This is a genomic window from Pseudomarimonas salicorniae, from assembly GCF_023156535.1.
Classification (GTDB): Bacteria; Pseudomonadota; Gammaproteobacteria; order Xanthomonadales; family Xanthomonadaceae; genus Pseudomarimonas; species Pseudomarimonas salicorniae.
Window position 1 is genome coordinate 513,344 of record NZ_JALNMH010000001.1, and the last position, 57,671, is coordinate 571,014.

General features: G+C 69.7%; 41 protein-coding genes and 1 pseudogene (1 of these 42 cut by a window edge). 22 read left to right on the forward strand and 20 right to left on the reverse strand.

Going from position 1 to position 57,671, the window contains the following annotated elements; genetic code table 11:
* Positions 1-146 precede the first annotated feature (146 nt).
* The gene (alr, locus tag M0G41_RS02165; RefSeq protein WP_248204655.1) at positions 147-1,223 is read left to right on the forward strand and encodes an alanine racemase; all 1,077 of its coding nucleotides are present in this window, start codon (positions 147-149) and stop codon (positions 1,221-1,223) included.
* Positions 1,224-1,355: 132 nt separating this feature from the next.
* On the opposite strand, the gene M0G41_RS02170 is transcribed toward alr, so the two are convergent.
* Complete coding sequence (locus tag M0G41_RS02170) at positions 1,356-2,435, reverse strand: hypothetical protein (RefSeq protein WP_248204658.1); 1,080 nt, start codon at positions 2,433-2,435, stop codon at positions 1,356-1,358.
* A 76-nt stretch (positions 2,436-2,511) separates the two neighbouring features.
* On the opposite strand from M0G41_RS02170, the gene M0G41_RS02175 reads away from it, so the two are divergent.
* On the forward strand, positions 2,512-2,967 hold the full coding sequence (locus tag M0G41_RS02175; RefSeq protein ID WP_248204659.1) for an RHS repeat domain-containing protein: 456 nt from the start codon (positions 2,512-2,514) through the stop codon (positions 2,965-2,967).
* A gap of 830 nt (positions 2,968-3,797) precedes the next feature.
* On the opposite strand, the gene M0G41_RS18580 is transcribed toward M0G41_RS02175, so the two are convergent.
* Positions 3,798-6,194, reverse strand: coding sequence for a PKD domain-containing protein (locus M0G41_RS18580; protein ID WP_343226458.1), 2,397 nt, complete (start codon positions 6,192-6,194; stop codon positions 3,798-3,800).
* A 927-nt stretch (positions 6,195-7,121) separates the two neighbouring features.
* Between M0G41_RS18580 and M0G41_RS02190 the strand changes: the two genes are divergently transcribed.
* From M0G41_RS02190 to M0G41_RS02200, 3 genes are all read left to right on the forward strand, one after another.
* Positions 7,122-8,210 (forward strand): trypsin-like peptidase domain-containing protein, encoded by a 1,089-nt coding sequence (locus M0G41_RS02190; protein WP_248204660.1) that lies wholly within the window; start codon positions 7,122-7,124, stop codon positions 8,208-8,210.
* 245 nt (positions 8,211-8,455) lie between these two features.
* Positions 8,456-9,292 (forward strand): BON domain-containing protein, encoded by an 837-nt coding sequence (locus M0G41_RS02195; protein ID WP_248204663.1) that lies wholly within the window; start codon positions 8,456-8,458, stop codon positions 9,290-9,292.
* Between the two features lie 593 nt (positions 9,293-9,885).
* Complete coding sequence (locus M0G41_RS02200; RefSeq protein ID WP_248204669.1) at positions 9,886-11,862, forward strand: hypothetical protein; 1,977 nt, start codon at positions 9,886-9,888, stop codon at positions 11,860-11,862.
* A 287-nt stretch (positions 11,863-12,149) separates the two neighbouring features.
* On the opposite strand, the gene M0G41_RS02205 is transcribed toward M0G41_RS02200, so the two are convergent.
* The gene (locus tag M0G41_RS02205; RefSeq protein WP_248204752.1) at positions 12,150-14,318 is read right to left on the reverse strand and encodes a primosomal protein N'; all 2,169 of its coding nucleotides are present in this window, start codon (positions 14,316-14,318) and stop codon (positions 12,150-12,152) included.
* A gap of 556 nt (positions 14,319-14,874) precedes the next feature.
* Here M0G41_RS02205 and M0G41_RS02210 point away from each other — a divergent pair.
* From M0G41_RS02210 to M0G41_RS02220, 3 genes are read left to right on the forward strand one after another with little or no spacing between them, the layout of a single operon-like run.
* Positions 14,875-15,438 carry an RNA polymerase sigma factor gene (locus M0G41_RS02210; protein ID WP_248204671.1) on the forward strand — a complete coding sequence of 188 codons (564 nt, stop codon included), beginning with the start codon at positions 14,875-14,877 and terminating at the stop codon, positions 15,436-15,438.
* Entirely contained in the window at positions 15,435-15,860 is a 426-nt protein-coding gene (locus M0G41_RS02215; RefSeq protein ID WP_248204672.1) for a hypothetical protein, read from the forward strand. The genes M0G41_RS02210 and M0G41_RS02215 overlap by 4 nt, the downstream gene beginning before the upstream one ends.
* The gene (locus tag M0G41_RS02220; RefSeq protein ID WP_248204673.1) at positions 15,850-16,548 is read left to right on the forward strand and encodes a DUF3106 domain-containing protein; all 699 of its coding nucleotides are present in this window, start codon (positions 15,850-15,852) and stop codon (positions 16,546-16,548) included. The genes M0G41_RS02215 and M0G41_RS02220 overlap by 11 nt, the downstream gene beginning before the upstream one ends.
* Here M0G41_RS02220 and M0G41_RS02225 read toward each other — a convergent pair.
* Positions 16,539-16,850: a DUF4286 family protein gene (locus tag M0G41_RS02225; protein ID WP_248204674.1), complete on the reverse strand. Its 312-nt coding sequence runs from the start codon at positions 16,848-16,850 to the stop codon at positions 16,539-16,541. The two genes, M0G41_RS02220 and M0G41_RS02225, sit on opposite strands and share 10 nt — an antisense overlap.
* A complete protein-coding gene (locus M0G41_RS02230; RefSeq protein ID WP_248204675.1) occupies positions 16,847-17,995 on the reverse strand; it encodes a DUF3667 domain-containing protein in 1,149 nt (382 codons plus the stop codon). Before M0G41_RS02230 ends, M0G41_RS02225 begins: the two co-directional genes overlap by 4 nt.
* A gap of 43 nt (positions 17,996-18,038) precedes the next feature.
* On the opposite strand from M0G41_RS02230, the gene M0G41_RS02235 reads away from it, so the two are divergent.
* Together M0G41_RS02235 and sppA are read left to right on the forward strand one after the other, a co-directional pair.
* On the forward strand, positions 18,039-19,403 hold the full coding sequence (locus M0G41_RS02235) for an MATE family efflux transporter (RefSeq protein ID WP_248204676.1): 1,365 nt from the start codon (positions 18,039-18,041) through the stop codon (positions 19,401-19,403).
* 82 nt (positions 19,404-19,485) lie between these two features.
* Positions 19,486-21,345, forward strand: a complete 1,860-nt coding sequence (gene sppA / locus M0G41_RS02240; RefSeq protein WP_248204677.1) for a signal peptide peptidase SppA — start codon at positions 19,486-19,488, stop codon at positions 21,343-21,345.
* Positions 21,346-21,355: 10 nt separating this feature from the next.
* On the opposite strand, the gene M0G41_RS02245 is transcribed toward sppA, so the two are convergent.
* A complete protein-coding gene (locus M0G41_RS02245) occupies positions 21,356-21,571 on the reverse strand; it encodes a hypothetical protein (protein WP_248204678.1) in 216 nt (71 codons plus the stop codon).
* A gap of 64 nt (positions 21,572-21,635) precedes the next feature.
* Between M0G41_RS02245 and M0G41_RS02250 the strand changes: the two genes are divergently transcribed.
* Positions 21,636-22,406 carry an SDR family oxidoreductase gene (locus tag M0G41_RS02250; RefSeq protein WP_248204679.1) on the forward strand — a complete coding sequence of 257 codons (771 nt, stop codon included), beginning with the start codon at positions 21,636-21,638 and terminating at the stop codon, positions 22,404-22,406.
* 75 nt (positions 22,407-22,481) lie between these two features.
* Positions 22,482-23,456 carry an MBL fold metallo-hydrolase gene (locus M0G41_RS02255; RefSeq protein ID WP_248204680.1) on the forward strand — a complete coding sequence of 325 codons (975 nt, stop codon included), beginning with the start codon at positions 22,482-22,484 and terminating at the stop codon, positions 23,454-23,456.
* 117 nt (positions 23,457-23,573) lie between these two features.
* Here M0G41_RS02255 and M0G41_RS02260 read toward each other — a convergent pair whose 3' ends face one another.
* Together M0G41_RS02260 and M0G41_RS02265 are read right to left on the reverse strand one after the other, a co-directional pair.
* A complete protein-coding gene (locus M0G41_RS02260) occupies positions 23,574-24,059 on the reverse strand; it encodes a YajQ family cyclic di-GMP-binding protein (protein ID WP_248204681.1) in 486 nt (161 codons plus the stop codon).
* A 52-nt stretch (positions 24,060-24,111) separates the two neighbouring features.
* Positions 24,112-26,097 (reverse strand): serine/threonine-protein kinase, encoded by a 1,986-nt coding sequence (locus tag M0G41_RS02265; protein WP_248204682.1) that lies wholly within the window; start codon positions 26,095-26,097, stop codon positions 24,112-24,114.
* 303 nt (positions 26,098-26,400) lie between these two features.
* On the opposite strand from M0G41_RS02265, the gene M0G41_RS02270 reads away from it, so the two are divergent.
* The 3 genes and pseudogenes from M0G41_RS02270 to hrpB all read left to right on the forward strand — a co-directional run bounded on the left by M0G41_RS02270 (position 26,401) and on the right by hrpB (position 30,252).
* Positions 26,401-27,399 (forward strand): TRAP transporter substrate-binding protein, encoded by a 999-nt coding sequence (locus M0G41_RS02270; RefSeq protein ID WP_248204683.1) that lies wholly within the window; start codon positions 26,401-26,403, stop codon positions 27,397-27,399.
* 80 nt (positions 27,400-27,479) lie between these two features.
* Entirely contained in the window at positions 27,480-27,758 is a 279-nt protein-coding gene (locus M0G41_RS02275) for a hypothetical protein (RefSeq protein WP_248204684.1), read from the forward strand.
* Positions 27,759-27,766: 8 nt separating this feature from the next.
* A pseudogene (gene hrpB / locus M0G41_RS02280) lies at positions 27,767-30,252 on the forward strand (ATP-dependent helicase HrpB).
* An 822-nt stretch (positions 30,253-31,074) separates the two neighbouring features.
* On the opposite strand, the gene ubiB reads toward hrpB, so the two are convergent.
* Genes ubiB through M0G41_RS02295 form a run of 3 tightly spaced genes read right to left on the reverse strand, consistent with a single transcriptional unit; the run spans position 31,075 to position 34,158 of the window.
* Complete coding sequence (gene ubiB, locus M0G41_RS02285) at positions 31,075-32,730, reverse strand: ubiquinone biosynthesis regulatory protein kinase UbiB (protein ID WP_248204685.1); 1,656 nt, start codon at positions 32,728-32,730, stop codon at positions 31,075-31,077.
* The gene (locus M0G41_RS02290; protein WP_248204686.1) at positions 32,727-33,368 is read right to left on the reverse strand and encodes a ubiquinone biosynthesis accessory factor UbiJ; all 642 of its coding nucleotides are present in this window, start codon (positions 33,366-33,368) and stop codon (positions 32,727-32,729) included. The genes ubiB and M0G41_RS02290 overlap by 4 nt, the downstream gene beginning before the upstream one ends.
* A 55-nt stretch (positions 33,369-33,423) precedes the next feature.
* On the reverse strand, positions 33,424-34,158 hold the full coding sequence (locus M0G41_RS02295) for a hypothetical protein (RefSeq protein ID WP_248204687.1): 735 nt from the start codon (positions 34,156-34,158) through the stop codon (positions 33,424-33,426).
* Between the two features lie 331 nt (positions 34,159-34,489).
* On the opposite strand from M0G41_RS02295, the gene M0G41_RS02300 reads away from it, so the two are divergent.
* Both M0G41_RS02300 and M0G41_RS02305 read left to right on the forward strand, forming a co-directional pair.
* A complete protein-coding gene (locus tag M0G41_RS02300; RefSeq protein WP_248204688.1) occupies positions 34,490-35,140 on the forward strand; it encodes an RNA polymerase sigma factor in 651 nt (216 codons plus the stop codon).
* 9 nt (positions 35,141-35,149) lie between these two features.
* Complete coding sequence (locus tag M0G41_RS02305; protein ID WP_248204689.1) at positions 35,150-35,794, forward strand: hypothetical protein; 645 nt, start codon at positions 35,150-35,152, stop codon at positions 35,792-35,794.
* Positions 35,795-35,825: 31 nt separating this feature from the next.
* On the opposite strand, the gene M0G41_RS02310 is transcribed toward M0G41_RS02305, so the two are convergent.
* The 3 genes from M0G41_RS02310 to acnD all read right to left on the reverse strand — a co-directional run bounded on the left by M0G41_RS02310 (position 35,826) and on the right by acnD (position 42,053).
* A complete protein-coding gene (locus M0G41_RS02310) occupies positions 35,826-36,251 on the reverse strand; it encodes a hypothetical protein (protein WP_248204690.1) in 426 nt (141 codons plus the stop codon).
* A gap of 69 nt (positions 36,252-36,320) precedes the next feature.
* Positions 36,321-39,389, reverse strand: a complete 3,069-nt coding sequence (locus tag M0G41_RS02315; RefSeq protein WP_248204691.1) for a CHAT domain-containing protein — start codon at positions 39,387-39,389, stop codon at positions 36,321-36,323.
* A gap of 51 nt (positions 39,390-39,440) precedes the next feature.
* Positions 39,441-42,053, reverse strand: a complete 2,613-nt coding sequence (gene acnD / locus M0G41_RS02320) for a Fe/S-dependent 2-methylisocitrate dehydratase AcnD (RefSeq protein ID WP_248204692.1) — start codon at positions 42,051-42,053, stop codon at positions 39,441-39,443.
* A gap of 352 nt (positions 42,054-42,405) precedes the next feature.
* Between acnD and M0G41_RS02325 the strand changes: the two genes are divergently transcribed.
* Positions 42,406-43,083, forward strand: coding sequence for an energy transducer TonB (locus M0G41_RS02325; protein ID WP_248204693.1), 678 nt, complete (start codon positions 42,406-42,408; stop codon positions 43,081-43,083).
* A gap of 18 nt (positions 43,084-43,101) precedes the next feature.
* On the opposite strand, the gene prpF is transcribed toward M0G41_RS02325, so the two are convergent.
* The 4 genes from prpF to M0G41_RS02345 all read right to left on the reverse strand — a co-directional run bounded on the left by prpF (position 43,102) and on the right by M0G41_RS02345 (position 48,946).
* Positions 43,102-44,292 (reverse strand): 2-methylaconitate cis-trans isomerase PrpF, encoded by a 1,191-nt coding sequence (gene prpF / locus M0G41_RS02330; protein ID WP_248204694.1) that lies wholly within the window; start codon positions 44,290-44,292, stop codon positions 43,102-43,104.
* Between the two features lie 89 nt (positions 44,293-44,381).
* On the reverse strand, positions 44,382-45,764 hold the full coding sequence (locus M0G41_RS02335; RefSeq protein WP_248204695.1) for a sigma-54-dependent transcriptional regulator: 1,383 nt from the start codon (positions 45,762-45,764) through the stop codon (positions 44,382-44,384).
* A 76-nt stretch (positions 45,765-45,840) separates the two neighbouring features.
* A complete protein-coding gene (locus M0G41_RS02340; RefSeq protein WP_248204696.1) occupies positions 45,841-46,503 on the reverse strand; it encodes an ABC transporter ATP-binding protein in 663 nt (220 codons plus the stop codon).
* 25 nt (positions 46,504-46,528) lie between these two features.
* Positions 46,529-48,946: an ABC transporter permease gene (locus M0G41_RS02345; RefSeq protein WP_248204697.1), complete on the reverse strand. Its 2,418-nt coding sequence runs from the start codon at positions 48,944-48,946 to the stop codon at positions 46,529-46,531.
* Positions 48,947-49,354: 408 nt separating this feature from the next.
* Between M0G41_RS02345 and M0G41_RS02350 the strand changes: the two genes are divergently transcribed.
* The gene (locus M0G41_RS02350; RefSeq protein WP_248204698.1) at positions 49,355-49,777 is read left to right on the forward strand and encodes a VOC family protein; all 423 of its coding nucleotides are present in this window, start codon (positions 49,355-49,357) and stop codon (positions 49,775-49,777) included.
* Between the two features lie 125 nt (positions 49,778-49,902).
* Here M0G41_RS02350 and M0G41_RS02355 read toward each other — a convergent pair whose 3' ends face one another.
* Positions 49,903-50,703 (reverse strand): hypothetical protein, encoded by an 801-nt coding sequence (locus M0G41_RS02355; protein ID WP_248204699.1) that lies wholly within the window; start codon positions 50,701-50,703, stop codon positions 49,903-49,905.
* Positions 50,704-50,823: 120 nt separating this feature from the next.
* Positions 50,824-52,518: a type 1 glutamine amidotransferase family protein gene (locus M0G41_RS02360; RefSeq protein ID WP_248204700.1), complete on the reverse strand. Its 1,695-nt coding sequence runs from the start codon at positions 52,516-52,518 to the stop codon at positions 50,824-50,826.
* Between the two features lie 341 nt (positions 52,519-52,859).
* On the opposite strand from M0G41_RS02360, the gene M0G41_RS02365 reads away from it, so the two are divergent.
* The 3 genes from M0G41_RS02365 to iadA form a co-directional block, all read left to right on the forward strand.
* Positions 52,860-55,628, forward strand: a complete 2,769-nt coding sequence (locus tag M0G41_RS02365; RefSeq protein ID WP_248204701.1) for a TonB-dependent receptor — start codon at positions 52,860-52,862, stop codon at positions 55,626-55,628.
* A gap of 192 nt (positions 55,629-55,820) precedes the next feature.
* Positions 55,821-57,224: a putative basic amino acid antiporter YfcC gene (gene yfcC / locus M0G41_RS02370; protein ID WP_248204702.1), complete on the forward strand. Its 1,404-nt coding sequence runs from the start codon at positions 55,821-55,823 to the stop codon at positions 57,222-57,224.
* Positions 57,225-57,244: 20 nt separating this feature from the next.
* Positions 57,245-57,671, forward strand: the start of a protein-coding gene (gene iadA, locus M0G41_RS02375) for a beta-aspartyl-peptidase (RefSeq protein WP_248204703.1). 737 nt of this gene lie beyond the right edge of the window; the window shows 427 of its 1,164 coding nt (coding positions 1-427); its start codon is at positions 57,245-57,247; the stop codon falls past the right edge of the window.

Sequence of the window (57,671 nt, forward strand, 5' to 3'; positions counted from 1 at the left end):
AGCTGCCGATCGATCGCCGAGGCCCAACGGATCGCCGCGCGCCCCACCCGCCTCCGGCTCGGGTCTGCCAGCTCCGCCCGATGGCCGCCCGCAAAAGGCCATAATCGGCGGCCATCCTTGCGCCGAATCCAACTGCCGAACCGCCGATGAGCCGCCCCGCCAGCGCCACGATCCACACCGATGCCCTGCAGCACAATCTGGCCGAGGTGCGCCGCCGGGCGCCGGGCAGCCGGGTGATGGCGGTGGTCAAGGCCGACGGCTACGGCCACGGGCTGGAACGCGTCGCCCAGGCCCTGGCCGGGGCAGATGCCTTTGGTGTGGCCTCGATTGCCGATGCCGAGCGCATTCGCGCCACCGGCTCGTCCAAGCGCATCGTCCTGCTCTCGGGCTTCTTCGAGCCCGCTGACCTCTCGCTGATCCGTCGCCTGCAGCTCGACACGGTGGTCCACCACGAAACCCAGCTGGCGATGATCGAGGCCGACCGCGACCCGGCGCCGCTGCGGCTCTGGGTGAAGTTCGACTCCGGCATGCACCGGCTGGGCTTCGACCTCGCCGACGCCGAGCGCGTGGCCGAGCGGATCCGTGCCCTGCCGCAGTGCGCCGAGGCCCCGGTCTGGATGACCCACTTCGCCCGCTCCGACGAATTCGAGGCCGCGGCCACGGCCGATCAGGTGGCGCGCTTCGATGCCGCCCTCGAGTGCCTGGGCGGTGCCCGCTCGCTGAGCAATTCGGCAGCCGTGCTCGGCTGGCCCGCGGCGCATCGCGACTGGGTCCGCGCCGGCGGCGCCTTGTATGGCCTGTCGGTGGTCGCAGGCAAGACCGGCGCCGACTTCGGCCTGCGCCCGGCGATGAGCCTCACCAGCCGCCTGGTCGCGGTGAACCATGTGCCAGAAGGTGAAGCCATCGGCTATGGAGGGGTCTACGTCGCCCGCCGCCCGTTGCGCGTGGGCATCGTCGCCCTGGGCTATGGGGATGGCTATCCGCGCGTCGCGCCCAGCGGCACGCCGGTGCTGGTCGGCGGCCAGCGCGCGCCCACCGTCGGCCGCGTCTCCATGGACCTGATGGCGATCGACCTCAGCCACCTCCCCGCCGCTCAGGTCGGCGACCCGGTCACCCTCTGGGGCCCCGATCTCCCGGTCGAACATATCGCCGAGGCCGCCGGCACCATCAGCTACGAGCTGACCTGCGGCATCACCCGCCGCGTCCGCTTTGTCGAGGATTGATCATGCGAGGCGCCGGAAAGGCGCCGCTCCGGTGCGGAGTCCGGCTCCATTGCGGCACCCGAACCAGAACCCCTTCCCAAGGATTGCCCTCGGGCGCGCCCGCACAGACGCGCCCTGCATGAACCCATCGGCTCAGGAAGACTCCCGACGCCTCCAGAGAATCCAGAGACCCGCGGCTGTGCCAATCCAGCCACTGGCCCAGATTCCCAGCACCGGCCAACCGCTGTAGCTGTGGCGCAACACTGCGGGCGCGAGCGCATTGGCAACGTCGTGCGCAGCGTCGACGCCGGCTGCGGACACCAGATGGCCGAGCAGATAACAGGCGCCCACACAGGCGAGGACGGGCGTGCGTTCAAGCGCAGTCCGAATTGGTCGAGTGACAAGGGAGGCAACTCCGCCGAGCTGAATGCCGGACGTGGTCGCCTCCCGACGCGCCTTCAACCTGCGCACCGCGGCGAGGGTAGCCGGCGATGGTGGAATGGGACGTCTTGTCTCCAATGATTCGACCGCTGGCGCGGTCTCGACGCGGCAGGCTGGCGCACTGTGCGACAGCTCGACCTGCTCAACAGAAGCACCTGGCAATCTGGATTCGGCCGAGAGCGGCCTCACGGTTCCGCGTGGGGTTGGCCCCGCCGCCTCGGTACGCTGCAGCCAAAGCAGAAGACTCAGGGTGATCGCCAAAAGCAGGGGAAGGTAGGGCCCCGGCCCTTGCAGACTGGCCAGGCGACACGGCGCGCGTCGAGGGATCGACCGGCCGTGGGCGCCGAGGTTGCCGACGACGAATCCGACCGTCTTCGCGGTGTCCCGCGATTCACCCCAGAAATAGCATGGCGAGGCTGCTGGGGCGGGCTGGTCAGCGGCGCGTTCCTTGGCATCCAGCGCCTGGTGCGACTGCGCAGGAGATGGCATGGCGCGAGGCTGTCGACGGTCGCCGGAAAGACCATGCAGCGCGAGCGTGCACACCAGTCCCGCCACCAGCATGACGACAATCGCCCGGTTCGTACGTGGTGTTCGAGCCGCGTCCCCCATGCGGGGGTGCCAGATCTGTCTCGACAGCCAGCGGCCCAGTCTTCCGCCCAGCACCAGAACCACCGCGACGGCGCCGACCGCTGCAGCCCATGCGATGGACGCCCCGATCGCACCGAAGGGAACGCTCGCCAGCACCGCCACCGTGACCGCCACCAGCCAAGCGCAATAGGCCAACAGCACCATTACCCAGCGATCATTCGGGCGTGATGGGTGGCCGCCAGTTTCCGCGCGCCCGGGCAACTTCTGTGAATCTCCGGCCATGATCGGTCACCCCCGACAACGGTGCGGCTCACCCCAGCCCGACCTCACCATGCTCTCCGGGGGCGACGTTTGTGAAGTGCCGCCTCATCGCGCGCAGTCATCGCCGGCATGGGTACCCACGACCCGGCGCCGCTACGTCGGCGGCGTGGCCGTGCAGGAAATCGTCGGCAATTCGGTCTCGACAAAGTTCCTCCTTCACGACCATCTGGGCTCGGTGGCTCGCGTGGTTTCGACCAGCGGCCAGGCGCTGGAGACCATGGACTTTGGTCCCTTCGGCGACCGGCGGAATCCCTCCGACCCCCGGTCAAGGTCGACCGGCGTCCAGAACACCTACACCAATCGCGGTTTCACTGGCCACGAGATGCTGGATGGACTGGACATCGTCCATATGAATGGCCGCATCTATGACGACAGCCTTGCGCGCTTCCTGCAGGCCGATTCGCTGATCCAGTAGCCGTTCAATCCGCAGAACTTCAACCGCTACAGCTATGTGCTGAACAATCCATTGAATGCGACGGATCCGAGTGGGTTCTCGCGCAGAATGGGCTGGATCGTGCCGTCTTTCATGGATTCTGCGGGGGCACGGTAGAAGTGCTGAGCCGAGGATCGTTCGGCAACGGCCATGTAAACGTCGGCTGGTGGACTGGGCCGGGAGGCAGCTGGCACCTGGAAAGCCCGGTGTCATCGATGAATCCGCGCCACCTGTCCTTCCTGCTCGTTTCGAGCCGAACGCCTGGCTGGCGAAGCTGAGCTGCATCGAGTCCCGCTTCTGCCGGATCGTAGGCAGCGCCCAAGCGCTTCTCGACAAAGTTCAGGAGATCGGCCAGCGCTGGCTGATTGTCAGGCGGGTGGTACGGCTGCCGATGTGGGCAGGGCAACGTCCAACCATCTTCGGACTCCGACCTCGGAGCTTTGATCCGGGCCTGATGGCCTCCCTGCTCCTGACGTAGAGCCGACCTGAGCTGGTCGGATTGTGTGCACACCGAGTCGATCGGTTCACCTGACGGAATCCACGGCACTTAGCATCGTTGCCGCACGTTCTTGCCGAGCGTGGCTTGGACCGGTCGTTGTTTGTGGGTGTCCACGTTTGTGGGGGGGTGTCCACGTTTGTGGGGGTATGCGTATCCACGTTCTTGCGACCTGGCGCAGCCCTGGTCGCCAGTGCCCCTTTCCAGGGTCGCAGGGCCACAGAGAGCATCGGGTGACCCCTCTCCCGCGAGGGGAGAGGGGTAGTTGCTGAATGGTGTCGCCTCGAATGATCAGGCGCTATGCGGGCCGTTCCAACTACGGGGCAGTGAAGCTGCCTTGCAAAGACACCCCATTGAACGTGCTGTAGGCGCGCAGCGTCACAAAGTACGTGCCGGCCTGAACATTGTTTATCGTGCAGGTCTCTGCGTTGCCGGACTGGTAGGGGCGGCAGTCGTAGCTCGTTGCGGTGGGTGCCGAGCCGAACTTCACGTACAGGTCGGCATCACCGCTACCGCCCGAGGTGACGAACTTGAGATTGCTAGCACCAGCCGGCACCACCAGCGTATAGGTGGCGGTCCAGCTGCCGGACACTGCCGAGAGACCGGTCACGGCCACGCCGTTGCAGAGTGCCGTTCCATTACAGCTGCCCGCCCCCACGATCACCGAGATCGATCGGGTGTGCTGGGCGCCCCCGTTGTCGAATACGGTCAGCGCAACCGTGTAGGTGCCGGGCGATGCATACGACTTGCTCGGGTTCACGGCGTTGGAATGGCTGCCGTCACCGAAGCTCCAGCTGCGCGAGACAATGGTGCCGTCGGCGTCGCTGGAGGTGTCGGTGAAGTTCACAGTCAGGCCGTTCACGCTGTGGGAGAAGTTGGCCACTGGCGCGACATTGCTGCCGCCGGTGCCGGTGCTGTAGCTGCCGGTGAGCGAGACACCCGAGAAACTGGAATAGGCGCGCAGCATCACGTAATAGGTGCCCACCTGCGCGTTCGACATGTTGCAGGTTTCCGCATTGCCGCCTTGGTACGGCCGGCAGTCGTAGCTGGTCGTGGTGGGTGCCGAGCCAAACTTGACGTAGAGATCTGCATCGCCGGAGCCGCCTGAGGTGACGAACCTGAGGTTCGAAGCCCCCCCCGGCACGTTCAGCGTGTAGGTGAGCGTACTGCTGCCCGTGCTGGCCGAAAGTCCGGTGACGGCTACCCCATTGCAAAGCGCGGTGCCGCCGCAGGCCGGCGCGGTGACGACGACCGACACCGTCTTGCTGTGGGTCGCGCCCCGATTGTCGCTGACCGTCAGCGAAACGCTGTAGGTGCCGCCCGCGGCGTAGGTCTTGCTGGGATTGGTGGCCGTGGAGTTTGTGCCGTCGCCGAAGCTCCACTGCCGCGCCACGATGCTGCCGTCGCTGTCGCTCGAGCTGTCATTGAAGCTCGCCGTCAGTCCGTTGGTGGCGTAGCTGAAGTTCGCCGTCGGCGGCGCATTGGGCGCTGACACGGTGACCTGCCGGGTGATCGATCCGACTGCGCCGGCATTGTCGGTCACGTTGAGCACCACGCTGTAGGTGCCACCGACGGCGTAGGTCTTGACCGGATGCTGCTGGCTGGAGCTGCTGCCATCGCCGAATGTCCAGTGCCAGCTCGCGATACTGCCATCCGAATCACTGGAGGCGTCGGTGAAACTGGCAGTGAGGTTGGATGTGCTGAAGGAGAAGTTGGCGCTGGGTGCAAGGTTGGCGCCGGTGGTGCCGTACAGCTCGGCGCTGGCCAACGGACCGGGCCCGCCGGTGAACAGCACTGCCCCGCTGTCCAACAAGGTGGCGGTGAACATTCGAGTGCGGGCTGCGTTCAACCAGTCCGCGCTTGACCAGATCTCAAGCACTGGATCGAAACGCTCAAGGCTGTGGGTGACCGAACCATTGGTGTAGCCGCCGGCGACCAGGAGGCCACCATCTGGCAGGGCGACCGCCGCATGTCCGGAGCGCGCAATCGCCAGACTGCCGGTAGTAGTGAACGCGCCGGTGAGCGGATCGAACAGCTCGGCACTGCCCTGCTTGCCTTGGCCGTTGAGTCCACCGCTGATCATGACCCGCCCGTCGGCCAAGGCCGTTGCCCGCGTCGAATAGCGCGCGACCGCCATCGATGCGGTGGGCGCCCAGGTATCCGTCGCCGGGTCCCAGAGGTCGGCGGTGGAGAGGGCCGCGCTGGACAGGTCCTGCCCACCGGCCAGCAACACCCGACCATCCGGCAGCAGGGCGGCGCCGGCTCTTGAGCGTCGCGTTGGCAGGGGTTTGGCCTGACTGAAGTAGCCGGACGCAGGATCAAACATCTGATAGTTCTGGCTGCCGATCACCATCACCCGCCCATCGAGCAGGCTCACCATGGACGGGCTAGAAACCGACTCGTTGCCAGTCATCTGACCGGGCGTCTGGCTCCAAGCGCCTAGGCCGGGATCATAGATCTCCGCGCTGCGCAGGAACTCGCCTCCGCTTGCGGACTGCCGTACGCCACCCGCTACCAGGATGCGCCCGTCGGCCAGCGCCGCAATGCCGTGCTCTCCACGGGCACTGAGCAGCGAACCGGTAGGGGAGAAACTGCCGCTGGCCGGATCATAGATCTCGACGCTTGCCGTGCTGATGCCGCTTTGCGAATGACCGCCGGTCACCAGGACCCGACCATCCAAGAGCTTGATCGCCGCGGCCTCGGAACGCGCCACGGACATGGAACCGGTTGGTTCGGCCGCGGTGGCGGCCAGTGTCCCGGCGAGAAAGGTCAGGGAGAACAGATGAAGGAGGCGCTTGGTCGCAGAGCCTGCGGAATACCCACGAAAGTCGCGTAAGGGACTGTGCATATAGGGGTGTGTCTCGTCACCTGAAGGAATGGGAACAGCCGCTCACCTCGCCATGCGAAGGAGCGGGTGATTACTCACAAATCTCCTGAAACGCTCTAGGTCGATTGAGCGAAGAAGAATCTTCCTGATAAGTCGATCATCAGACGCAGCTCCCCCCAAGCCAGCCGGCAGGCGAATCCATGCCCACCGACGCCCCTGTCGACGACCGTAACCGTCCGACGTGACGACGAACGAATAAACAGCGAGCCCCCGAGCCAGACAATCGTCTGCCTGCCTTCATGCCGCGTCAATCCTCTCCGGGGCGCCGCAATCGTGGACAGCCACCTTGAAGATTGTCCGGCACCCCGGCACCCCGACGCGGCGTCGTCCGAAAGCGTCCGGTTCCCGGACGCCCATGCGGTGCCCATGGCCTACCCAGGATCCCAGCTCGCATCGCCCCGCGCACCGGCCAGCTTCCAGTGCGTTTCCCGGTGCGCAATCCGGGCCTTCATGTGCCGGGAGGATGCGCCTGGCGGACGCTGCTTCGAGCATCGCAAGCAGCGCTTCGAGGGGCGCCTGATCGAGTTGGTCGGGAGCGCTCCCCTCCGGGTGCCGGCCAGTGTGTTGACGCACCGCCATTCCCCACTCCTGGTCGATATCGAGCCGGGGCCGGCTGCGGGGGGGCGGTGCATCCGTGGCGGGGTCGGAAGCGCGCCCGTGATTGCGGGGGCTGGCCTGTGATTTGAAGCTTGCCTTTCTCGACCGGCCCCCCCGGGGCAGAATGCGGCTGGGGACTATGGATGGGGAATTGCCGTGTGCAGACTGATTGCGCTGCTGTGCCTGCTCACGCTGAGCGTGGGTGCCGAGGCGAGCAAGATCTACAAGTGGACCGACGAGCAGGGCCGGGTGCACTACACGCAGACGCCGCCGCCGGCCTCGGCCACCGAGGAGAGCACGCGGACCATCCGCGGCGCCGGCGAGCCGTCGGAGGGGATGAAGGTGTACTGCCGGGCGGTGCGGGAGTTTGCGATGGGGCTGGGTCACGCGATGTCCTCGCGGGTGCCGCTTGAGGCGGCGGTGGCCGCGGCGCGCACCGCCGAGGACAAGCTGCGCGAGCTGGGCGCGCAGGATTCCCAGGCGCGGGAGGTGGCCTATTTCGTCTACGGCATGGAGCCCGGCTATCGCGCCCGGCGGATCACCGTCGACGGCATCGCCACCCTGGCCCACACCCAGTGTCTGACCGGCAACTTCGCGGTGATCAAGGGGCTGCGCGAGGACACGCCGGCCACCGCGGGCGGGCGGCGCTCGGGAAGCGGCTGGTTTGCGAGGCCAGGCGTGGTCGTGACCAGCCTGCACGTGGTCAAGGGTGCCGAGTCGATCACCCTGCACCTGTCCGACGGCGAGAGCGCGAGCGCGCGGCTGCTGGACCAGGACGAGGCCAATGACCTTGCCGTGCTGGCGACCTCGGCGCGGCACCTGCCCGGGCTGCCGGTGCGCGGAGAAGAGGTCGGCATCGGCACGGCGGTGTTCACCATCGGCTTTCCCCACGCCAATGTGATGGGGGTGAAGCCCAAGCTGTCCAACGGCGTGATCAGCTCCACCGCGGGGCTGCGCGACGATCCGTCGCAGTACCAGATCTCGGTGCCGGTGCAGGCCGGCAACAGCGGCGGGCCGCTGCTCGACATGCAGGGCCGGGTGGTCGGCATCGTTGCCGCCAAGCTGCGCGCCAACAACATGCTCAGGAATACCGGCGACCTCACCGAGAACGTCAACTACGCGATCAAGTCGACCCGGCTCGCCGGAATGCTTTCCGGCGTGGCCGACGGCGAGACGGCCAGCGCCAGCCTCGAGCAGCTGGCTGGTGCGGCCGGCCCAAGCGTGGTGCGCATCGTCGTCGAGTAGACCGCCGCCGGCCAATCGTCCGGTTGCGACGGGAGGGCGATGAAACGGCCTGTTGGGTCAGGCCGGGTTCAATCCTGGCAGCGGATTGCGCGATAGGCTCTGGGGTCGCCGGCGCTGCCGGCTGCATGCAGCGGGTCCGGCGTCCGGCACGGAAAGCGTTGTCTGCCCTGTCCTACGGCATGGCGACGCGTTGGAGCCCATCGCAGGGCAGGCCCCGGGCCTGTCCGACGAAAGGAGGATCCGTCATGCCAACTACCCTCAAGTCCGCCCTGACTCCCCTCGCGCTCGCCTGCGGCCTCGCCGCATCGGCCGGCGTCCATGCGGGACCGCTGGCCGAGATGTCGGCCGAGGCCAAGGATGCCTACCGCGAAGGACTGATCTGGGCGACCTATGCCACCAGCGAATCGCTGGACAGCTTTGCCCTGGACGTCGAGGTCGAGGGCAACACCGCCACCCTCGAGGGCGAGGTGGAGAGCGTGATCGAGCGCCGGCTGGCCGAGCGCATCGCCCTCGGCACCGAAGGCATCGACAAGGTGGTCAACCGGATCAGGGTCGAACCGGACCTGGTCATCGTCGCGGCCACGCTGGCACCGCAGCGCAGCTTCGCGAGGATGGTCGGTGACGCGGCCATCACCGCCAAGATCGATTCGCTGCTGCTCTGGAATGAGTACACCGATGGCCTCGACATCAACGTCGAGACGGTCGACGGCAAGGTCACCCTGACCGGCGTTGCCGACACCAGGAACTCGCGCAAGATGGCCGACAGGCTGGCCCGTGCGGTGGCCGGCGTCCGTGAGGTCGACAACCGGCTGTCCATCGACGAGAACGCGGAAGGCCAGGTCGCGGTTGCCGATGACGGCGACGGCGTGATGAGCGACAGCTGGATCTCGGCCAAGGTGCGCTCGACCCTGCGTTATGCCGGAGACATCAGCGACTACGACATTCATGTCGAGGCCGAGGATGGCACGGTGATGCTGAGCGGGCAGGTCGACAGCGACCGCGAGCGGCGCCTGGCCATCGAGCTGGCACAGGGCGTGCGCGGGGTGCAGTCGGTGGATGCGCGCGGGCTGACCGCCAGCTAGGCGGCACGGCGTAAAACGCAGGCTACGACGACGACCCCCAGCGGTGCGCCACTTGGGTGGTCTCGGGAGGATGCCCCGCCTCACTGGGTCAGCGGACGCACGGCGCGGCGCCTGCTGCGCCCGGTTCGCTGGATGAGCGCGGCTGGCCGAGGCCGATGGCAACCCGGAATCGCCATTCCTTCCGCCGCCTGCCGTTCTCCGCCGAAGCGCAGTCGTGGTCGCCCCAGTCGTGGACAGGTCGGGCTGTCGCGCCCCGATCATCGCCGCAGCCCGTGCTGGGCGGACGCCGCCCCGGGGGGCGTCTCGGCTGGGGTGGCGGCCAAGGCATCCCAATGAAAGGTCACTTTGTGCCGCCCTTGCGCGTTTCGCGTCTCTTCGCGACGCGCGAGGCCAATTGCAGTTAAGCCGCCGCGCCGCTTACAGTGCGAGGGTCGAGGCAGGCGCGAGGCGCGCCTGCTCGTTCAAGTCTCCCGCACATCAGAGGTCCGGGAGCAGCTGTCGGTCAGTTCGGGCCCCGGCGGGGCCGATCGCTTTGCAGGCAGCCGATCCCGGCTGCCTGACTTCCCAGAGGTTACAACGTCTTGAATATCATGATGAAGTGCGGGCTTCTGCTCGCGCTCGGAGTCCCGTGCGCCCAGGCCCAGACCCCAAGCTGCAGCCTCGACGAGGTGTACAGGGCGAGTTTCGAAAGTTCGGCCAGCGTCACCCTGACCGGACTGGTCACCGGTATTTCCATTGCCGACATCGAGGTCCGCAGCGGTGATCGCGTGCTGGCGACGGTCGGCACAACGGATGGTCGCTTCGAGCTGGTTGTTCCGGCGGGCACGGCTGAGGGCTTCCTCGAACTGCGCGCCCGCGGCCGGGCTGCGCAGGGTCAGGAGTTCGTTGAACTTGCGTCCTGGGTGGGTCCCCAGCAGTACGCGCGCGGATTGCGTGATGCCCAGGGCCGGGTCGGGGTGTCCAAGTTGAGCGGTCTGGCAGTGACCCCGCTCAGCACCGCCCGCTACGTGCTCGTTGCCGGTGGCGCGCCGCGCGCCGTCAACGAGTGCCAGCTGGAGGCGCAGCTGGAAGCGCTCGACAGTGGTGCGGTGCTGGAGCGCGCGGCGGTGATCAAGCTGATCATCGAGAACGGCGGTCTGTTTCCAGGGGTGAGCAATCCGTCCAAGGGGGTGGCGCCGTCCACCACGCTCAACGTCGTGGCTGATACCACCCAGCTGACCGGGCAGATCAACGGCATCGAGTCCGAGCGCCCGGGCGCGCTGGCGCAGACCGTCGGGCTGCTGGGCGAGAACTTCTGCGACTACTTCAGTCCGCAGGCGGTGTTCGTCAGCGGCGAACGCTTGCGCGGCACCCTGCTGAACACCTTCTCCGGCGAGATCTACAGCGTCACGGGGGCTGGACGTGGACAGCATGCCGAAAGCTTCGGCAAGGATGGCTTCGACTTCACCTGCGCCGGCGACGTGCTGACCGCCACCATGGATGGAACCCGCGTCTCGGCGAACTTCCCGGTGCGGACCGTGAACGGGGTGGCCCGACAGGTGACGCAGGAGATCCGTACCAGCCAGATCCAGCTGCGCAGGCTGGACAGCTCGATCAACGAGATCGTGGTGGTCGCCGGCCTGACCAGCGTCGGGAGCTTTCCGAATGACCCTTCCCTGCCGGACGAGGTCACCAGCGGCGAGCGCACGCTCAGCCTGATTCGCACGCCGCGCGCCACGCCGCTCGATGAGGCGCAGTTCCGCGGCCAGGTGTGGTCACTGCCCAGCGTGCAGGAGAACTCACCGTCGAACCAGATCGGCGCCGAGCTGATCCAGTTTGCGGCGACCGGCAACGATGCCACCCGCGTCGAGAACGGCGAGCCGCTGACCTGGAGCGTGAACGCCCGCGGTGAACTGGAGCTGGTGTTCGCCAGCCGCACCGCCCGGGTCATCCCGATCCGCGACGACGCCGGGGCCATCGACGCCCTGGGCGCCGTGGACAGGCAGGATGGCAACAGCTCGATCAGCGGTGGCTTCATGGCCCAGGTCGTGCCGGCCGCTGACTGGATGAGCGAAGCGGCGGTGCCGGCGCATTACACGCAGTATGCGGCTCGCAGCAGCAACCCGTTCCAGTGGCGCCTGGCCGCTGACCGTGCAGCCCCTGCGTTCAGTGGTGCACCTGGAAGCGAGACGCTGTCCTTCACCCTGTACTGGAGTCGACCGGACGCCGATACGGTGATCCTGCGCCGCTGCCGCGGGGACAACGGATCGGGTGGCATCGTCGAGAAGGTGATCGTGGATCGCGAGCCGGAGGCCGGTGAGTGTTCTGCCTTCTACCGTCGTCGCGAGCTGACCCTGCTGAACAGCGTCGCCAATCCGAACGGGTCCGGGCGCTACCTGTGGATGCTGGAGGACAACAAGGATTGGAACAGCGGCACGCCGCTCAGCTCGCCGCCGTCCTTCCGCTTCCTGCGGACGATCCTGTACCTCAGGGAAGAGCCGGCTGTGAAGGCGGCGTCGGGTGCACACGGGCCGCTGGCGACGCCGCGCGACCGCGACCGCAGCTGGCATGGCGACTACCCGGTGGATTGAGGTTCCCGCCGGATACCCGGTGATGCAGGGCGGGACGGTGCGAACCGTCCCGCCCTGATGCTTTGGGGGCGGCGCGCGAGGTTGGCGAGGGTGGCAGGGGCCAACCACTGGCGGCGCCCACCCGTGGCCTCAGGGACATCGAGCGAGACCCGCGCCATGGTGCTTAGCCGAACGCGGCCCGCGGCACCCGGGAGCGGCCGCACTGCGGAGAGTCTGGCTGCGCCCGCAGCGAAGCCTGCGGATCGACGCGGATGCGCGCGGCTTGCCGGCGACCTCAGCTGCCCGGGCTAGAACAGGTCCACCGGATCGACGTCCAGCGACCAGCGCACCCGACGGGCCAGCGGCAGGCTGTGGAGCTGGCGCCAGGTGGCGTCTAGCACGCGTTGCAGGGCCGGGCGCTGGCCGGCGGCGAGCAGCAGCTGGCCGCGCTGGAAGCCGGCGCGGCGCGGCTTGGGCGCCGGCAGCGGGCCACGCAGGTCGACGCCGGCATCGAGTGCGGGCTCGGCCAGCAGGGTCCGGGCCTGGTCCAGGAAGCCCTGCCAGTCGGCGTCCTGCTGCGCCTCGGCGCGGATCAGGGCCCAGTGCGCGGCGGGCGGGTAGCCGAGCAGCCGACGCTCGGCCAGCAGCTCGCTGGCCGCGGCCGGATAGCCGCCGCTGAGCAGGGTGGCGAGCAGCGGATGCTGCGGATGGTGGGTCTGCAGCAGGACCCGCCCGCGGCGCTCGGCGCGGCCGGCGCGACCGGCGACCTGGATCAGCAGCTGGGAGAGCCGCTCGGCGGCGCGGAAGTCCGGGCTGTAGAGGCCCTCGTCGACCCCGACCACCACGACCAGGGCGAGCTGGGCGAGATCGTGGCCCTTGGCCAGCATCTGCGTGCCGACCAGGATGCCCGGACGTTCGCCGAGCTTGCCCAGCAGCTCGACCAGGGCGTCGCGGCGCCGCGTACTGTCGCGGTCGATGCGGACCACCGGCACTTCGCGGAAGCGCTCGGCCAGGAAGGCCTCGAGGCGCTCGGTGCCCTGTCCCTGGGGCTGCAGGCCGAGGCTGCCGCAGTCGGGGCAGGCGTTGGGCGGCGGGCGCTGCGCACCACAGTGGTGGCAGTGCAGGCGGCGGCCGCCGGCGTGCACCGTCATCGCGCTGTCGCAGCGCTGGCACTGGGCGCTGTAGCCGCAGTCGTGGCAGAGCAGCACCGGGGCGAAGCCGCGCCGGTTGCGGAAGACCAGCACCTGGCCGCCGGCGACCAGGGTTGCTTCGATGGCGGCCAGGCTCTCGCGGGCGAGGCCGCCCTGCAGGCGCTGCGCGCGCACGTCGAGCACGGTGACCTCGGGCGGCTGGCCGGCGCCGGCGCGGCGGGTCAGCGCCAGGCGGCGGTAGCGGCCGCGCTCGACCTGCTGCAGGGATTCCAGCGAGGGGGTGGCGCTGCCCAGCAGCACCGGCACGCGCAGTGCCTGGCCGCGCACCAGCAGCAGGTCGCGCGCCGAGTAGCGCACGCCGTCCTGCTGCTTGTAGGAGCCGTCGTGCTCCTCGTCGATGATGATCAGCCGGCCACGGGGCAGGGGCGCCAGCGCGGCCGAGCGGGTGCCGACCAGCACCCCGGGCTCGCCGCGGGCCATCGCCGTCCAGGCCTGGGCCCGTTCGCCGTCGGCAAGGCCGGAGTGCAGCACGCGCACGGCGTCGCCCAGGCGGGCGCGGAAGCGGCGCACCGTCTGCGGGGTCAGGGCGATCTCCGGCACCAGGACCAGGGCCTGGCCGCCAGCGGCCAGCACGTCGGCCAGCAGCTCGAGGTAGACCTCGGTCTTGCCGCTGCCGGTGACGCCCTGCAGCAGCACCGGGGCGAATCCGTCGAGGCCGCGCAGGGCATCGACAGCGGCCTGCTGCTCGGCATTCAGGGCCAGATGGGCAGGCCGCGGCGCCGGCGGCTCGGGCGGCAGGCGGCGGAGCCGCCCCTCGGCCTCCCAGCGGCGCAGCCGGGGTCGCCAGCCGGCATCGATCAGGGCGAGGTCGTCCGCGCCGCAGGGGCCCGCGCTGAGGGCCTCCCAGAGCGCCGCAGGGCGTCCGCCCGGCCGCACCCGCGGCGGCGCCTCGGGACAGGCGGCGAAGCGGTCGCGGTCGGGCTCGGGCAGCGCCTCGCCCTGACGCAGGGGCACCGGAAGGGCCAGCGCCAGCACCTCGCCGAGCGGGGCGCGGTAGTAGTCGGCCAGCCAGTGAAGGCTGGTCCAGAGCTCGCCCTCGATCAGCGGAGCCGGATCCAGCCGCGTCTCGATCGTGCGCAGCGCCCCCGGGGCTTCGCTGTGTTCAGCGACCGCCGCGACCAGGCCGACCAGAAGCCGCGGCCCGACGCGCACGCGCACGCGGCAGCCGACCCAGCCAGCGGCCGGCGCATCGGGGTCATCGGGCAGATAGTCGAACAGCGTCGGCAGCGGCAGGGGCAGGGCGACGCGCAGCACGGGGGGCGGCATCCGCGAAGTGTAGCGGTGGAACAACGGAGCGCTCAGGGCGCAACCCCCGTCTTGCACGATATTTCTATGCGATGACTGAACATGTGCCTGTAAGCTGCTGTTCACATGACGGTTTTTCGATTATCCACAGAATCTGTGGATAACTGTGTGGATCAGCTTGTGCGGACCCCCGCCGAGGCCAAGGAAGGCAAGCCCTCGGGCCACCTTGGTGAAGAATTCGCCAGCGGGCCAAATCCTCGTCGAATCAATAGGTTGTAATTTTTCATGCGGACCGGCTCAGGGTTTGTCCCTAGGCCCCTCCACGTGGCCGTCACGGCCCCTCTTGCTGTGCACAACGACTCGGCGTGCCAAGCCTTGCGGCAAGCCGTAGAGAGCGAAACGTGACGCTTGTCAACCGATTCCACGCCGGCCCGTTGAGCCAGACGACGGACGGCTGCGCCGGACGCCCTCGGGAGTCTCCCGAGGGCCGTGGCAGCGCCCGCCAGGCCTCCCACCCACCCGGTTTTCCCGCCCACCGCCTACAATGCCGGTTTACGCCCACCAGGAATCGCTGCGTTTGAACCTGCCCCGCGCCGACCGCGCCGAGTCCCGCGAAGCGGCCCTCGACGCCTTCCTGCGCGGGGTGGAGCGGCGCGCGCTGCGCCATGTCGAACTGGCCGGCTGCTCGCGCGAGGACGCGCTCGACATCCTGCAGGAGGCGATGCTCGCCTTCGTCCGCCGCTATCGCGCCAAGCCGGCCGAGGAATGGCCGCTGCTGTTCTGGCGGGTGCTGGAGTCCAAGCAGATCGACGCCGGACGGCGGCGTAGCGTGATCGGCCGCTGGTTCGGCTGGCTGGGCCTTGGCGAGGACTTGGACGGCGCTGACCCGATGGCGCGGATCGCCGACCCGGCCGAGCCCGGCCCGGTCCAGCGTCTGGGCGACCGCGAGGCCACCGCCGCCCTCGAGAAGGCGCTGCGGGCCCTGCCGGGGCGCCAGCGCCAGGCCTTCCTGCTGCGGGTCTGGGAAGGCCTCGACGTCGCCGACACCGCACGCGCCATGGGGGTGTCCGAAGGCAGCGTGAAGACCCATCTGTTCCGCGCCCTGCAGACCCTGCGCGGGCGCCTGGAGGATCACCTATGAATGCCCACGACAAGCGACCGCGTGACGATCGCTGGCTGCTGCGCAGCCGCGAGCTGCTCAATCGCCAGGCCGAGGAGGCCGACCCCGCCCTGCAGCGCCGTCTGCAGCAGATGCGCCGCGAGGCGCTGGCCCCGCTGCGCGCGCCGCGCCGCGGCTGGGCGATCGGCATGACCCTGGCCGGCGCCAGCGCCGCCCTGCTGATTGCGGTTGGCGTGATGCGCTTCATCGCGCCGGCCTCGATGGCACCGGCAGACGGCCCGCTGCCGGACAGCGGCACGGCGCTGCGCGCCGAATCGCCGATCGAGCAGGCGCTGACCCTGCCCGAAGAGGACCTCGCCCTGATCGCCGGCGACGTCGACTACACCCTGGTCGAGGAGCTGGAGTTCTATGCCTGGCTGGAGCAGCAGGACCTTGGCAGCTAAGCGCGCCCCCGCCCGCCTGCTCGCGGCGCTGCTGCTGGCGCCGCTGCTGGCCCTCGCCCAGGGCCAGCCGGAGTCGTCCGGCCAGCTCGGCTGGGACAGCCTCGACGCCGAACAGCAGTCGCTGCTGGCGCCGTTCTCCGAGCGCTGGGCGGAGCTGCCGCTGGGGCAGCGCGCGCAGCTGCTGGCCAATGCCGAGCGCTTGCGCCAGCTGCCCGAGGCCGAGCGCGAACAGCTCAAGCAGCGCCTGCAGCGCTGGCAGTCGCTGCCGCCGGCCGAGCGCGCCGAGCTGCGCGAGCGCTTCGAGGCCTTCCGGGCCCTGCCGCCCGACCAGCAGCGCCGCCTGCGCCAGGAGTACCAGCGCTTCCGCGACCTGCCGCCGGACCAGCGCGAGGCGCTGCGGAAGAAGTTCCAGCAGATGAGCCCGCGCGAGCGGCAGGCCTTCCTGCTCGGCGCGCGGGCCCGCGACCAGGCTGAGCTGGCCCGGCGCGCCTTTGCCTTCGTGCCGCCTGAGGAGCGTCAGGCGACCTGGGACATGTTCCAGCGGCTGTCCCGCGAGGACCGCCAGCGCCTGCGTCGGCTGATCGAGAAGATGCCGCCCTGGCGACGCGAGGAGGTCCGCCGCGAGCTGCTCGCCATGCCTCCCGAATCGCGCAGCGACTGGCTGCGCCGGCAGCTCGCTCAGCCCTGATCGAACAGCGGTCGGAGCACCCGCCGGCTGGCACGGAAGCGTCCGCCGAAGCGCCGTTGGCCGTCCTCGCGCATGCGCGGCGCGTGGGTCGCCAGGTACGCCTCCAGCGAAGCCGCGTCGCGCAGCCGGTAGGCCACGCTCCACTGCACGCGGCCGTCCTCGGCCGGCTCGTCGACCGCCGACAGGCTGGCACCGAGGAAGCCGGGCAGGCCGAGCATCTCGGCGATGTGGGCATCGAGCCAGGCGCGGTACTCGGTGGCGATGGCCGCCTCCACCGACAGGTTGACCTCGTAGACGATCACAGCGCGACCAGGCTGGCGAGCAGGGTGACCAGGGTACCGATGCCGAGCAGGGCCATGTAGAGCGTCCCCAGGGCCGCGAACTTCAGGCTGGTCATGATCACGCCCTGGCCATAGACCCGCTTCTGCATCAGCCACAGGTACACCGGCATCCACAGTCCGACGCCGAGCTCGAGCAGCCCGATCAGACGATGGCCGAGGCTGTCCTCGGTGAGCAGGCGCGAGCCGCCGTCGAGCGCGGCGAGCAGCAGCAGGGCGGCGCAGAGGAAGGCGTGGCTGTGCAGGGCGACGATCAGGTGCTCCATGTAGAGGCGGCGCTTGAACGCGTAGAAGAGCTTGAGCAGCAGGGCGAACAGCGGCAGCAGGACGAAGAAGGTCGAGGGCAGGCTCTGGATGAAGGCATCGACCAGCAGGGCGGGGTCCTGTCTGACCCGCGCGATATTGTCCCGGCCGCGACCGATCCAGTCGTTGAGGTGGCGGTTGCCGGCCTCGGGCAGCCAGTCGAGCCGCAGCGGATTGGCTTCGGCGTCCCAGGGCCGGTCGCCGAAGCGCAGCTCGGGCGGCACGGGCGCCTCGTCCGCGGTCGCCGCATCCGCCGGCGCATCGCCGCGCAGCTCGGCGATGCGCTTCGCGGCGCTGCCGATCACCGCCTGCCGCGCGGTCTCGATGCCGGCGACCCCGGGGGCGCCGGGCCCCAGCTGGGCGATGCTGCGGTCGAGCTCGGCAAGCAGGGCGTCGCGCTCGGTCTCGACCGCCTCGACGCTGTCCAGGGCGTCGAACTGCGAGCCGCCGTCGAAGCGCACGTCGGTCTCGACCACCAGTCGCAGGGCGAAGAAGGCGACGATGCAGAGAAAGACGAACAGCCGCACCGGGCTGACGTAGCGCACGCGCCGGCCGGAGAAATACTCGCGACTGAGGAACCCGGGACGGAAGAACAGCGGGCCGAGCGTGCGGAAGATCCGCGAGTCGAGGTCGAAGACGCTGTCGAAGAAGTCTCCGAGGATGCTGCCGAAGTGGCGGACCAGGCCGCGGGTCGGCTGGCCGCAGGCGTAGCAATGCTCGCCGAGCAGTTCGCGCTGGCAGTTCTCGCAGCGGCGCTGCACCGGCTGCGCAAGCGCATTCGTCGACGGGTGCGGATCGCTGGCCATGGGTCGCTAAGATAGCGGGTTCCGCTTGCCACGCCTCCCTTCCATGACCGCAGATACCGGCGCGCCGCGACTGCTACGCGAGTGCCGCGCCACCTTCACGCTTGCCCTGCCGCTGGTCCTCGGCCAGCTCGCCGCGGTCGCCATGAACGTGGTCGACAGCGTGCTGGCCGGCCATCACGGCGCGCTGACCCTGGCCGGCGTGGCCGTCGGCAGCGCGCTGTGGTCGGTGGTGATCCTGTTGCTGCTCGGCATCCTGATGGCGATCCCGCCCTCGGTCAGCCAGCTCGACGGGGCCGGCAAGCGTGCCGAGATCGCGCCGCTGTTCCGCCAGGCGCTCTGGCTCGGGCTCGCCATCAGCCTTGCCTTGCTCGGCCTGGTCCAGTTCAACGGCCTGCTGCTGCCCCTGCTCGGCATCGCCGAGGACGTGCGCCCGGGCGCCAGCGCCTTCCTCGGGGCGGTGGCCTGGGGTGCGCCAGCGCTGGCCGTGCACTTCTGCTGCCGCTACCTGAGCGAGGGCGTCGGCCGCACCCGCCCGACCATGGTGTTCGGCATCGCCGGCCTGATCCTGCTGGTGCCGCTCGGCTACTGGCTGATGCATGGCGGCCTCGGCCTGCCCGGCTATGGCGCGGCCGGCCTTGGCGCTGCCACCGCGATCATCCTCTGGCTGCAGGCGGTCGGCTTCCTCTACTGGCTGCACCGCGGTCCGGCCTATCGCGACCTCGGCCTGTTCGCCCGCTTCGAGGGGCCCGATCGCGCCCTGCTCGCACAGCTGCTGCGGCTCGGCCTGCCGCTGGGCGTGGCGGTGATGATGGAGGGCCTGCTGTTCGTCGCCTCGGCCCTGGTCATCGGCGGCATGGGCGCGCTGGCGGTGGCCGCGCACCAGATCGCGATCAACATCGCCTCGGTGCTGTTCATGGTGCCGCTGGGCGTGGCCATGGCAACCACGGTGCGGGTCGGCTTCGCCGCCGGCGGGCGCAACGCCGAGGGCGTTCGCTGGGCCTGCCGGGCCGGCTTTGCGATCACCGTGGTCACCCAGCTGTTTGCGGCCGCGATCCTGATCGGCCTTGGCACCGAGATCGCCGCGCTCTACACCCGCGAGGCGGCAGTGCTGGTCGCTGTCGCCCCGCTGCTCTGGCTGGCCGCCGCCTTCCAGCTCTCCGATGGCTTCCAGGTCGCCGCTGCCGGCTGCCTGCGCGGGCTGAAGGACACCCGCATGCCGATGCTGATCACCGCCTTCGCCTACTGGGGCGTCGGCATGCCGGCCGGGATCTGGTTCGCCTTCGGCTACGAACGGGGTGCGCCCGGCATGTGGGCGGGGCTGGTTTCCGGACTGACCGTGGCCGCCCTGCTGCTCGGCGGCCGACTGCGCCGCCTGCTGCGCCGCGGTGAGTTCGCCGTGCAGGGCTGAGCGGCCCGCCGCGGCTTTCGGCACACGGAGCCTTGCGCCGGGTCACGTATGCTTGAGGGTCTGTCGTAGCACGTGAATACCGATGAACCAGCCTGCCCGCAAACCCTTCTTTCTCTGGCGCCTGATCCGCGGATTCTGGGACGCACTCAACTTCGGCCGTCGGCTGGTGCTCAACCTGCTGTTCGTGCTCCTGCTGGTGATCTTCCTCGCCGCCCTGTTCCAGTCGGCGCCGGTGCTGCAGCCGCAGACCGCTCTGGTGCTCGCCCCGAACGGCGTGCTGGTCGAGCAGTACAGCGCCGCGCCCTTCGAGCGCGCGGTCGGCAAGCTGACCGGAGATGGCGTGCCCGAGGTCCAGCTGCGCGACCTGCTGCGGGCCATCGACGCCGCCGCCAAGGACTCGCGCATCGACCGCATCGTGCTGCGGCCGGACACCCTGATGGGCGCCGGCTTTGCCAGCCTGCGCGAGGTCGGCGAGGCCCTGCGCCGCTTCCGTGAGTCGGGCAAGGAGGTCATCGCCTATGCCGACTTCATGGAGCAGCGGCAGTACTACCTCGCCGCCCAGGCCGACGAGATCTATCTGCATCCGGAGGGGATGTTCTGGCTCGAGGGCCTGGCCCGCTACCGCACCTACTATCGCGAGGCGATCGAGGACAAGCTCAAGGCCAAGGTCCACCTGTTCCGCGCCGGCAGTTTCAAGGCCTTCGGCGAGCCCTTCGTGCGCGACAGCGCCTCGCCCGAGGCGCTGGAGGCCGACCGGGTCTGGATGGGCGATATCTGGCAGCGTTATCTCACCGAGATCGCCGAGGCACGCGGACTCGACGCCGCAGCCCTGCAGGCGGCCATCGACAGCTCGGCGGACCAGCTGGAAGCCGCCGGCGGCGACTTCGCGGCGCTGGCCGAGACCCGCGGCCTGGTCGACGAGCGGATCACCCCGGACCAGCTCGAAGCGCGCCTGATCCAACGCGGTGTGGAAGACGAGGACAGCTTCCGCCAGGTCGACTTCGGCGATTACCTGGCCCTGATCGATCGCGAGAAGCTGCCCATCGACGTGCGGCCGCAGGTCGCCGTGGTCATCGCCGAGGGCGAGATCGTCGACGGCGAGCAGCCGCCCGGCACGATCGGTGGCGAATCGACTGCTGCCCTGCTGCGCGCCGCCCACGACGACGAGGAGATCCGCGCCGTGGTGCTGCGGATCAACTCGCCGGGCGGCAGCGCCTTTGCCTCCGAGATCATCCGCCGCGAACTCGACCTGCTGCGCGAAGCCGGCAAGCCGGTGGTGGCCTCGATGGGCGACGTTGCCGCCTCGGGCGGCTACTGGATCACCCTCGGCGCCGACCAGGTGCTCGCCGACCCCAGCACCATCACCGGCTCGATCGGCGTGTTCGGGATGATCCCGACTTTCCCCGAGACGCTGGAATCGATCGGCGTGCGCGTCGACGGCATCGGCACCACGGCGATCGCCGGCGCGCTGGATCCGCGCCGCCCGCTGGACCCGCAGGTCGGGCGGATGATCCAGGCCTCGGTCGACAAGATCTACCGCGACTTCATCGCGCGCACCGCGGAGTTCCGCGAGATGCCGCCGGAGTCGGTGGACGAGGTGGCCCAGGGGCGCGTCTGGAGTGGCGCACAGGCGCTCGAGCACGGCCTGGTCGACCGCATGGGCGGACTGGGCGATGCGCTGGCCGAGGCGGCCGAGCGCGCCGGCCTCGCCGAGCCCGACTACCAGGTGCGCTACATCGAGCCGGAGCTGGACCCCTGGCAGCAGTTCTTCGCCGACATGAACCGCGAGAACGCGATGCTGCGCGGCGCCGCCCAGCTCGGCCTCCTGCCCGTACTCGCCGAGCCGCGCACGGCCTCCGAGCTGCGGCCCTGGCTGCGCTGGATCATCGAGCCGGGCCGGCCGCCCCTGCGCGCGGCGGCGCACTGCCTGTGCGGGCTGTAGGACTCCCGGGCTAGTCCTCCGGGCCCTCGGCCGGCGGCTCCGCCGCGTCGAGGGCCCCATCCACCCGTCCCTGCGCTTTGAGCATGTCGGCCTCGACGGCCTTGGCGCGCTGCTGGGGTTCCTCTATGGTCCGCTTCAGCGCCTGATCGCGATCGTCCGGCGGCGGAGGCGGCTCGGCGCAGCCGCTCAGAAGGACGAGCAGGGACAGGCAGACGATGACGCGCATGCTGGGTTGCTTGGCGGTGGACCGTCACCAGTCTGGACCAGGCGCAGCCCGAGGAGCGAAACGCATGTCACGCTGGCGACTGGACGGACAGGTAGCGCTGATCAGCGGCGGCAGCGCCGGAATCGGCGCGGCGATCGCCGCCGAGCTGCTCGGCCTTGGCGCCGACGTCCGCCTGGTGGCGCGCGACGAGGATGCACTGGGCCAGACCTGCGACGAGCTGCAGGACGCGCATCCCGAGCGCGAGGTGCTGAGCTTCGCCGCCGACCTCGCCGATGCCGAGCAGCGCGCCGAGGTGTTCGACTGGCTGGACGACCTCGACGACACCCTGCATCTGCTGGTCAACAACGTCGGCGGCAACAGCGTGCATGCCGCGGTCGACTATGCGCCGGAAGACTGGCGGGCGATCTTCGAGCTCAACGTGTTCGCCGCCTTCGATCTCTGCCGCCGCGCGCACCCGCGTCTTGCTGAACACCCCGCTTCAGCGATCGTCAATGTCGGCTCGGTCTCGGGCGCGACGCATGTGCGCACGGGCGCGGTCTACGGTATGAGCAAGGCGGCCCTGCACCAGCTGACCCGCAACCTCGCCTGCGAGTGGGCCGACGACGGCATCCGGGTCAACGCCGTGCTGCCCTGGTACATCCGCACCCGGCGCACCTCGACGGCGCTGGCCGACCCCGACTACTACGACGAGGTGATCGCGCGCACGCCGATGGGCCGTGTCGGCGAACCGGAAGAAGTCGCCTCCGCGGTCGCCTTCCTCTGCCTGCCCGCCTCCAGCTATGTCACCGGCGAATGCCTGGCCGTGGACGGCGGCTTCCTCCGCTACGGATTCTGACCGTCGCCGCCCCTCGCCTTGCGACGACAGTTATCGTAGGGTGACGCCCCTGTAAACCGGGATGGGAGCACCAAGATGGGCAAGACCTGGGCCAAGGCTTTGTGGGCAGCCGCACTGTGCGCGGGGGCGGGCATCGCCGCTGCGCAGGACGCGGTCGATCTGGGCGAGGGCTACACCCTGCTGCCGGGGCGCTTCGTCGCCGGCGAGCAGCCCGATGCCAACTCGGTGCTGATCAAGGCGCCGCAGGGCGTGATCGTCTTCGATGCCGGGCGCAGCGTGGCACACACCCAGCGCATCCTCGATCGCCTGGCGGCGGAGTCGAACGCGCCGATCCTGGTCAACAGCCATTGGCATCTGGACCACGCCGGCGGCCTCGGCGCGATCCGCAAGGCGCATCCCGGAGCGCTGCTGTTCGCCAGCGACGCGGCGATCCGAAACGTTGGCGCGCCCTACCTTGCGGCCTACCGCGAAGAGCTGGTGGCCGGTCTGAAGAACCCCGAAGAGCCGGTGCCCGAGGACGCCAAGGCGCGCGCCGAGCTGGCACTGATCGGCGCCAGCATCGCCTTCTATCCGACCAACAACGTACCGCGCTCGCGCGATGTCGAGCTGGCTGGCCGCAGCCTGCATCTCGGTCTCGCCAGCGCGATCAGCGGCGGCGACGTCTGGCTGCGCGACGATGAAGCGGGCCTGCTTCTCGCCGGCGACCTGGTCACCCTGCCGGCACCGATGCTCGACACCGCCTGCGCCGAGATCCTGGTTGACGACCTCAACGTGCTCTGGGCGCAGGACTTCGAACGTCTGGTGCCTGGCCACGGCCGGGTCATCGACCGCGACGAGTTCCGCATCTGGCAGCTCGCCTACGAGGACCTGCTGAAGTGCAGCAAGGGGCGCAAGTCGGCCGAAAGCTGCCGCGACGGCTGGCTGAAGGATGTGCGCAAGCTGGATCTCAGCGACGCCGACAAGGCCCTGGCCACGCAGATACTCGACCACGCCATCCCCAACCTGATCCGCGACAAAGCGGTGCAGGGCAAGTACTGCGAAGGGCGCTGAGGCGATCGCACACTGGCGCCCCCCCTGTAGGAGCCAGCTTGCTGGCGATCGTTCCTTCCGGGACGCCTATCGCCAGCAAGCTGGCTCCTACAGCGCTCGGGAGCAGCCAGCGGGACGCTAATCGCGGAAGTTGTCGAACTGCAGCGGCAACTCGAACTCGCCCTTCTTGAGCAGGGCGATGGCGGCCTGCAGGTCGTCGCGCTTCTTGCCGGTGACGCGCAGCTTGTCGCCGTTGATCTGCGCCTCGACCTTGAGCTTGGCGCCCTTGATCGCGGCGACGATCTTCTTCGCCTGGGCCTGCTCGATGCCCTGCTTGACCGTCACCGTCTGCCGGGCACCGGCGACATTGGTCTCGACGTCTCCCTCGTCGAGGCAGCGCACGTCGATGCCGCGCGCGATCAGCCGCCCGGCGAGGATCTCGCGCATCTGCTGCAGCTGGAAATCGCTCGGCGCGTGGAGCTTGATCGAGGCCTCGCCGTCCAGCTCGAAGCCGGCATCGACGTTGCGGAAATCGAAGCGCTTGCCGAGCTCGCGGCCGGCGGTGTCGACGGCATTGCGCAACTCGTGCTTGTCGACTTCGGAAACGACATCAAAGGACGGCATGACACCCTCGCGGCAGATGGGGCCGCAAGGGTAGCAAGCCCCGGCCTCCGGATCAGCCGGCGGCGCTGCGCGTGCGGTGCGGGGCCAGCTCGCGCATCAGGGTGGCCAGGTGCGGGGCCAGCGCCTCCCCGGTCATCTCGTTGACGTTCATGGTGCTGAAGTCGACCTTCTCGCGGAAGCCGGCGCTGAGCGGGCGACGATCGCCGATCAGGTAGGAGCGCACGCTGAGATTGGCCGAGTAGAGAGTGAAGTACTCGCCGTAGGCACTCAGCTGCTGCTGGCCGATCGGGTCGGCCCGGACCACCACCAGCATGGTCGCCTCGCGGCGCAGGGCCTGCAGGATGCCCGGCAGGTCGCGGCCGGCGAGGCCGCCGACCAGTTCGGTGTCGAGCACGTCGAAGCCCTCTGCCAGCAGGCGCTCCTCGATGCGCTGCTTGGCCGTGTCGGAGAGGGCGCGGTCACCCAGCGCCACCACGGCAACCCGCGGCGGCACCGGCTTGGCGGCGGGCTTGGGCGGATCGACGCGGGCCATCTGGGCGCCCTCGCCGTCGCGCTTGGCCAGCAGGGCCTTGGCCAGCGGGCTGCGCGGCTCGGCGGCCGCAGCGGCCGGTTCGGACTGCGGACCGCTGGGCGGCAGCGACTCGGCGCCGCTGGCCGCGGTCAGTTCGCCGCGTTCGACCGCGGCGTTGCCGGCGTCTCCTGCGCTGCCCGAGGCCAGGGTGGAGAGCGTGGCGGGTCCGCTCGGCGGGGCCTCGTTCGGCACTGCCTGGGCGCTGGGCGACGGGCTGGCTGCACCGCTGGATGCGGACGCCCCCGGGCCGGCCGCCGCGTCGGCGCGGTCGTCGGGCACCGCGGCATTGGCCGGCTCGTCCGAGCGCAGCAAAAACTCACCGATCGCGCCGCGGAAGGCGAAGCCGGTCCCGACCAGCAGGACCAGAGCCGCTGCGGCCAGCCAAAGCGGGGCCTTGCTGCGTCGCGGCTGACCGGGCTCGGACTGGCGCGGCGCCTGGGCCTGCGCACCGGAGGCTGCAGTGGCCGGCGCGGGCGGCGGCGCGGCGGGCAGCGGCTGCTGCTGCGAGGGACCGGTGGCGCGCGGTACCACGGGAGGTGGGGTCGGCACCCGCTGCGGCTGCGAGGCCGGCGTGGGTGCACCCACCACGGTGGCGTCGGTCGGCGCGGCCTTGGCCTGGCTGAGCTGGACGGTGCCGCCCCGGGCGACCAGCGGATGCGCCTGCAGTGCAGCAATCAGCGCATGGCAGTCCTGGAAGCGGTCGGCCGGCTCCTTGGCCAGCATCTTCGAGAGGATCTCCGCGGTCTGCGGATCGACATCGGCATTGAGCCCGCGGATGTCGGGGATCTCGGCCTTGACCACTTCCAGCATCAGGCCGAGGGGCGATTCGTCGGTGAACGGAAGCCGGCCGGCAAGCATCTCGTAGAGCACGATGCCGAGGGCGAAGATATCCGAGCGCTGGTCGACGGTCTTGCCCAGGCACACCTCGGGCGACAGATAGCCCGGGGTGCCGACGAACTCGCCGGTCGAGGTCAGCTTCTTGGAGAAGTCCTGGGTCGCCAGCGCGATGCCGAAGTCGGCGATCTTGACGTGCCCGCGCGGCGTGATCATCAGGTTGCCGGGCTTGAGGTCGCGGTGGATCACGCCCTTGTCATGCGCGGTGGCCAGGCCCATCGCGGTCTGGTGCATCAGCTTCAGCGAGTTCTCGACGCTGAGCTTGCCCTCGCGCTTGAGCAGGCCGGAGAGCGAATCGCCCTCGACGAACTCCATGGCGAAGAACGGCTGGCCGGTGGCCTCCTCGGTGCCGATGAAATAGACCTGGATGATGTGCGGGTCGTTGAGCTGGGCCATCGAGCGCGCCTCGCGCAGGAAGCGCTCGACGAGGTTTGCATCGTGGGCCAGCGAGGGCGACAGCTCCTTGATCGCAACGTAACGGTTGAGCGCCGGCTCGAAGCCCTTGTAGACCACGCCCATGCCGCCGCGGCCCAGTTCCTCGACGATTTCGTAGTGCCCCAGCTGCGTTTTCATGACCTGCCATCCAAACGGTTCACGCACCCTTCAAGGATGCTAGCACTGCTACGCCCCGGGGTCCGGTGCAGATGCGCCAGCGGCCCCCTGCATTCAGCGGACGGCAGCCCTGGGCCGCCGGGCGGCAGCTTGGGAGGCAGCGCGCGCGGCCGCTACACTCGCCGTTTTGCTGCGGGAGGCAGGAAGATGGACAGGCGGGACTGGCTGCGCGCGGGCGGCATGGCGGCACTCGGAGCGGGACTGGCGGGCTGCGGCGCGGGCGATCAGCCTGCCACGGGCACAGCGCCCACGACCGATCAAAGCGTGCGCGAATGGAAGATGGTCACCACCTGGCCGGCGAACTTCCCCGGCCTCGGCTCGGGCGCGGCGCGTCTGGCCGAACTCATCACCCGCGCCAGCGGCGGCCGGATCCGGGTCAAGGTGCTGGCCGCCGGTGAGCTGGTGCCTGCCTTCGAAACCTTCGACGCGGTCAGCCGCGGCACCGCCGAACTGGGTCATGGCGCCTCCTACTACTGGAAGGGCAAGGCCGAGGCCGCACCGTTCTTCTGCGCCATTCCCTTCGGCATGAACGCGCAGGAGATGAACGGCTGGCTGGCCTACGGCGGCGGGCTCGAGCTGTGGCGCGAGCTGTATGCCCCGTTCAATCTGGTCCCATTCGCCGCCGGCAATACCGGCGTCCAGGCAGCCGGATGGTTCAACCGCGAGATCAACAGCGTCGCCGACCTTGCAGGCCTGAAGATGCGCATTCCGGGCCTCGGTGGCGAGGTGATGGCGCGGGTCGGCGCCACCCCGGTCAACCTGCCCGGTGGCGAGCTGTTCCAGGCCCTGCAGAGCGGCACCATCGATGCCGCCGAATGGGTCGGCCCCTACAACGACCTCGCCTTCGGCCTGCACCGGGTGGCGAAATACTGCTACATGCCGGGCTGGCAGGAGCCCGGGCCGACCCTCGAATGCATCGTCAACAAGACCGCTTTCGACGCCCTTCCGGACGATCTGAAGGCGATCATCGAAGCCTGCTGCCAGGCGGTGAACGATTCGATGCTGGCCGAGTACACCGCGCGCAACCGGCAGGCGATGGAGCAGCTGGTCAGCGAGCACCAGGTGCAGTTCCGCAACCTGCCGGACGGCGTGCTGGCGGCGCTCAAGCAGGCCACCGACGAGGTGCTGGCCGAGATCACCGCGCGGGACGCCTTCGCGAAGCGGGTGCATGAGTCCTATCAGGCCTTCCAGCGCCAGGTCATGGGCTGGCACCAGCGCTCGGAGCACGCCTACTACGCAAGCCGACGCGCGCTGGCCGGCTGAGCGGCCCGCCCCGGCAGCGGGGCCGGTCTGGGCGCGCGGGCACGTGGCGGCGCAGGCGTGTCCGTCCCTCACCGGATCGAATGCGCGTCTGCCATATTGAGTTGGACCGCCGCCTGCTGGCCCTGGACGGGCCGGCGGGCGGCGTCCCGCTCATCCCCGACGCGCCGGCGGGCGCCGATCTTCGGCCGGGCCGGCTTGGCGGCTGGAGCGATGTCAACCGCCTGCGGGCGATGCACGAGGGCCGGCACCCGGACGACAGTGCCATCGCCCCCTTCATGCCCTGGCCGACGATGGGCAAGATGAGCGACATCCAACTGCGTGCGCTCCGCGCCTCCCTGCGCACGCCGCCCCCCGCCTGAGGACCCGGATGCACGGACCCGCCCTGCCCATCGATGCGCAGCTCCCGGCCCTGCGCGCCGCGCTGGAAGCCGGCACCCGCCTGGTCCTCGAGGCGCCCCCCGGAGCGGGCAAGACCACCCGCGTGCCGCTGGCCCTGCTCGATGCCCTGTGGCGTGGGGACGGTCGCATCCTGATGCTGGAGCCGCGCCGCGCCGCGTCGCCGCCCGCGCGGCCGCGGCCTTCATGGCCGAGTCGCTGGGCGAGGCGGTAGGTGAAACGGTAGGTTATAGAATCCGCTTCGAGTCGAAGGTCGGGGCGCGGACCCGGATCGAGGTGGTCACCGAAGGCATCCTCGCCCGGATGATCCAGGACGACCCGCTGCTCGACGGCGTCGCCGCGCTGATCTTCGACGAGTTCCACGAGCGCCACCTCAGCGCCGACCTCGGCCTGGCCCTCGCCCTCGATGTGCAGGCCCAGCTGCGTGAGGACCTGCGCATCGTGCTGATGTCGGCGACGCTCGACGGCGAGCGCCTGGTGCGCTGGCTGGACGCCGCCGGGCTGCGTTCGGAGGGGCGCAGTCATCCAGTCGAGATCGGCCACTTTCCAGCCCTTCGCGACGAGCCCCTGACCGGCCAGCTGCGCCGCTGCGTCGAACGTGCTCTGGAGGCGCATCCGGGTGACCTGCTGGTCTTCCTGCCCGGCCAGCGCGAGATCGCCCAGGCCGAGCGCGCCCTGCTTGATGCCCTGGCCGGCCGCGACGTTCGCCTGCTCGCCCTGCACGGTGAGCTGTCGGTGGAACGGCAAGTTGAGGTGCTGCGCCCCGACCCCGAAGGACGGCGGCGGGTGGTGCTGGCGACCAACGTCGCCGAAAGCTCGGTCACCCTGCCTGCGGTGCGGGTGGTGATCGACTCCGGGCTGGCCCGCGAGCCGCGCTTCGATCCCAACTCCGGGTTCTCGCGGCTGGCCACGGTGAGCATCAGCCAGGCTTCCGCCGACCAGCGCGCAGGACGCGCCGGCCGCGTCGCCGAGGGTTGGTGCTACCGGCTGTGGCCGGCCTCCCAGCGTCTCGAACCCCAGCGGCGCGCCGAGATCGGCCAGGTCGAGCTGTCCGCCCTGGTCCTGGAGATGGCCGTCTGGGGCAGCAGCGCGCTGCGCTTCCCCGATCCGCCTCCGCCCGGGGCGCTGGCCGCCGGCCAGGAGCTGCTGCGCCGCCTCGGCGCCCTGGAGGGCGAGGCGATCACCCCGCTGGGCCGGCGCATGCTGGCGCTTGGCACCCAGCCGCGGTTGGCCGCCATGCTGGCGGCGGCGGGGGAGGGTGAACGAGGCCTTGCCTGCGATCTCGCCGCCCTGGTCGAATCGCGCGATCCGCTGCGAGACCGGCGCGACGATCTGCTCTCGCGCTGGCAGGCGCTGGCCGCCCTGCGCGCCGGTCGCGCCGATCCCGGCGTCCATCGTGGGACGCTGCAGGGCATCGAGCGTCAGGCCGGGCAATGGCGGCGTCGCCTGGGCGCCCGCGGCGCGCCGACGGAGGCCAGCGGGTATGCGCTGGGCAACCTGCTGGCGCATGCCTTCCCCGACCGCATCGCCCGACAGCACCCGCAGCAGCCGCGCCGCTACCAGCTGGCCAACGGGCGCAGTGCGCGGCTGTTCGAGGACAGCGCCCTATTCGGCGAACCCTGGCTGGTGATCAGCGAACTGCGCCATGAGCACGGCGATGCGCTGATCCTGCGCGGCACGCCGGTCGATCCGGCAAAATTGCAGCAAGACTTCGCCGAGCGTTTCACCGAGGTCGATGCGGTGCGCTGGGACGCCGAGCGGCGCGCGATCGTGGCCCAGCGCGAGCGGCGCTTCGAACGCATCCTGCTCGAGGCCCGGCCCCTGCCGAGCCCTGACCGCTCCCGCTACGCCGAGGCCCTGGTCGACGCCGTGCGCCAGCTGGGCCTCGCCGCCCTGCCCTGGACCGAAGGCCTGCACCAGCTGCGCGCCCGGATCGAACTGCTGCGCCGACACTGCCCGGAGCACGGCCTGCCCGACATGTCCGACAGCGCCCTGCTCGATTCGCTGGAGGACTGGCTGCAGCCGGCCCTGGCCGGCAAGGGACGCCTCGACGCGCTGGCCGAGTCCGAGCTGGACGCTGCCCTGCGCTCCCGCCTCGAGTGGTCGCAGCGCCAGGCGCTGGACCGCCTCGCCCCGACCCGGATCAGTGTGCCCTCGGGCATGGATCGGCGGGTCGATTACACCGCCGAGGGCGATCCGGTGCTGGCAGTGAAGCTGCAGGAACTCTTCGGCATGGCCGACACCCCGCGCATCGCCGACGGCCGCATCCCGCTCACCCTGCACCTTCTCTCGCCCGCCGGCCGCCCGCTGCAGGTCACCCAGGACCTCAAGGGCTTCTGGGAGCGCACCTATCCCGAGGTGCGCAAGGAGATGAAGGGGCGGTACCCGAAGCACCCGTGGCCCGACGACCCCTGGTCGGCCACCCCCACCCATCGGGCCAAGCCGCGCGGTGCATAGGGCCGAAGGGGTGCAGCCCACATCGATTCGGCATCCTGCCTCATCGTGTGGGTCCGGCCCTGCGCACTCCGTGCTCCGGGCGTTCGGCCCGGCATACAGGCTGGCGCCTGCATGAACGCCGGGCCTCACCCCTGGCCCGACGACCCCTGGTCGGCCACCCCCACCCATCGGGCCAAGCCGCGCGGTGCATAGGGCCGAAGGGGTGCAGCCCACATCGATTCGGCATCCTGCCTCATCGTGTGGGTCCGGCCCTGCGCACTCCGTGCTCCGGGCGTTCGGCCCGGCATACAGGCTGGCGCCTGCATGGACGCCGGGCCTCACCCCTGGCCCGACGACCCCTGGTCGGCCACCCCCACCCATCGGGCCAAGCCGCGCAATGCATAGGGTTAGAAAGGGGTAGGTCGGGCGCAACGCAGACATCAATAGGGTGCGGCTGGCCGCACCGGGCGTACCGTCCGAACGCCTGTATCGGTGCGTCCAAGACGCACCCTATGGGGCTTCGCCGACGCGCAACGAAGCCCGACTGTGGGAGCGCCCTTGGGCGCGACCGCGGAAACCCGCTCTGGCCGCGGTCTGTGGTGAATCCGTAGCGCCGCGGTCGCGCCCAAGGGCGCTCCCACAATGTGACTCCGGCGAGATATGCATTGCGGCGCAGGATCTGGCAACGCCGTTGCGTGTAGGAGCCAGCTTGCTGGCGATCGTCCCGTCCGGCGTGCCTATCGCCAGCAAGCTGGCTCCTACATTCGGGTCTTGCCGAACGTCCGATTGGCGCCCTCGATGCCCGTCCACCCCGGGCGCTGCGCTCCGGCGCAGCGGCGGGGCTCAGCTGCGTTTCGGCCAGGCCGCGTAGAAGGCGCCTAGCGCGCCGACCGCGGCGATCCACACGGCAGCGGCGACATCGAACACCTGTGGCCCGCCGGCCTCGAGGGAATAGAGCACAGCGGCGGTGACCATGAGCCCGGTGCCAAGGATGGCGTAGACCGTCTTGCGCTGGCCCTCGCGGCTGACCGCGACCAGGGCCTGCAGGTCCAGCGAGCGCATCTGCAGGGCATGCTGGCCAGTGGTCTGCTGGACCAGCCACTCGCGGATCAAGCGCGGCATGTCCGGCGCATGGGTCATGATCTCCGGCATCCGCTTGCGCAACTCGCGGCCGAGCTGGGCGGGGCTGTAGCGCTCGCGCAGGATCTGCTCCAGCACCGGATGGGCGACCGCCCAGATATCCAACTGCGGATCGAGCAGGCGGCCGACGCCCTCGATGTTGAGCAGGGTCTTCTGCAGCAGGATCAGCTGCGGCTGCAGGGTCAGCTCGTACTGCTGCGCGGTTCGGAACAGCTTGACCACCACCTCGCCCAGCGCGATTTCCGACAGCGGGCGGGTGAAGTAGGGCTCGCAGACTGCCCGGGTGGCGGCCTCCAGTTCCTCGATGCGCACGCTGGCCGGCATCCAGCCCGCCTCCACGTGCAGCTCGGCAATGCGCCGGTAGTCACGCTGGAACACCGCCATGAAGTTCTCGGCGAGGTAGTACTGATCCCGCGCGGGCAACTGGCCCATGATTCCGAAATCCAGCGCGATGAAGCGCGGATTGCCCGGCGTCGAGGGATCGACCCAGATGTTTCCGGCATGGGCGTCGGCGTGGAAGAAGTTGTCGCGGAAGACCTGGGTGTAGAACACCCGCACGCCCTTGGCCGCCAGCACGCGACGATCGACTCCGGCCGCGTCCAGCGCCTTGACGTCGTCGCTGGGGATGCCGCGCACCCGCTCCAGGGTCAGCACGCGCTCGGCGCTGTGGCTCCAGTGCACCTCGGGCACGTAGAGGTCCGGCGAATCCTTCCAGTTGCGCCGCAACAGCGAGGCGTTGGCGCCCTCGCGCTGCAGGTCCAGTTCGCCCTTCAGCGTGGACTCGATCTCGGCGATCACCTCGAGCGGGCGGATCTTCTCGGCACGCGGATGGTGGCGCGCGGCCAACTCGGCGAGGGCGCGCAGCAGCGAAATATCGGCGGTGATCTGCTTCTCGATACCCGGGCGCAGCACCTTGACCACCACCTCGCGGCCATCGGCGAGCCGCGCCGGGTGCACCTGGGCGATCGAGGCCGAGGCCAGCGGAGTCTCGTCGAACTCGGCGAACAGCTCGGCGATCGGCCGGCCCAGCTCGGACTCGACGATGCGTCGGGCGGCCACGCCGTCGAAGGGCGCCACGCGGTCCTGGAGCAGGGCCAGCTCTTCGGCGATATCCGGCGGCAGCAGATCGCGCCGGGTCGAAAGCACCTGACCGAACTTGACGAAGATCGGGCCGAGCGACTGCAGCGCCATGCGCAATCGGGCGCCGCGCGACAGAGCGGCGATCTCGCCGCGCGCCTTCGGTACGAAGGGGCGCAGCAGGCGCATCAGCGGCTCGGCGCCGCTGCCATCGAGCAGGGAATCCAGCCGATAGCGGACCAGCTCGCGCAGGATGCGCGTGGCCCGGAATACGCTTCTCATCGAGGCTCGCCTCGCTCGGGCAGGCGGCCGATCCTCACTTCAAGGCGTTCCACCGCGTCGCGAAGCTCGTCGACATCGTCGAAGAAGGCCTCCTGCTCGGCCCGCGAGACCAGGTCGCGGCGCTCCTCCACCAGGTAGTCCACCGCGCCGCGGGCGGCCTGCCCGCCGAGCTCACGGCCCTGGCGCAGGCCCTCGCGCAGGGCGCGGGCGATCTGCACGCCCAGCACCTCGCCGAAGACCCGGGAGAAGGCGGCGTCGAAATCCGGATCGAAGCCGCGGGCCAGCTTCTGCAGGCGCTGGGCCAGTTCGGCATCACCGCTGATGCGCATGCGACCCGCGCCCGGGGCGCTGCCGGCCTGGGGCAATAGCTGGCCGATCATCGCGCCCAGCGTGGTCTTCAGGCTGAGGTCGGGCTCCCCGGTGGTGGTGGCCGGGCCGACCCGCAGGCGATCGCCCTCGACGCGCAGTTCCATCGACAGCGGCGGTGCGGCCAGGTGCAGCTGGATGCGCCGGCCATCCAGCGTCGGCAGGGCGGCACGGGTCTCCGGATCCAGGGCCAGCACGCGGTCCAGGGCGGCCTCGAGGGCGCGTCCGGCCATCGGCAGGGCGGCGCGCAGGGGGGCGGGAAGCTCGTTCATCCCGTCATTGTAGGCGGGCGCCGCGAGAAGGCGGCGTGGCGCCCGCCGGCGGGGTTCAGGTGCCCGCGGCCTGCAGCGTCGGTGCCGGCTCCTGGCCGCCGCGGCGAGTCAGTGCTGCCCGCAGCACGCGGGACTCGCCCCGACCTGCCTGGGGCGGCAGGCCGTCCAGCCACCGTCCCAGCGCCCGCTCGCTGTCCAGCATCGGAACCAGGCTGGCGCGGCGCGCCCAGTCCAGCGGCTCGTCGCTCCACAGCGCGGTCGAGCGCACCAGGGCCGCGTGTTCGCGCGCGCGACCGAGCAGGTAGCCACTGACCCCCTCAGGCCCCGGCGAGTGGACGATCACCACATGCGAGGCGTTGAGCAGACCCATCTCCATCGCAGCCACCGAGAGCACCTCCTGCAGGGGGTTGGCCTCCATGCCGGGCAGGAAGCGCAGCTCGTCGTGGGCATCCAGCCAGAAGGCCATGCCGCTGGTATTGCCCAGGGAGGCGATCCGCTTGGCATCCAGGATGTCGGCCTGGCGATAGGCCACATACAGGCGACGTGGCCGGCGCCGGTTGCGCAGCGGGCGCAGGCTGGCCAGGAACTCCATCAGGGCGTCCTCGATCGGCGCGGGATTGGCTCGCGCGGTGAGCAGGCCCTCGGAGGAGAACCAGGGCTTGAGCGCCTCCAGCAGCAGCTCCCAGGCGCCGTTGCCGACGCATTGGGTATCCGCATAGCGGCGGTGCCACAGGTTGTGCAGGGGTGATTCGGGTTGGCGCGGCAGGCGCCCGTCGAAATTGCGCGGCATCGTAAGCTTCCTTGGCCCGGGACAGCGGGGCCCCAGTGCTGAGGTGTCACCACCGGGCCGGATCTCCCACCCCCCGCGCACCGGCCGACGGACGGTGCCCTGCAACCCGCCCCTCCCGCCCAGGCCCAACGGCCGCGGCCCTGGTCATCGACCCGTCGGGACGCGACCCATGTCAGCCCTTCACTGACTGGCAACTGGGCGACCAGCGCTGCGTGAAGGCGATCCCAGGACCGGAAAAAACTGCCGTTTGACTGGATTTCGGCTCAAACGGACATAGGCTCCCCTTCGCCCTGCCGCTATGCTGGACCCGGGATCGATTCCGGCACGGGCCATGACCGGCGACGGCAGCACAGACCAGGCAGCACGCAGCGGAACCCCGGCCCTCGCGCCGGTGGCCGTCGCGGCGCCCTGTGCGCCGCCCGACTATGCCGGGATGCTGGAGCGCGTGCGGTCGGGGGACCGTGACGCCGAGACCGAGCTGGTGCTGGCCCTCTCCGAGCCCCTGGCCATGGTGCTGCGGCGCCGGCTGGGCCGCGACGACCGCTGCGCCGATCTGCAGCAGGACACCTTGCTGGTCGTCCTCGAAGCCGCGCGCGAGGGGCGCGTGATCGAGCCGCGGGCCCTGGTCGAGTTCACCCTGGAGACTGCCCGGCGCCTGGCCATGAACGCCGAGCGCAAGGTCTATCGCCAGCGCACCGATGCCGACGCCGAGCTGCTTGATCGCGTCGCCGATGCCCAGCAGCCCACGGTGCTCGACGTGATCGCGGCCGAGGAGCGCCGCCACTGCGTGCGCGCCGTGCTGGCCTCGATGCGCAACGAGCGCGACCGCCAGGTCCTCTACAGCTACTACATCGAAGAACAACCCACCGCCCTGGTCCAGGCGCGATTCGCGCTGGACAGCGTCCAGCTGGGCCGTGTCCTGCACCGCGCAAGGCAGCGTTTTCTCGCCTTGTGGCAGGGCACGCGTGCCGAATACACCTGAGGTGACCCGATGAGCCTGATGCCGCCACCCGTGGTTTCCGAAGAGGACAACCGACTGCTGCGAGCCTGGCGTCGCGGTGAGCTTGACGAGGCCGCGAGCAGCGCCTTCGAGGTGCGACTGTTCATGGAGCCCGACCTCCTCCGCGCGGCCCAGGCCGATGCCGCCTTCGAGCAGGCCATGGACGAGGAGCGTGCCAACCCGCCGGCCGTCGCCGCGAAGACAGCGCGTCGCCGTGGCCAGCGGCGCGCCGCGATCGGCCTTGCCCTCGCCGCCACGGTGGCTGGGGTCGCCGTGCTGCCGCAGCTGCTGCGCGCCCCGCAGCCGGTCTCGACCGGCAACGTGGAATGGGTCAGCGTCGACGTCCGCCGTGGCGCGGAAGAGCCGATGCTGGTTGCGCCGCGCAGTCGCACCCGCCTGCTCGCGCTGGAGGTCCCGGCGCCCGCGCAGGGCACGCTGTTCGACGTCGCCCTGGTGCCCGACGGCGGCGGGCCGCCGCCGATCCACCTCAGCCAGCTCGATGCCGACCAGGGCGTGCTCAGCCTCGCTTTCGAACGCGCGGCCCTGGAGCCCGGCGTCTATCACATCGAGATCCGCCCGCACGGCGAAGCCGACGCCGAGCCGGTGAGCCGGCTGGCGTTTCGCTATCGGCCCTGAGGGGCAGCCTTGGGGTAGCCGCCTGGGGCATTTACGGGATGAGGTTGGGTAGGACGACGGGTTCGCCTTCGTTGGGGTCGCCGTTCTCCGTGGACGACTTCAGCAAGCTGTCTGCCTGCTCGCGCTCCCCGGCCAGGAACAGCCACCGCAACCAGTTGCCGAGGCTCTCGACGAAGGAGACCTCTGGCACGGGCCGCTGGCCGGTCGACTCGATCTCCTCCGCCAGGGCGCTGCCCATGGTTCCGAACCCGACCACCAGGGCCAACAGCAGGGCGACGTGTTTGCCTGCAGGCTGGGCCCGGCGCTCGGCCTCCTGCAGGCTGGGCTGGAAGAAGATCTCGCGTTCCCACTGGTCGATATCTCCCTGCGACGCGCTGCGATCCGCTCGCGGCGGGACGATCGGGTCCAGGCTGCGGGAGCGGATCGGGGTGACGTTGTTCGAGGCATTGGCTTGCATGGCAGAGTCTCCGGTTGGTGCCACCGGGATGGGTGGCTTCGGAAACTCTAGGTGTCTCGAACGGGGGTGTTATCCCAGCGGCCTGCCGTTCGTCGGCTTTTCCGCGCGGGACTCGACGGATTCTCCGGGGCCGGGAACGCCGCGGCTGAGCACGAACCAGCCCGACCAGTGAGTGGGGTTTCTTAACGTCGGGATACGCCGAATCTCCGCAGTCGCGACCGCGAGGGCGCGCTCGGGATCGGCAGGGTGCTGCTTCAGCGCACGGTGGAAGGCCAGCGAGAAGGCCAGCGCGGCGCGATCGCCGACCGCCCAGCGCGCTCCGACCACGGACCCGGCGCCAGCCTCGGCCAGGCTGGAGGCCACGCCCCCGATGCCGATCCCCTGGCGGCCGGCGCCCTGTCCGGTTTCGCAGGCAGAGAGCACCACCAGCGCAGCCTTCACCGGTGAGGTGCGCAGGCGGTAGGCGCTTACAAAATCGGGCCTGCCTTCGGCGTCGGCCATCCAAAGACCCGAGCCCTCATAGTGGGTCCTGGATGCGCGGCCATGCGCTGCCAGATGGACCAGGGCATCCTGGTCGGCGAGCGCCTCGAATAGCCGCCCGCGGCTTGCCCGCGCTTCGCTCCGGCCATGCGCATCCGCCGGCCAGATCGCGTGGACTTCTGAAACCTCCCTCGACACCGCGGACAGTTCGGGCAGCGGAGAACCACCCGAGGCATCCACGCCGAGCGCCCAGACCCTGGAAGGGGTTGGGCGGTCCGTATTGCCGGGAAAGATGACCCAGCCCACCGCCGTATGGGCCGCCCCCGGCAGGACGATATCCAGTGGCAGAACTGCCAGCTCGCGGTGCATCAGCAGCCACAAGCGCTCGACACTCTCGTCCACCCATCTATGTAGTCCGAGCGCCTCGCGCAGGTGCCGACTGTACTCGGCCACTTGGTCGCCATCGGCATGGCCGTCAGACAGGGCATCGACCAGGCCGTTGCGCGCCCCGCGCAGGCCCTGCACGTCCATCGGCCACCAGGACCAGGCCGCACCATCAAACACCAGCCAGCCCCCGGCGCGTCGGCCAATCAGCGGTGCCGCGAAGCGCTGATTCTTGCCCAACACCAGCCGCTCCGTGCCCGGGAGACGCTGTGGTCCACCGGTTTCTGCTTGGCTCTCGGCATCGATGAGCGCCAGATGCAGCGATCCTGAAGCCACCTCGGGGCCATTGCCCCCCGGAAGCAGTTCAAGCCCGAGCTGCTTCTCCAGCTTCAGCAGCAGCTCGGAGTCCTCGACACCGCCGGTGGCCGAATGGGCATCGGCCAGCTTCCAAAGTAGAGCCCGTATTGTTTCGGCCCGACCTGCGGAAACTGGTCCTTCCGGCTGAAATGCGAGTAGCTCCACCACGATGCCGTGAAGCTGGCCGGAAAGCGCGTCGCGCAGCGCCGGCGATCGTAGGGAGCGAACCACCGGAATCACCCGCGCGAAGAGGCGCGTGGCCTGCGCCAGCGCCGCCTCATCGTCGCCCATCTCCGCCAGCTCATGTACCAACCGCTCCCCGATGCGCATGGCCAGGAGCAGCTGGTCCGCAGCCAGCGCTACGTCCAGTTCCTCTTGCCAGGATGGTCGCGCCTCATCAGCGCGCCCCAACTCGGCAGTGATGAGCGCCTTCTGCAGCTTCAAGCGAGGGGTGAGATCACCAGGCAGGCGCTCAAGCGCCTCTGCAGCCTGCATATCACGCCCGGCCGCCAACAGGGCCTCGGAAAGGCGCATCCAGGCGCTCTGCTCGGTAAGCAGATCGTTGGCCTGATCGACATCTTCCAACGCCTCGCGTGCGAACTCGATAGCGTCGGCCGAGCGATCGAGTGCGGTATGGGTCACCGATTTGGCGAGCCGGATCTTTATTCTTAGATGGACATGCGGGGTGCCTGCAATTCTCTGTTCTGCTTGGTCGTAGTACTCCAAGGCCCGGATAGGCTCTCCTGCCAGAAGAAAATTGGTGCCAATCAGGAAATCGGTGTGTGCCGACCAGACCGGGTCCATTACCTGATCGTAGTGACGCCTGAGTTGACGGAGCAGCTTGAGCGCGGCTCCGAACTGCCCCCGCCAAGTCTGGAATTGGGCTCGCTGCCTCAGTAGAGCAGCGCGCAAGGATGGATCAACCGTTCCGACGGCAGTCCTTTCTGCCTCGTTCAGTTGAGCGAACGCTTCGTCGTAGCGCCCAAGGCTGGAGAGCGCGGTGGCACGGTTAAGCTGCGTTCGAAGCGCGCTGTCGCTCTCGCCCAAACGACGATGGGTGGCTATGACTCTGGCGTAACAGTCGACCGCCCGCTCCGGGTCCCCGGACAGGCGCAGATGCAGGCAAAGCTCCTGGCGGGCAACGGCCGCATAGTAGTCGTCGCCAAGACTACGGAACCGCTCCTCCGCCGCGCCCAGATGTCGGCGCGCCGGCTCGGGAGCCAGCATCAAGAGCATCTGGCCAGCTATCAACTCTGCATGGGCCGAAAGCTTCTCGTCTCCGCGCGATTCAGCGCGCGATTGCAACCGCTCTGCCCACGCTGCGGCAATGCCTCGTTGGCTGCCGGTGATCGCCAGCAACAGGGCCTGATGCTCGATCCAGTCAACCGCCTTCCCGTCGCCGGCCGAACGCCAAAGCGCCCCGGCCATCCGGCCGACCCACCGCATCGCCTTGAGCGGCGCGGCGCTCTTCGAAAGCCGGGCATGCGCCCCGGCAAGGTCCACCAGCAGCGCCTGGCGCTGGGCTGCGGGATCCAGCGCGTCGAGACATTCGAGTTCGACCCGGGGCAGTCGCGAGTCGGGTCCCGCTGCGTGGCGCAGGGGGAGCGTCAGCATGCGGGATTCGCCGGAGGCGGGGACATGCAGCGGCAGCCGACCGGAGCGCTCCGGCCAGACCGGCAGCGGGGCGCCGTCGGCCAGCACTTCCCATTCGGCGCCGGTCATCTCGATCCAGCCGACCAGGGCCTGGCCAGGCGCGGGGCGGGTGATCTCGATGCGATCGGCGCTGACCACCACCTGGTCGCCGGCATCGCAGGCGGCGGCCGCCGCGCGGCAGGCCAGTGCGATCAGCAGCATGACGGCGAGGCGTATCAGCATGCCGGCATGATGCGTGAGGCAGGTTTCGCTTGCGAGCAGCACGGCCGCGGTCGGCGCACGCTGGCACGCCGTCCGCGGCCCTCCAGCGGACCGCTAGGCAGCCCGGCTGGCCTCAAGGAAGTCCTGGGCGAAGCGCTGCAGGACGCCGCCGGCCTCGTAGATGGCCACTTCCTCGCCGGTATCCAGTCGGCAGCGCACCGGCACCTCGACGGTCTCGCCGCTGCGGCGGTGGATGCGCAGGGTGAGGGTGGCGCCGGGGGTGCGTTCGCCGGTGATGTCGTAGGTTTCGGTGCCGTCGAGGCCGAGGGTCAGGCGCGTGGTGCCGGGAAGGAATTCGCAGGGCAGCACGCCCATGCCGATCAGGTTGGTGCGGTGGATGCGCTCGAAGCCTTCCGCAACGATCACCTCGACGCCGGCGAGACGCACGCCCTTGGCCGCCCAGTCGCGCGAGCTGCCCTGGCCGTAGTCGGCCCCGGCAATGATGATCAGCGGCTGGCTGCGCTCCATGTAGGTCTCGATCGCTTCCCACATGCGCATGACCTTGCCCTCGGGCTCGACGCGGGCCAGCGAACCCTGGCGCACCTTGCCGTTCTCGTCGCGGACCATCTCGTTGAACAGCTTGGGGTTGGCAAACGTGGCGCGCTGCGCGGTCAGATGGTCGCCGCGGTGGGTGGCGTAGGAATTGAAGTCCTCTTCCGGCAGGCCCATCTTCGCCAGGTACTCGCCGGCGGCGCTGTCGAGCAGGATCGCGTTGCTCGGCGAGAGATGGTCGGTGGTGATGTTGTCCGGCAGGATGGCCAGCGGGCGCAGGTCGCGCAGCGTGCGCGGCTTGGCCAGCGCACCTTCCCAGTAGGGCGGGCGGCGGATGTAGGTCGATTTCGGCCGCCAGTCGTACAGCGGGCTGACCTTCTCGCCGTGCTCGACGCGCACCGAGAACATCGGGTCATAGACACGGCGGTACTGTTCGGGCTTCACCGACTGTTTCACCACGGCGTCGATCTCTGCATCGCTCGGCCAGAGGTCCATCAGGGTGATCGGCGTGCCGTCCTCGCGATGGCCCAGCGCGTCCTTCTCGATGTCGAAGCGGATGGTCCCGGCGATCGCGTAGGCGACGACCAGCGGCGGTGACGCCAGGAAGGCCTGCTTGGCGTACGGGTGGATACGACCGTCGAAGTTGCGGTTGCCGGAGAGCACGGCCACCGAGTAGAGGTCGCGTTCGATGATCTCCTGCTGGATGGCCGGGTCCAGCGCCCCGGACATGCCGTTGCAGGTGGTGCAGGCAAAGGCCACCACGCCAAAACCCAGCTGTTCCAGCTCCGAGGTCAGCCCGGCCTCGTCGAGATACAGCGCGACAGCCTTGGAGCCGGGCGCCAGCGAGCTCTTCACCCAGGGTTTGCGCGAGAGGCCGAGCGCATTGGCCTTTTTGGCCAGCAGGCCGGCGGCGATGACGTTGCGCGGGTTGGAGGTATTGGTGCAGGAGGTGATCGCGGCGATGATCACCGCGCCGTCCGGCAGCTTGCCCTCGGCCTCCTCGGCGCGGGCCTTGTCGAGGCCCACCGCGATGCCGCGCGCGGCCAGCTCGCTGGTGGCCAGGCGCGCATGCGGGTTGGATGGGCCGGCCATGGTGCGCACCACGCTGGACAGGTCGAAGTGCAGGGTGCGCTCGTACTGCGCGTTCTTGAGCGCATCGGCCCAGAGGCCGGCGGTCCTGGCGTAGGTCTCGACCAGCGACACCTGTTCGTCGGTGCGGCCGGTCAGGCGCAGGTAGTCCAGCGTGTTGTCGTCGATGAAGAACAGCGCGGCCGTGGCGCCGTACTCCGGCGCCATGTTGGAGATCGTCGCGCGGTCACCCACGGTCAGCGCCGCCGCGCCCTCGCCGCGGAACTCGAGGTAGGCGCCGACCACGCGCTGCTTGCGCAGGAACTCGGTCAGGGAGAGCACGATGTCGGTGGCGGTGATGCCGGGCTGCGGGCGACCGCTCAGCTCGACGCCGACGATTTCGGGCAGGCGCATCCATGAGGCGCGGCCGAGCATGACGTTCTCGGCCTCGAGCCCGCCGACGCCCACCGCGATCACGCCCAGCGCGTCGACGTGCGGCGTATGGCTGTCGGTGCCGACGCAGGTGTCCGGGAAGGCGACGCCGTCCTGGGTGTAGATCACCGGCGACATCTTCTCCAGGTTGATCTGATGCATGATCCCGTTGCCCGGGGGGATCACGTCGACGTTGCGGAAGCTCTGCTTGGTCCAGTCGATGAAGTGGAAGCGGTCCTCGTTGCGCCGGTCCTCGATGGCGCGGTTCTTCTCGAAGGCGTCGGGCACATAGCCGCCGCACTCGACGGCCAGCGAGTGGTCGACGATCAGCTGCACCGGCACGACGGGATTCACCGCCGCCGGATCGCCACCCTGCTCGGCGATCGCATCGCGCAGGCCGGCAAGGTCGACCAGGGCGGTCTGGCCGAGGATGTCGTGGCAGACCACGCGTGCCGGGAACCAGGGGAAGTCGCGCTCGCGCTTGCGGTGGACGATCTGCTCGAGGCACTCGCGCAGGATCGCCGGCTCGCACTTGCGGACGATGTTCTCGGCATGCACGCGGGCGGTGTAGGACAGACCGTCCCAGGCGCCGGGTTGCAGCGCCTCCACCGCCTCGCGGGCGTCGAACCAGTCGAGCTTGGTGCCGGGAAGGGGTTTGCGGTGGGCGCTGTTCATCGGTTTTCCTGAGGGGAAAAGCGCAATTATCGACCCGCGGGCGGCCGCGGGTCACCTCGATACTCCAGCCGAAGGGAGCGATGGCGCCCGCGAGGCCCTTTTGTTCCCTCCGTCGCCGGGCGGGATCGGCTCCCGCGCGATCCAGGACCGGCCGCAGATGAGGTCGATCATCGCCTGCAGGTCAGGCCTGTGGCCGCCTGCGTTGCGGCGAGCCGTCAACGATGGCCGTAGAGGACTGAACGGACAGCGAAGCGCGCCCGATCATGCTTGGCGCCGGTTCAGCTGCGCCACCCCAGCCTCGAAGCAGGGACGACCTGGCCGCGCTGGACCGCGCTTGCGAAGGGGGATGCACATGGTTCTGCAACGCTGGCAGTTCGACTGGCACCACATCCGGTTCGACCGCAGCACGGGCTGGGCGCTGGCCCTCGTGGTGAATGCCGCCCTGCTGCTCATGCTCACCCTGCCCCTGCGTCCGCAGGGGCCTGACATCGCGCCGGTCGATCCGCCACCACCGGTCGAGTGGATCGTGCTGCAGCCCTCGCCGCCGGTGCCGCCAGCCCCGTCTGCCCCGCAGGCTCCAGCGCATCCCAGATCGGTCCTCGGCGAGGTGCTGCGCAGCGAGGCGCCGCCGATCGAGGCGGCCCGGCTGATCGCCCAGCCCGAGGCGACGCCGGGAGAGCGCGACGCGCCGCTCGTGTCGTTCGAGACGCCGTCCCGGTCGCTGTCCACGCCCGCCTTCAGCGGCAACGCCGAAGCCAGCATCGACTACGAGTTCGCCCCGGCCCCGCCGTATCCGCGCGCCGAGCTACGCCGTGGCGTGGAGGGCACGGTCCTTCTGCGCATCGAGGTCGATGCCTCGGGCAGGGTGCTGCGGGTCGAGGTCGAGCAGAGCAGCGGCCACCCGCGTCTTGACCGCGCTGCCCGGCAGCAGGTGGAGCGCCACTGGCGGTTCAAACCCGGCCAGCGCAACGGCGCGCCCGTGGCCGGCTGGGTGAAGGTGCCGATCGAATTCAGCCTGCGCGGCGGTTGAAGGCGCGGGCTGGCGGCCTCAGTCGCCTAGGGTGCCTGCCGGCACGCGGACGCTGCCCTCCATCAGGATGCGCGCGCTGCGGCTCATCAGGGCGCGGCGGACCTGCCACTGCCCATTGACCTGCTCGGCCTCGGCGCCGACCCGCATGCTGCCGGAAGGATGGCCGAAAGTGACGGCGGTGCGGGCGCCGCCGCCGGCGGCCTCGCTGACCAGGGTGCCGGGCACCGAGGCGGCGGTGGCCAGGGCCACGGCGGCGGTGCCCATCATGGCGTGATGCAGCTTGCCCATCGACAGCGCGCGGGCCAGCAGGTCGATATCGGCGGCGGCGATCGGCTTGCCGCTGGAGGCCAGGTAGTCGGCCGAGGGCGCCACGAAGGCGACCTTGGGCGTGTGCTGCCGGGTGGCCGCCTCGGCGGGATCGCGGATCAGGCCCATGCGCAGGGCGCCGGCGGTGCGCAGGGCCTCGAACAGGGCCAGACGGGCCGGGTCGCCATTGATCGCCGGCTGCAGCTCGGACCCACTGCAGCCGATGTCGGCGGCGCGGACGAACACGGTCGGGATGCCGGCATTGATCAGGGTCGCCTCGATCCGGCCGAGGCCGGGCACCTCGAGCGTGTCGACCAGCTGGCCGGTCGGGAACATGGCGCCGCCCTCGCCCTCGTCGGCCGGGTCGAGGAACTCGAGCGGGATCTCGGCCGAGGGGAAGGTCACGCCGTCCAGCTCGAAATCGCCGTCCTCCTGCACCTCGCCGTCCGCCATCGGCACGTGGGCGATGATGGTCTTGCCGATATTGGCCTGCCAGATGCGCACCGTGGCGCGGCCGTCGCGCGGCAGCTTCGATGCGTCCAGCATGCCCTTGGTGATGGCGAACGGGCCGACCGCCGAGCTGAGATTGCCGCAGTTGCCGCTCCAGTCGACGAAGGCGCTGTCGATGGAGACCTGGCCGTAGAGGTAGTCGACGTCGTGGTCGGGGCGGCTGCTCGGCGAGATGATCACGCACTTGCTGGTGCTGGAGGTCGCCCCGCCCATGCCGTCAGTGTGCTTGGCGTAGGGATCGGGGCTGCCGATCACCCGCAGCAGCAGCGCGTCGCGGGCCGCACCCGGCTGCCGGGCCGCCTCGGGCAGGTCGGCGAGGCGGAAGAACACGCCCTTGCTGGTGCCGCCACGCATGTAGGTGGCGAGGATGCGGAGCTGCGGACGCTGCGGCATGGAGGGGCCTGCTGGAACGGAGAAGACAGCCGGCGATTATCCGGGCATTCGCAGTCCGCTGCAGGTCCGTCGCATCGGGCCGGGCGGCGCTATTCCTCGCCGCTGCCCAGACCGTACTTCTCCAGGCGGCGATACAGCGCGCCGCGGGACAGGCCAAGCTTGTCGGCGGCGCGCTGGATATTGCCCTCGCAGACCTCAAGGGCATGACGGACCATCGCCTCCTCGAGCTGTTCGAGGGTCATGTCGGCATCGACCACGCCACCGGCCGGGGACACCCCAGTGGTGCCGCCAAGGCCCAGTTCCTCGGCCTGGATCTGGCTGCCCGCTGCCATCAGCACGGCACGCTCGATGACGTGGCCGAGCTCGCGCACATTGCCGGGCCAGGGGTAGTCGCGCAGCCGCGCCAGGGCCGAGGGTGCGAAGTCGAGGCCATCGCGCTGGTAGCGGCGGGCGCAGCGCGCAAGGAAGTCGCGGGCCATCGGCTCGATGTCCTCGCGCCGCTGGCGCAGCGGCGGCAGGGTGATTTCCACGGTGTTGAGGCGGAACAGCAGATCCTTGCGGAAGCGGCCCGTCTCGACCTCCTCCTTCAGATCGGCATTGGTCGCCGAGACCAGCCGCACATCGACCTTGATCGTCCGCGATGAGCCGACGCGCTCGAACTCGCCCTCCTCCAGCACGCGCAGAAGTTTCGGCTGCTGCGCCGGCGGAATATTGGCGATCTCGTCGAGGAACAGGGTGCCGGCATCGGCCAGTTCGAAGCGGCCGATGCGATCGCTCTTGGCGTCGGTGAATGCGCCCTTGACGTGGCCGAACATCTCCGACTCGAAGACGTGCTCGTTGATGCCGCCCATGTTGACCTTGATCAGCGAGCGCTGGGCGCGCCGGCTGAGCGCGTGGATGCGGCGGGCGACCACGCCCTTGCCGGTGCCGTTCTCGCCAAGCACCAGTACGTTGGCGTCGGTGGGCGCGATGCGCGCGATCATCTCCAGCACAGGGCGCATCGCCGGGCTCTCGGCGATGAAGGGCTCGTCACCGCCGCCCTTGAGCAGGGCGTTCTCGGCGTCCAGCCTCTCGGCGCGGCGGTGCTCGCGGGCCCAGGAAACCTGCGCACCGAGCACATTGAGCAGTCGCTGGTTGTCCCAGGGTTTCTCGATGAAGTCCGAGGCGCCGAGCTGCATGGCGCGCACGGCGAGGTCGATGCTGCCCCAGGCGGTCATCACCACCACCGGCATGCCGCCGTCGCCCTTCTTCAGGCCCTGCAGCAGCTCCAGCCCTTCCGCGCCGGAGGTCGTATCGCGGGTGTAGTTGAGGTCGATGAGGGCGGCGTCGAAGCCTTCCTTGGAAGCCTTCTCCAGCGCCTCCGCCGGGCTGCCGACGGTGACGCAGCCATAGCCTTCGGATTTCAGCAGAAGGCGCAGGGCGGTGAGCACGTCCGACTGGTCGTCGGCAATCAGGATGCGTGGGGTGGTCATGGCGGAAGTCTACCCGGCGGGCGCGTCCGCGCAGCCTCCCTGCAGCCTCCGACGTGGAGGGCGTGAGGCTTCGCCATCACTGGACCAGCTGCCCGTCGCGCAGCTCGATCAGCCGCTGACCGCGTCGCGCATACTCCGGGTTATGGGTGACCTGGACCACGGTGATGCCGTCGCGATTCAGCTCGCAGAGCAGGTCCATGATCAGCTCGCCCTGGCTGGAGTGCAGTGCGCCGGTGGGCTCGTCGGCGAGCAGCAGGGTCGGCCGCAGCAGGGCGGCGCGGGCCACCGCGATCATCTGCTGCTGCCCGCCGGAGAGCTGGCGCGGGTACAGGCCGCGCTTGTCCTCGATCTCGAACCGGCGCAGCGCGGCATCGACCCGCTCACGGCGCTCGCTGCGGCCGACCCCGCGGTACTCCAGCGGCAGCTCCAGATTCTCCTGAACGCTGAGGTCGTCGAGCAGGTGGTAGTGCTGGAAGACGAAACCGACATGGTCGCGGGCAAAGGCCTTGCGATCGCGCTCCTTCATCGAGTGCAGGGCCTGGCCCTCAAAGGTGTATTCGCCCTTCCAGTCACCATCGAGCAGGCCGAGCACCGAAAGCAGGGACGACTTCCCCGAGCCCGAGGGGCCCATGATGCTGAGGAACTCACCCTTGCCGATGTCGAGTCGGATATCGCGCAGCACCCACTGCTCGCCAGCGGGGACGCGGAAGCTCTTGGACAGGCCTTGCAGGGAGATCATGAAGGGGTTCCGTGTTGGGTCGGGGTCAGTCGTAGCGCAGCGCGACCATCGGCTCGACGCCGAGGGCGCGCCGGGTCGGCAGCAGGGAGGCCAGCACGCCGACCAGGCAGAGCAGGCCGGCGACGCCGAGGAAGGTCAGCGGGTCGTGAGTCGAGACGCCGAACAGCACGCCCGAGAGCAGCCGGGCGAAGCCCAGCGCCAGCAGCAGGCCGATGCCCAGGCCCAGCGCCAGCTGCCAGGCGCCCTGGCGGGCGACCATGCGCAGGATGCCGCGATCATCGGCGCCCAGTGCGCGGCGCACGCCGATCTCGCGCACCCGCTGGCCAACCTGGTAGGCCAGCACCGCATACAGTCCGGCCGCCGCCAACAGCACGGCGAAGGCGCCGAAGACCCCGAAGAGCACCGCCATCAGGCGGATGTCGAAGGAGGCGATGCGGCGCCAGTCCTCCGGCGTGCGCAGGAAGTACACCGGCAGGTTGGCGTCGACCGCGATCACCGCATCGCGCATCGGCTCTCCCAGGCTCATCGGATCCACCGCGCCGCGCAGCACCGGGCTGAAGAAGCGCGTCGGCGCCTGCTCGAACGGCCGGTACAGCGACGGCGTGTCGACGCTGCCGCTCTGCGGCATGTGCGGGACTACGCCGATCACCTCGATCCAGTCGCCTTCGCTGCCGGCGGCGCCAAGCCGCAGGCGCTGGCCGACGGGGTCGGCGTCCGGCCATAGGCGGCGTGCCAGCAACTCGCTGACCAGGGCCACCGGCGGCGCATCGGCGCGGTCCCGCGACTCGAAGCCGCGGCCGCGCAGCAGAGGGATCTCGAGAGTCTCGAAATACCCGCGGTCGGCGCTGACCACATTGGCGTAGGGGCGCACGCCTTCGGCATCCTGCAGCGCCGCCTCGGTCTGCAGCAGGTCACCGCCAGTGAACGAGTAGGGCAGGGAGGAGCTGATTCCGGCCGCCTCCACCGAGGGCAGGGCCAGCAGCCGCGGCAGCAGCCGGGCGGCGAAATCGCGGATGGCGTTGTCGTCCGGGTAGTCGCCGTCGAACAGGCCGACCCGGCCGCCAAGCACCTCGGTGCCATTGAACGGCTGGGCCAGGCTGTCGCGGGCGATGACCGAGCGTACCGTGAGGCCCGAAGTCACCAGCAGGACCATGCACAGGGCGATCTCCAGCACGGTCAGGCTGCTGCTGGCCCGGCCGCCGGCGACCCGGCCACCCTCGCGCATCCCTTCCGCCTGCGCCGCACTGGCCGCGCGCCAGGCCGGCCACAGCCCGGCCATCAGCACCACCAGCAGTACGGTGCCGATGGCGAACAGCGGGTCCTGCACCTCGAAGAAGCTGGTCTGCAGCACCCAGTAGGGCGGCGGATCTTCCGAGGTGCGCAGGGCCTCGATGGTGTAATGGTCGCCGACAAAGGCCAGCCCGGTACCGATGGCCAACGCCGCGCAGGCGATCAGCAGCACCTCGGCGAGGTTTGAGCCCATCAGCCGCCAGCGGCTCGCGCCGATCGCGGCGCGGATCGCGGTTTCGCGGTTGCGCTGCACGCTGCGCGCGATCATCAGGTTGGAGACATTGACGCAGGCGATCGCCAGCACCAGCAGCACGGCCGCGAACATCGTGCCGAGCACCTGCCGGGTGTCCTCGCCGATGAACTCGTCGCGGTAGGGTTTGACCACCACTTTTTCGGCGAGGGTCGGGCCGGTGTCCTGCTCCTCAATGCGCGCCAGCAGGGCTTCGAGCTCGCCCGCAGCCTGCTCGAGCGTCGCGCCGTCGACCAGCCGACCGAATACCTCGAGCGAGATCTGTTCGCGCCGCGGGGCGTCGCGCGTGCCCAGGTTCAACGGCACCCAGACGGCGTTGTTGATCGGGAAGGCAAAGCCCTGTGGCATCACGCCGACCACCTGGGCCGGGCGACCATTGACCCGCACCTCGCGGCCGATGATGTCCGGGTCGGCCCCGAAGCGCTGCTGCCAGAGGCTGTAGCCGAGCACCACGGTGCCGGCCGCGCCCGGCGCGTCGTCGCCGGCGCGGAAGCCAGGCCCGAGGATCGGCTGCACGCCGAGCGTGTCGAAGCTGCCGGCGGAGATGAGGGCGCCGTTGTAGCGCTCCGGCCGCGCCGTGCTGTCGGCCAGGTTGATGGTGCCCTGACTGAACCCTTCGAGGCGCTGGAACACGCGCTGCTCGCGGCGCAGGGTGAGGAAGTCCGAGGTCGGCACCTCGATGGCGTCGTTGCGGTCGGCCAGATCCGCGTACTCGACGTGCATCAGCCGCTCGCCTTCCGGGAAGGGCACCTCGCGCAGCAGGAAGCCATTGATCGCGCCGAACATGTACAGGGTCAGGCCGAAGCCCACGGCCAGCATGGCGATCGCGGTCAGGCTGAAGCCCGGGCTGCGCATCAGCGCCCGCGAGGCGGTTCGAAGTTCAAGCCAGACCATGCCGACCATGATGGGTCCCCCGGACAGTGCAAACGAGCCTGGCCAAACGGCTGCAATGCCCGTGCCAGAGCTGCAACTCACGGCCAATCAGCGACTTGCGTTGCATCCGCCGCTGTGCGCGTCCAGACCCGCCCGCTCGTTGTCCGGAATCGGACGGCGCGGCGACCGGCGGGTCAGGGCGCGAAGTTCGCATTCGCCCCGGTCCCGCTGTAGGAGCCAGCTTGCTGGCGATAGTCGCCCCGGATGGGACGATCGCCAGCAAGCTGGCTCCTACATTCGGGTGTTGTGGAAGGTCTTCTTTGCGCCCGGTGTGCACGCTCGCCGTCGGCTTCGGCTCAGGTCCGGCGCCCGACGTCCGCCGCTCGCGCCGGCGCGATGCGCGTGACACGCTTGCGGATCTTGCATGGAGCTCAGCGCATGTCCTCACCGCACCTCCCGCAGGCACCGCGCCAGCATCTAGCCCTGGTCGCGCTGGTGGTACGCGACTATGAGGAGGCGCTGGCCTTCTATCTCGACGTGCTGGGCTTCGACTGCATCGAGGACCGCGAGGTGCCGGAGCAGGGCAAGCGCTGGGTGGTGGTGGCGCCCCCCGGCGGAGGCAGCTGCCGGCTGCTGCTGGCCCGGGCCAGCGACCCGGCGCAGGCGGCGCGGGTCGGCGACCAGACTGGCGGCCGGGTCTTCCTGTTCCTCTACACCGACGACTTCGATCGCGACTATCAGCGCTACCGCGAGCGCGGGGTGCGCTTTATCCGTCCGCCGGTCGAGCACGACTACGGCAAGGTCGCGGTTTTCGAGGACCTCTACGGAAACCGCTGGGACCTGCTCGAGCCGCGCGGCTGAATCGCAGGCCCGGTGGAGTCATTGGCGAAAAACGCCCGGCCCGTCGCCGGTGGGGTGGCAACGGGTCGGACGCCTGGCGGCGCCGCTTCCTGTGTGGAACAGCGGCGTCGGCCAGCCGAGGCGGCTCAGTCCTTCGGCGTCGACAGGTCGGGGCGATAGGCCCAGATGGTGTAGTCGCGCGTCTTGGTGCTCGAGCCGTAGGCCTTCATGACCTCGCCGGCCTTCTCCTTCGAGCCCAACGCCTTCTCCAGCAGGGCCGATGCCTTGACCTCCGGTTCGGCCATGTCGGCGTAGTCGGCGAACGGCCAGGCGAAGGCGATTCCCCCCTTGCCGCCGATGTTGTACATCACGGCCCAGGACTCGCTCCAGCCGTGTTCCTCGGCCGCCTTCCGGAAGGTTTCGAGCGAGCTCTTCACGCCCGCCCACTTGCCGGGCAGCACGTCGACGACGCTGACGCCGACGTAGCGCGGCTCACCCTCGTACTTCCAGTGCGACAGTTCCGGGTCGAACTCGTCGAAATAGCGCGAGACCTTGTGCACGTGCGGGGCCAGCATCTCGCGATACTTTTCCCCGGCCTTTGTCTTGCGGCCCCAGTCACGCGCCGCATCCAGGTCCTTCCAATGGATCTCCTGCGAGCGGATCGCGTAGGAGTCGAGGTCAGTGCCCATGGCCGGGGTCCACACCGTCCAGGTCAGCGGGTCGCCATTGGCCTTGCGCCAGGCCACGAATTCCTTGAGCTTGGCCTCGAAGGCTTCATGCTCACCGGCCTTGGGCCAGACCATCCACATCTCGACCAGGGTCGGCGGAGGGCTCTCCATGCCGGACTTGGCCATGGTCTTGTGGTCGTCGGCCAGCAAGGTCGCCGGCAGGGAAAGAAAAACAAGGAACAGCACGGAGTGCGCCAGGCGGCGCCAGTTCTTGTTCATGGTGTCCTCCAGTCGCCGCATTGCGCAGCGGTCGGACTGGGCACCCCCCCGGGCGCCGGCAGCCCATCCTCGACCCTACTCCCGCATCCGGCAGGGTTCAACCGATGCCGCTTGCTGCGCTCAGTCGCCGCAGCGCTCGGTGAACTTGAATGTGAAGTCGAGATGGGTGATTCCCGGATGCGCCCCGGTGCCGGTCCAGACCTCGCTTCGCTCGCCGCGGACCAGCACCAGACTCGCCTCTTCGGTGGCCAGACGCACGCTGGGTTCGCCCAGGGCCAGCCGGGTCGCGGCGGCGCGCACGGCGCCGCGGGCAAAGGCGTCGCCCTGCGACGGCGACGCATCGAGTGCCAGGGCAGGCATCGCCCGGGATTCACGGGCATCGTCGCGCTCGCGGCTCGGGCGTTGCAGCCCTGCCGTGTCGGACCAGGCGAAGCGACGCCCGGGAGCGAGATAGTGGGCGCGTCCGGACAGTTCGCCGCAGGCCCGGCTGCCGGCCTCGAACAGCCAGCCGCCAGAGGCGCCGATCGCCTCCAGCGCCCAGCCTTTGCCGGCATCGACAAGCCGGATCGCGCTGGTCTCGTCGACCCCGATTGCAGCGCGCGCCGGACCGGCGGCCAGGGCGCGCAGCAGCCGCCATTCGCGGGCACGCTCGGAGAAGTGGGTGTCCATGAGGAAGGGACCGGACAACCCGAAGCCTCCTGCCGCCCAGACCGTGAACGCTTCCTCGTCGATAGCTCCGCAGCGCTTGGCTCGGGCGCAGCCCGGCGTCGGCGGTAACGCCTCGAGCGGCCCATCGCGCAGCGCACTCTGCGGACTGCCATTGCTCAGCATTCCCGGCCCCGACTGCACGGCGGTGCCCGCGCTGGTGCCACCCACGACCACCTCGCCGCGTCGGACCGCCTCGCGCAGCGCGCGCAGCCAGGGGTAGGGGGCGTCCGCGTCATCGAAGAAGGCACGACGCAGCCGCCACTGGTCGCCGCCGGCGAAGAACACCCCCTGGATGCCCTCGGGCAGCGACTCGCGCGCGCTCGAGGCGCAGAACGACTGCTGCATGGCGACCAGATCAGGAAATACGCGGCTGCGGTCGGGCAGGCCGAGCGTTACCTGCTGCTGCCGCGCCAGCGCGCTGCAGTCTCCGGCTTCCGTGATCAGCCTGGCCAGTGCGGCGTCCATCGGCCACCACAGCGGCTCGGCGCCGGCTTCGGTGAACAGGCTGGTGTAGTAGTCGACGGCATCGAGCGGGTCGAATCCGGAGGCGGTGACAAAGGCGATCCTGGGTGATCTTCCGCCTGCGCGCGCAGCGGCCGACGCAACAAAGCTACGTACCACCTCGGCCCCGCCCTGCTCCGTGCTGGCCTGCAGGGACACGCGCTCGGCAAGGCGTGGCTCTCCTGGCCCTTGCGAGCTCCACTCAAGCGCTGCCATCACGCCGGCACGCTGGTAGTCGTCAAGACCGGCCCAGGCGCAGGGCCGTCTTCTGCACAGCGCATCCCAGCCCGATTCGATGCGTGACGCGGGAACGGCATGTTCGCCCAGGATTGCGGCCAGTTCCCTCAGGTCCTTGTGCAGGACGTCGGCCTGCTTCGGACTCCAGATGGAGGCGAGTCCGACGGCCTCGTCGATGCGGGCGGCCTGCAGCGAGTACTGCGGCGCGCCGCGGCCACGCGGCGCCTGCCCGTCGCGGCAGGCGCGCGGTGAGGCGCTTGAGCACAGGGCCAGCGAGCCTCCGGCCAGCAGGCGCTCCGCCGGGTGCGGATTGCCAGAGCAAACGATGGGTAGTGAAGCCAGCAGCAGGACCGGGAGGAAGAAACGCATCGGGCACCGGGTCGTTCGCGATGGGAGGCACAGCCTCCCCGGAATCGCCCTGAAAGACCAGCCGGCAATCTCACCGGGTCAAACACTTGACAACGGTACCCAACCCGTTTCAGCCTGATAACAGGACTCATGGAACGCCCCGCAATCGACATGCGCGCCGCCAATCCAGCCGAGTACCGCTGCCGGAGCTTCTACCTCTCCGAGTGGTGGGACGAATAAGCGCAGGACGCTTTCCGCGTCGGCCACGTGCCGTCGCGTCCCTCTACCGATCCCGGTACTGAATCCCTGCATCGCAAGCGCCCGCGCCCTCGACCGGCGCGCGGGCGCTGCTGGAGAGTCCCATGCTGAACATCCCGCTGCCGCGCCGGCCGCTGGCCGCCGCCGTGCTGTGCTGTCTCCCCCTGGCCGTCGTGGCCCAGTCCCCCGGCTCCGAACAGGATCCCAACGAGCTCGACCGCATCGTCGTCACCGGGTCGAACATCAAGGGCATCGACCTCGAGGATGCCCAGCCGGTGAAGGTGATTACCGCCGAGGACATCAAGTCCCTCGGCGCGGTGACCGTCGCCGACCTGCTGCAGCAGGTCAGCCAGACCGGTGGCGGCACCGGCAACTTCTCCACTGCCAACTCGGGCAGTCGCCAGGCCGATTCCCCTGCTGGCTTTGCCGGCGTCTCGCTGCGCGGCCTCGGTACCGCGAGCACGCTGACCCTGATCAACGGCCGACGCATGTCGGTGGCCTCGTTTGCCAACGGCTCGGAGAACTTCGTCGACATCAACGCGATCCCGCTGGCGGCCATCGACCGGGTGGAGATCCTTACCACCGGTGCCTCGGCTATCTACGGTGCCGACGCGGTGGCCGGCGTCGTGAACTTCATCCTGCGCCGGGACTTCGACGGCCTGCGGCTGTCCGCCTCCTATGCCGACAGCGAGGCCAGCACGGACGAGGCGCGGATGAACGCCAACCTGGTCTGGGGCGCGAGCGCAGGCGACAGCCGCTTCATGGTCATCCTCGATGCCTACCGGCGCAACGCGCTGTACGACCGCGACCGGGACATCTCCGCCGTCGAGCCGCGGCCTTCGCAGCAGGGCATCTATCCGAGCTTCAACGACCTGTTCGCACAGGACATCGATTTCGTCGAGCAGGGCTGCCCCGACAGCCAGCGCTTCGACGGCCGCCCCGGCTTCCCGATCTCGCGCTTCGGCGAGTACTGCGAACTGAACCGCAACGCCTTCACCGCGACCGACCCGGAGACCGAGCGCCTCGGCGGCTACGCCACCTTCGGCCACAGCTTCGGAGACGGCCTGGAGTTCTTCTCCGAGCTGGCGCTGCAGCGAAACACCTCGGAAGCCAACAGCGACCCGGCCCCCTGGAGCCAGGAGGAGATCGACTTCTTCCACCCGGGCATGCCGTCCGCCCTGCGCCAGCGGCTTCTGGCCGCAGGCGTCGATCCGGACTTCACCATCTTCGGCTGGGGCCGCTTCCCCGATTCGCGCACGATCGAGGTGGAGACTACCAACTGGCGCTGGGTCAATGGCCTGTCCGGCTACCTCGGCAGCGACTGGACCTGGGAGACCGCGCTGAACCTCTCGCGCAGCGAGTCCGAGCAGCGCGCGGTCGCCGGCATCTACAACGTCGAGCGCTTCCGCGCCGCCCTGCTGGGCGAGCTCTGCGCAAACGGCGCGACCAACTGCTCGCCGGGCAGCGGCGGCCTTCACTACAACCCGTTCAGTGGCCAGACCCAGAACAGCCAGCAGGTCCTCGACCTGCTGCGCGAGCGGGTGCCGCGCGATGGTGAGTCCGAGCTGGCCGCCTGGGACCTGAAGTTCTCCGGCCAGTGGGGCGAGACCGCCAGCGGACCGGTGTCCTGGGCCTTCGGTGTCGAGGCGCGCCGCGAGGACATCCGCGATGACCCCTCCCCGCTGGCGACGGCCGATCCGGTGACCGGCGAGGTGCCGGTCTACGGCTTTGGTTCGACCGAAGTGCGGGCCGACCGCGACCAGTACGCGCTGTTCGCCGAGGCGCTGGTGCCCTTGCACGAAACGCTCGACCTGCGCCTGGCCGGGCGCTTCGACGACTACGATGATTTCGGCAGCGACTTCAACCCAGCGGTCAGCCTGCGCTGGCAGCCCACCGATGGTGCGCTGCTGCGCGGCGGCTGGAACACCTCGTTCCGTGCGCCGTCGCTGGCGCAGAGCGGGGCCGGCACCACGCTCAGCTCGGGCGCGCTGCCCTGCTCGCCGGGCGGCGAGTTCCTCGACACCTTCTGCGGCGGATTCACCGGCGACGACTTCTACCTTTCCGAGGTCTATGGCAATCCGGACCTGAGGGCGGAAACGGCCGAGGCCTGGTTCGTCGGCACCGTCCTGCAGTTCGGCGAAAGCACCACGCTGACGCTGGACTGGTTCGATTTCCGCCACAAGAACCTCGTCGACATCGATGCCCTCGAGCTGTTCCGCGCGGCCCTCATTGATCCGTCCCTGGTGGTCGCCCGCGGCGAGCTGGCGCCGGGCCAGATCGGCATCGAGACGCGCAACGGCACGATCGGCAGCCCGATCGAAGAGGTCCATCTGCAGCTGATCAACGTTGGCGTGCAGAAGACCGATGGCCTCGACATCGGCCTCGAGCACCGCGTCGATGACACCGGTCTCGGCGACTTCCTGTTCTACCTCGATGCCACGTGGACAAACAGCTACGAGCGCTCGGAGAGCTGTGGCGGGAATGATCCGCGCCGCGGCGCCGGGCCCTGCATCGGCGGCCAGCGTCTGGTCGAACTGAACGGGGAGTTCCGCTATCCGGAGTGGCTGGCCAACGTCGGGGTGACCTGGTGGCGCGGCGACTTCACCACCCGGGTCTGGGCCGACTACACCGACGGCTACTACGACGACGACCAGCGCTCGGGCGTTCCGGCCGGCCGCCGGGTGCCGTCATGGACCACGCTCAACGCCAGTCTCACCTGGGATCTCACCGAGGATGCCTACGCGACGCTGGGCGTGCGCAATCTGGGTGACCGCGATCCGCCCGTCGCGCTGGGCTCGGCCTCGAACTTCGACAAGTTCAACCACGACAGTCTGGGTCGCTGGTGGCAGGTGAGCTACACGCACCGGTTCTGAGCCAAGGCTCCGTAGCGGTTGGCCTGGACGACCGGCCGCTCCGGTAGCTGAAAGAAGTAACAGCGCGCCCCCTCCCCTTGCGCGCAGCTGCCGCGCAAGGGGAGGCTGGGAGGGGGTTGCACCTGACCTGGCCCACCGCGCATCGGTGCGCTTGCCGTATTGTTTCCCGCTCAACCACGACCGGACCTTCGCGTGACCGATACCCCGCGCCCCTGGCGCATGCCCAACACCCTGCTGATCCTGTTCGCTGCCTGCGCGCTGGCTGCGCTGATCGTGCCGTGGGTGGACGCCGGCTACTTCGCCGAGGGCGAGCCGATATCGCTGGCCAGCTACCGGGCCGCGGAGAGCGCTCTATCGGTGGAACTGTTTGCCGAGGACGGCGAGCGTGGACTGATCAACGCGCTGTTCGAGGGCTTCACCTCCGGCTCGCGCTCGGGAGCGGCGATCGGCGTCATCGCCTTCGTGCTGCTGGTCGGCGGCGCATTCGGCGTGATCCGCGCCACGGGGGCCGTCGACAATGGCCTGCTGCATCTCGCGCGAATCACCGGCGATCGCCCGCGGCTGTTGCTGGCGGTGCTGTTCACCGCCTTCGCGGCCGGCGGCGCGGTGTTCGGCATGGGCGAGGAGACCATCGCCTTCATCGCCCTGCTGCTGCCGCTGATTGAGCGTTACGGCTATCCGCGCGAGGTCGCTGTGATGATCACCTACATGGCCAGCCAGATCGGCTTCGCCACCTCGTGGATGAATCCCTTCAGCGTGGCCGTGGCCCAGGGCATCGCCGGGCTGCCGCTGCTTTCCGGCGCCGGCTTCCGCATCGGCATGTTCGCGGCCTTCGTGGCGGTGGGAATCGGCTTCACCCTGTGGTACGCGAGCCGCCACCGGCAGGCCGTCGGCGCCGGCAGTGGGGAGCTTGAGGCCGCTCCGCTGCGGTGGGTCGACCGCCTGGTGCTGCTCGGCGTGCTGGCCGCCGTGGTCTGGATCGTCTGGGGCGTGGTGGCGCGCGGCTACTACATCGCCGAGATCGCCAGCCAGTTCGTCGCCCTTGGCATTTTCTGCGGCGTGGTCGGTGTGATCGGTGGGCGAATCGACAGCGAGGCGGCGGTCCAGGCCTTCGTCGAAGGCGCGAAGCAGCTGGTACCGGTGGCACTGGTGATTGCGCTGGCCAAGGGTCTCCTATACCTGCTCGGCGGCAGCGATCCCAACGCCCCGTCGGCCTTGAACGCACTGCTCCACTCGATGGGCAGTGCACTGGAGGGAGCACCGGTCCTGCTCGCCGCCCAGGGTATGTTCCTCGCGCAGTCGGTGTTCAATTTCTTCGTGACCTCGGGCAGCGCCCAGGCCGCGATCACGATGCCGCTGATGGCCGGTCTCGGCGATCTGGTCGGCGTCACCCGGCAGGTCTCGGTACTGGCCTTCCAGCTCGGCGACGGCCTGACCAACCTGCTGGTGCCGACCTCGGCCTCGTTGATGGGCGCGCTGGGCATGGCCGGAGTCGCCTGGACTCGCTGGATCGGCCTGATCTGGCGCTTCGTGCTGGTCCTGATGCTGCTGGCGGCCGCGGCCGTCGCGCTCGGCGTTCTGACAGGATTGAAATGACTCAACACAAGGATGCACCGATGCTCACCCTGATCCGCGGCGCCGAGCTGCATGGGCCCGCACCGCTGGGACAGGGCGACATCCTGATCGGCGGAGGTCGCATCCTGGCGATGGCGCCGAGGCTGTCTCCGGGTGACCTCGGCTGCCCCCTTCGCGAGGTCGACGGGCACGGCCTGCTGGCCGTGCCCGGCCTGGTCGACAGCCTGGTCCACACCTCGGGCGGGGGCGGCGAGGGCGGCTTCGCCTCGCGGATGCGCCCGCTTGAAGCAGAGCAGGCGCTCCGTGCCGGGGTCACGAGCCTGATCGGTGCGCTGGGCACCGACGACAGCACCCGCAGCCACGCCGACCTGCTGGCCTGCGGCCGTGCCCTGGCCGCGCATGGCCTCAGCGCCTACGCCCTGACCGGCTCCTACCACGTGCCGGTGCGCACGATCACCGGATCGATAC

Excerpts from the sequence above, each read along its gene's own strand:
- M0G41_RS02215 (WP_248204672.1), top strand. The coding sequence starts at position 15,435 with ATGAATGCCCACGACAAGCGACCGCGTGACGATCGCTGGCTGCTGCGC.
- M0G41_RS02175 (WP_248204659.1), top strand. The coding sequence starts at position 2,512 with ATGATCGGTCACCCCCGACAACGGTGCGGCTCACCCCAGCCCGACCTC.
- M0G41_RS02355 (WP_248204699.1), bottom strand. The coding sequence starts at position 50,703 with ATGAACAAGAACTGGCGCCGCCTGGCGCACTCCGTGCTGTTCCTTGTT.
- M0G41_RS02300 (WP_248204688.1), top strand. The coding sequence starts at position 34,490 with ATGACCGGCGACGGCAGCACAGACCAGGCAGCACGCAGCGGAACCCCG.
- M0G41_RS02310 (WP_248204690.1), bottom strand. The coding sequence starts at position 36,251 with ATGCAAGCCAATGCCTCGAACAACGTCACCCCGATCCGCTCCCGCAGC.
- M0G41_RS02325 (WP_248204693.1), top strand. The coding sequence starts at position 42,406 with ATGGTTCTGCAACGCTGGCAGTTCGACTGGCACCACATCCGGTTCGAC.
- M0G41_RS02200 (WP_248204669.1), top strand. The coding sequence starts at position 9,886 with ATGAAGTGCGGGCTTCTGCTCGCGCTCGGAGTCCCGTGCGCCCAGGCC.
- M0G41_RS02235 (WP_248204676.1), top strand. The coding sequence starts at position 18,039 with ATGACCGCAGATACCGGCGCGCCGCGACTGCTACGCGAGTGCCGCGCC.
- alr (WP_248204655.1), top strand. The coding sequence starts at position 147 with ATGAGCCGCCCCGCCAGCGCCACGATCCACACCGATGCCCTGCAGCAC.
- M0G41_RS02335 (WP_248204695.1), bottom strand. The coding sequence starts at position 45,764 with ATGACCACCCCACGCATCCTGATTGCCGACGACCAGTCGGACGTGCTC.
- M0G41_RS02195 (WP_248204663.1), top strand. The coding sequence starts at position 8,456 with ATGCCAACTACCCTCAAGTCCGCCCTGACTCCCCTCGCGCTCGCCTGC.
- M0G41_RS02350 (WP_248204698.1), top strand. The coding sequence starts at position 49,355 with ATGTCCTCACCGCACCTCCCGCAGGCACCGCGCCAGCATCTAGCCCTG.
- M0G41_RS02230 (WP_248204675.1), bottom strand. The coding sequence starts at position 17,995 with ATGGCCAGCGATCCGCACCCGTCGACGAATGCGCTTGCGCAGCCGGTG.
- ubiB (WP_248204685.1), bottom strand. The coding sequence starts at position 32,730 with ATGAGAAGCGTATTCCGGGCCACGCGCATCCTGCGCGAGCTGGTCCGC.
- M0G41_RS02250 (WP_248204679.1), top strand. The coding sequence starts at position 21,636 with ATGTCACGCTGGCGACTGGACGGACAGGTAGCGCTGATCAGCGGCGGC.
- M0G41_RS02245 (WP_248204678.1), bottom strand. The coding sequence starts at position 21,571 with ATGCGCGTCATCGTCTGCCTGTCCCTGCTCGTCCTTCTGAGCGGCTGC.
- prpF (WP_248204694.1), bottom strand. The coding sequence starts at position 44,292 with ATGCCGCAGCGTCCGCAGCTCCGCATCCTCGCCACCTACATGCGTGGC.
- M0G41_RS02365 (WP_248204701.1), top strand. The coding sequence starts at position 52,860 with ATGCTGAACATCCCGCTGCCGCGCCGGCCGCTGGCCGCCGCCGTGCTG.
- M0G41_RS02305 (WP_248204689.1), top strand. The coding sequence starts at position 35,150 with ATGAGCCTGATGCCGCCACCCGTGGTTTCCGAAGAGGACAACCGACTG.
- M0G41_RS02290 (WP_248204686.1), bottom strand. The coding sequence starts at position 33,368 with ATGAACGAGCTTCCCGCCCCCCTGCGCGCCGCCCTGCCGATGGCCGGA.
- sppA (WP_248204677.1), top strand. The coding sequence starts at position 19,486 with ATGAACCAGCCTGCCCGCAAACCCTTCTTTCTCTGGCGCCTGATCCGC.
- M0G41_RS02275 (WP_248204684.1), top strand. The coding sequence starts at position 27,480 with ATGCGCGTCTGCCATATTGAGTTGGACCGCCGCCTGCTGGCCCTGGAC.
- M0G41_RS02170 (WP_248204658.1), bottom strand. The coding sequence starts at position 2,435 with ATGGTGCTGTTGGCCTATTGCGCTTGGCTGGTGGCGGTCACGGTGGCG.
- M0G41_RS02205 (WP_248204752.1), bottom strand. The coding sequence starts at position 14,318 with ATGCCGCCCCCCGTGCTGCGCGTCGCCCTGCCCCTGCCGCTGCCGACG.
- M0G41_RS02295 (WP_248204687.1), bottom strand. The coding sequence starts at position 34,158 with ATGCCGCGCAATTTCGACGGGCGCCTGCCGCGCCAACCCGAATCACCC.
- acnD (WP_248204692.1), bottom strand. The coding sequence starts at position 42,053 with ATGAACAGCGCCCACCGCAAACCCCTTCCCGGCACCAAGCTCGACTGG.
- M0G41_RS02255 (WP_248204680.1), top strand. The coding sequence starts at position 22,482 with ATGGGCAAGACCTGGGCCAAGGCTTTGTGGGCAGCCGCACTGTGCGCG.
- M0G41_RS02260 (WP_248204681.1), bottom strand. The coding sequence starts at position 24,059 with ATGCCGTCCTTTGATGTCGTTTCCGAAGTCGACAAGCACGAGTTGCGC.
- M0G41_RS02265 (WP_248204682.1), bottom strand. The coding sequence starts at position 26,097 with ATGAAAACGCAGCTGGGGCACTACGAAATCGTCGAGGAACTGGGCCGC.
- M0G41_RS02340 (WP_248204696.1), bottom strand. The coding sequence starts at position 46,503 with ATGATCTCCCTGCAAGGCCTGTCCAAGAGCTTCCGCGTCCCCGCTGGC.
- M0G41_RS02345 (WP_248204697.1), bottom strand. The coding sequence starts at position 48,946 with ATGGTCGGCATGGTCTGGCTTGAACTTCGAACCGCCTCGCGGGCGCTG.
- M0G41_RS02360 (WP_248204700.1), bottom strand. The coding sequence starts at position 52,518 with ATGCGTTTCTTCCTCCCGGTCCTGCTGCTGGCTTCACTACCCATCGTT.